The following is a 57,671-nucleotide window of genomic DNA, read 5'->3' as shown; positions in this document are numbered from 1 at the left end:
GATAAAACGCTTCATGGTCCTCACTCCGTGACCGTCAGGACGGCGGTCTTCAGGTCGACGGAGTTGTCGCCGACCATGATGTCGAAGGCGCCGGGCTCCACCACCCGCTTCATGTCCTGGTTCCAGAGGGCCAGCGCCTTGCCGTCCACGGTGAAGGTCACCGTGCGGCTCTCGCCCGGCGCCAGGGTGACGCGCTGGAAGCCCTTCAGTTCCTTCACCGGCCGGGTGACGGAGGCGACCTGCTGGTGCAGGTACAGTTGCACCACCTCGTCCCCCGCCCGCGCCCCGGTGTTCCTCACGTCCACCGACACGGTGACGGCGCCATCCTTGGCGATCGTGGGCGTGGATAGGCGCGGGCTGCCTACATTGAAGGTCGTGTAGCTGAGGCCGTAGCCGAACGGGAACAGCGGGTCGGTGGTGTCGAACAGATAGCCGCGCCGGGCGCTGGGCTTCTTGTTGTAGAACATGGGCAATTGCCCGACGGAGCGCGGGATGGTCACCGGCAGCTTGCCGCCCGGGTTCACATCACCGAACAGCACGTCGGCCATGGCGGTGCCGCCCTCCTGCCCCAGGTACCAACCCTCCACCAGGGCGTTGGCCTTGGCGGCCACGTCCACCACGGACAGCGGGCGGCCGTTCTGCAGCACCACGACCACCGGCTTGCCCAGGGCGAACAGGGCCTTGGCCAGGTCGTTCTGCTGGCCCACCAGATCCAGGCTGTCGCGGTCGCCCAGGTGGTTGTTGGCCCAGCCCTCGCGGCTGGTCTGCTCGTTGTCGCCGATGACCAGCACGATGTGGTCGGCGGTTTTGGCCACGGCGACGGCCTGCTGGATCAGCTTGGCGTTTTCCGCCGGATCGGCCAATTCGACGGCGTCGCCGTACCAGTCGTCGTCCTTGGTGATGCGCACGCCCTCGGCATAGGTCACCTTCACGCGGGACCCGACCTTGGCCTTGATGCCGTCCAGGATGCTGACGGTCTGCTTGGGCTCACCCGAATAGCCGCCCAGGTGCGCCTTCGCGGCGTTGGGACCGATGACGGCCAGGGTCTTCACCGTGCCGGCGTCCAGCGGCAGCACGCCGTCGTTCTTCAGCAGCACCACCGACTTCTGCGCCGCCTTCAGGGCTACCGCTCGCGCCTCGCCGTTCGCCGTCAGGGCCTCGGCCTTGTCCGCATCGGCATAGGGGTGCTCGAACAGGTCGGCCTGGAACTTCAGTTCAAGGATGCGGCGCACGGCGCGGTCGATCACCTCTTCCTTGATCTTTCCGGCGCGCACGCTGTCAGCCAGGCTGGCATAGGACTCGCCATCCGGCAGATCGGCGTCCACCCCGGCCTGGATGGCGCGAATGGCGGCCGACGGCAAATCCGGCACCGCATGATGGATGCTGACCAGCTGGTCGATGGCGGAATAGTCGCTGATGATGGAACCCTTATAGCCCCATTCCCCGCGCAGGATGTCGTGCAGCAGCCAGGTGTTCACATGGCTGGGCACGCCGTCGATCTCATTGTACGAGGCCATGACGGCGCGCACGTTGGTACGGTGGATCACCTGCTCGAACGGGGGGAAGAACATCTCCCGCAGCGTGCGCTCGCCCACGGAGGCCGGGCCGACGTTGGTGCCGCTTTCCGGCTGGCCGTGGCCGGTCAGGTGCTTCAGCGTGGCGAAGACCTTGCCGTCGGCCAGGGGCAGGCTGTCGCCCTGCAGGCCCTGGACGGCGGCCACGCCCATCTCGCCCGCCAGGTAGGGATCCTCGCCGAAGGTCTCCTCGATGCGGCCCCAGCGCGGGTCGCGCGCCACGTCCACCACGGGCGACAGCACCAGGCTGACGCCGCGCACGCGGATCTCGCGGGCGACGACGCTGTCGACCTCGCGGATCAGGTCCGGGTCCCAGCTGCTGGCCTGGGCGATGGCCTGGGGAAAGCTGGTCGGGCCGATGGCGGGATAGCCGTGCAGGCCCTCTTCATGGAACAGCACGGGGATGCCCAGCCGGGTCTTCTCCACCGCCCAATGCTGGACGGCGTTCACCATGGCGACCGTGCCCCTTGTGTCGCGCCAATGCTGGGTCCGCAGCGAGCCGGAGCCCTTTTCGTCATTGGGGCGGGTGAACTGGCCCAAGCCGTTGGGGTAGACGCCGCTGGCCTTGGCCGGGTCGAAGTTCATGGCCGCGTCGAAGATGGCGGGCTTGTGGTCCCACACGGCGATCAGTTGGGCCACCTTCTCATCCAGCGTCATGCGCGCCAGCAGGTCGTCGACCCGCGCGGCCACCGGCGCGCTCGCGTCCTTATAGATCGCCAGCTTGTCGGCCGCATGGGCGGCGGCACTGATGGCCACGGCGGCGACGCCGGCCAGGACCAGGCGGCGGCCGATCCTATGGCCGATCCGATGATGGATGGAGTCATGGCGTCTATGCACGCTGGCTTCTCCCTATCGTTATTCTTTCCAGGCCTCCGGAACCCCGGACACCCCGCCCCGTCAGGGCCGCCATGGTACCGTTACCATGGCCACAAAACCTTGAGCCGGCCGGGGCCGGCCATACCAAACTGCCAAATCGTTATAAGGGCGCGTCGTCGGCGAACAGGTCCGGGAACCGGGTGGCCAACCGGGGAAGAGAGGTCAGGATTTCCTGCAGGTGCTGACGCATCGCCGCCTCCGCCCGGTCCGCGTCGCGGTCGGCGATGGCGTCGACGATGGCATGGTGCTGGGTGATCAGCAGCGAAAACGGCGTCGCCTCCGGCATGCTGAGATAGCGCACGCGGTCCATCTGCGCCTTGGTTTCCTCAACCACCCGCCAGGCGTATTCGCAGCCGACATGCAGCGCGATGTCACGGTGGAAGCGCTCGTCCAATTCCAGGAAGCCGGCATGGTCACGGTCTTCGGCGGCATTGGCCTGGGCGCGCAGGTTGTCGCGCAGCAGGTCGATGTCGCGGCCCTTCATTTCCGCCACGGCGCGGCGCACCACCGCCAGTTCCACCGCCTCGCGCACGAAGCGGGCGTCGAACACCTGGCGGACGGAAATCTTGACGATGAAGGATCCGCGCTGCGGCCGGATGGACAGCAGCCCCGCCTCGCTCAGCTTGATGAAGGCCTCACGCACCGGCTGGCGGCTGACGCCCAGCTGGTCGGCGATATCCTGTTCGGAGATGGCCTGGCCGGGGCGGAACTTCATGGCGACGATGGCGCCCCGCAGTTCCCGGAACACGCGGCGGGCCACAGGCTCCGCACTGTCCGCCTGGATACGGTTCAGGACGACACGGTCATTTTCCGCCAACACCAGACGCACCCCATTAGAGTCGCACGGGCCCGGGCCGACACGGTCACCGGCATGGCAACGCCGTCGCGGCGCCCCGCCCATCCCCGTCTCCACCCTGCGACATTCGGCCCGCGTCTTCCAGAGGGCTTGGCCCGGTGGAACCGCATTTTTGTCGAACGCCGTTGCTCTCACCCCCTATACATACTACCATACTAGACGACAAACAAGACTGCGGTGCGGCCGGAAATGGGAGCCGCGCCTCGCGCCAGACAAAGCCGATACATGGCGACAATCCCCCGTTGACCTAACTGGTATGGTAGTATACATGAATGGTAACTGACGAACGGCACAGCCCGTTTCGCGCCGGGAGAGAACGCAACCCCCATGGCCATCTTGGGGCGCCCTTACTGAAGATCATCGCCGGACCCGCCGCCCACTTCATGGCCGGCCCCGCGCCCACCTGGACCCGCCTTCGGAGCTGAAAGTATGAAGATCACGGACGCCTACGTCATCGTCACCTGCCCGGCGCGGAACTTCGTCACCCTGAAGATCCGCACGGACGAAGGTGTTTATGGCATTGGCGACGCCACCCTGAACGGGCGTGAGCTGGCGGTCGCGTCCTACCTGACCGATCATGTCATCCCCTGCCTGATCGGCCGTGATCCGCACGACATCGAAGACATCTGGCAGTACCTCTACAAGGGCGCCTATTGGCGGCGTGGCCCCGTCACCATGTCGGCCATCGCCGCGGTGGACACCGCCCTGTGGGACATCAAGGCCAAGGTGGCCGGCCTGCCCCTGTATCAGCTGCTGGGTGGCAAGAGCCGCAACGGCGTCATGGTCTACGCCCACGCCAACGGCCAGACCATCGACGACGCCCTGAATCAGGTTCAGCACTATGTCGACCAAGGCTACAAGGCCATCCGCGTCCAGGCGGGCGTGCCCGGCCTGAAGGGCGTCTACGGCGTGGCCAAAGGCATCAATTACGAGCCGGCCACGCGTGGCCTGCCGGCGGAATCGGCGTGGTCCACCGAGGCTTATCTGGATTTCGCCCCCACCCTGTTCGCCGCCGCCCGCGACCGTTTCGGTTGGGACCTGCACCTGCTGCACGACGTGCACCACCGCCTGACCCCCATCGAGGCCGCGCGGCTGGGCAAGGCGCTGGAACCCTACCGCCTGTTCTGGATGGAAGACCCCACCCCGGCGGAAAACCAGGAATCCTTCCGCTTGATCCGCCAGCACACCACCACCCCCCTTGCGGTGGGCGAGGTGTTCAACACCATCTGGGATGCCAAGGATCTGATCCAGAACCAGTTGATCGACTACATCCGCACCACGGTGGTGCACGCCGGCGGCATCACCCACCTGCGCCGCATCGCCAACCTGGCGGAGCTTTACCAGATCCGCACCGGCAGCCATGGCGCCACCGACCTCTCGCCGGTGTGCATGGGCGCCGCCCTGCACTTCGACCTGTGGGTCCCCAACTTCGGCATCCAGGAACGCATGGTGCATGAGGACGTAACCGAGAGCGTCTTCCCCCACGCCTACAGCTTCGACCAGGGCTACATGCACCCGGGCGAGGCGCCGGGCCATGGCGTCGACATCGATGAGGCGGAGGCCGCCAAGTATCCCTACCAACCCGCCTACCTGCCGGTGGCCCGCCTGACGGACGGCACGCTCTGGAACTGGTGAGTTGACTTGGGGTCCGGGCGCGGCCTTGTCCCGCGCCCTTGCATAAGAACAACGCCGCGCGGGTGCCAAAAGCCCGCCGGTGACGAATGGGAGAGAGACGTTCATGGCGTGGCCCACGGAAGCCACAGGTGCACCGATCCCACCGCCGGCCAGGCTAGGCCGGCGGCGCTGGATCGTCGTGGCCCTGCTGTTCGCCGCCACCGTCATCAACTATGTCGACCGCCAGATGCTGGGCTTGCTGAAGCCCCTGCTGTCGCAGGAATTCCGCTGGTCCGATACCGATTACGCCGACATCATCTTCTGGTTCCAAGCCTCGTACGCGGTCGCCTACCTGGTGTTCGGCCGTGTCATCGACCGGGTGGGCGCCCGCTGGGGCTATGCCCTGACCTTCGTCATCTGGAACCTGGCCCATATCGCCCACGGCATGGCGGGCGGCCTGGTGCAGTTCACCCTGGCGCGTGTGGCCCTGGGCGCCGGGGAGGCAGGCAATTTCCCAGCAGGCCTGAAAAGCGTGGCCGAATGGTTCCCCCGGCGGGAGCGCGCCCTGGCCGTTGGCATCTTCAACGCCGGCTCCAACGTCGGCGCGGTCGTCACCCCCTTGGTGGTGCCCGTCATCGTCGCCGTCGCCGATTGGCGCACCGCTTTTGTGGTAACCGGTGTCATCAGCTTTGCGTGGCTGGCCGCGTGGTTGGTGTTCTATCGCCGTCCCGAGGAGGACCGGCACTTGACCGGGGCGGAACTGGCCCACATCCGCTCCGACACCCTGTCCCCCACCATCGCCGCCCAGGGCCCGCGCCTGCGCTGGGTGCTGCGCCAGCGGCAAACCTGGGCCTATGTGCTGGCCAAGTTCCTGACCGATCCCATCTGGTGGGTGTTCCTGTTCTGGCTGCCGGATTTCCTGGGCCGTCGCTTCGGCCTGGACCTGTCCAGCTTCGGCCCACCGCTGGTGGCAATCTATCTCATGTCCGACGTCGGCAGCGTGGCCGGCGGCTGGCTGTCGTCGCGCCTGATGCGGCGGGGTCTGGGCGCCAACCGGTCGCGGAAGGTCGCCATGGTGGCGTGCGCCGCCTGCGTCATTCCCGTGCTGGCGGCGCCCTGGGTCGGCGGGCTGGTGGCGGCGGTCCTGATCATCGGTCTGGCGACCGCCGGCCATCAGGGCTTCTCCGCCAATCTCATGACCCTGCCCTCCGACCTGTTCCCCCCTCCGCCGTGGCCACCGTGGTGGGGCTGGGCGGCACTGCGGGGGCCGTGGGCGGCATGGTGATGTCCAAGTTCACGGGATGGATTTTGCAGACCACGGGCGGCTACGGCCCCATCTTCCTGACGGCGGCCCTGGCCTATCCCCTGGCGTTGCTGGCCCTCCAGGTGCTCAGCCCACAGTTGCGACCCGCCACACCGGACAGCGGAGGCGCCGCATCCTGAAAGAAAAAAAGATCTTTAAGTGAATTTCACCGAAATGATCGCCTTATTTTTGAGGGCGATAATGTATTTGCCTGTCTTTTAAAATATCTGTCTGATTTATGTCAGTATTATTTGAAAAAATATATTGACATTATTGCTGTTTCTAGGAAATGGTAACGCTACCATTTAAAAGCGCCTCGAACGCGCTGCTTGAGGGAGGGGAGCGGAATGGGACGCCTGTATTCGGCCACCGGCCGGCACACCAAAACCTGGCGGTTGACACTGGCCGCCAGCCTGGTCGCGCTGTCGACCGGGGTGTGCTCCCCCATCGCCCTCGGCGCCCCCACCCTGGATCACCAGGGCACCGCCGCCCGCTTTATGGTGGACGGCAAGCCGCTGCTGGTGCTGGGGGGTGAGCTGGGCAACTCCAGCGCGTCCAGCCGCCCCTACATGGCCAAGTACTGGCCCAAGCTGAAGGCCATGAACCTGAACACGGTTCTGTCGCCGGTCTATTGGGAATTGATCGAGGACAAGGAAGGCACGTTCGACTTCTCCACCGTCGATGGGCTGTTGGCCGACGCCCGCGCCCAGGACATGCACCTGGTCTTGCTGTGGTTCGGCGCCTGGAAGAACAGCATGTCCACCTACGTGCCCGGTTGGGTGAAGCGCGACCAGGTCCGGTTTCCGCGCGCGCGTGCCGCCAATGGCGCCAGCGTGGAGATCCTCTCCGCCTTCTCCCCGGCGCTCCGCGACGCCGACGCCAAGGCCTTCGCGGCCCTGATGGCGCATCTGAAGGCGGTGGATGCCAAGGGCACCGTCCTGATGGTGCAGGTGGAGAATGAGATCGGCATGCTGCCGGTGGCGCGCGAATGGGGCGATGCCGCCAAGGCCGCCTGGGCGCAGCCCGTGCCGGAGGCCCTGCTGCGCACCGTGCGCGAGGACAAGGCGGTGGAACCGGAACTGCGCGCCCTGTGGCAGGCCCACGGCGCCAAGACCGCCGGCACCTGGGCCGAGGTGTTCGGCGACGCCGACGCGGGCCAGGAGGTGTTCACCGCCTGGTCCTACGCCCAATACGCCGACGCCATCGCCCGCGCGGGCAAGGCGGCCTACCCCCTGCCCCTGTATGTCAACGTGGCGCTGAACCGGGCCGGCAAGACGCCGGGCGAGTATCCCAGCGGCGGCCCCCTGCCCCATCTGATCGACGTGTGGAAGACCGGCGCGCCCAGCCTGGACCTGATCGGGCCCGACATCTACTTCCACAATTTCAATGACCTGGCCGGGCGCTACAAGCGGGCGGACAACCCGCTGTTCATTCCCGAGGCCAACAACGTGACGGCGCCCGAGGTGCCGGCCAACGCCTTCTACGCCATCGGCAACCTGGACGCCTTCGGCTTCAGCCCCTTCTCCATCGAGAACGCCGATCCCAAGAGCCAGGCGGCCATCACCGACGCCTACGGCCTGCTGCGCCAGCTGACCCCCGCCATCCTGAAGGCGCAGGGATTGGGCCGCATGGCTGGCTTCAAGCCCCGAGTGCTGGAGGATGGCACGGTCCTGGACGCCCCGGTCACACGCACCCTGGGCGACTACCGTTTCACCGTCGGCTTCATCGACAGCTGGACGCCCAAGGCGGAGCAAGACATCGCCAGCCATGGCGGCCTGATCATCCAGACGGGGCCGGAGGAATACCTGATCGCCGGCCGCGGCCTGATCGTCACCGTCGCCGGCGAGCCCGGCCCCAAGGGCGATGGCCCGGCACTGGCCGGCATCGACAAGGCGGTCGAGGGCACGTTCGACGCGCAGGGGCGCTGGGTATCGGGACGCCACCTGAACGGCGACCAGACCCACCAGGGCCGGCACATCCGCCTGCCACCCGATCAGTTCCAGATCCAGCGGGTGACGTTCTACCGCTACCGCTGACCCATTCCCGCGCGGGAATGCCGCGCAAAACCAGAGCCTTAACAACAGATCGCCCAATCCGGAGAGGGAGCCGCGGGCGATCAGGGGAGGAAAGAAATGGCATATTCAAAGAACTGGAAGGCGTTACTGACCACCACCGCCCTGGCCGGCTCCGCGCTGCTGGGCATGATGTCGATGCAGGCCTACGCGCAGACGGCCTCGGCCGGCGATGACGCCGCGCTGGAGGAAATCACCGTCACCGGCATCCGGCGCAGCCTGTTGGACGCAACCGAGCAGAAGCGCAATTCCGTCGCCTTCGGCGACAGCATCTTCGCCGAGGACATCGGCAAGCTGCCGGCCACCAACCTGGCCGAAACGCTGAACCGCATCCCTGGCGTGAACCTGAACCGCGACATCGACGGCGAAGGCGTGCAAGTCTCCATCCGCGGCCTCGGCCCCAGCTTCTCCAAGGTGCTGCTGAACAACACCCAGATCGCGGTGGCGTCGGACGGCGGCACCAACGGCGGCAACGCCAACCGTGAAGTCGACCTGGACCTGTTCCCGTCCGAGCTGTTCACCCGCCTGGACGTGGAAAAGACGCCAGTCTCCTCCACCCTGGAAGGCGGCATCGCCGGCACCGTGAACCTGCACAGCGCCCGCCCCTTCGATAACGAGGGCACCCACGTCACCCTGATCGGCCAGGGCCAGTACACCAACGCCGACGGCGAGGTCAGTCCGCGCGGCGCCATGGTCGCCAGCCACACCTGGGGGCCCTTCGGCATCCTGGTCGGCGTGTCCGGCGTAAAGACCACGACCCGCATCGACGGCTTCGAGACCATCGGCTGGACCGACGGCAACCTGCCGGCCGGCAGCGGCGACGTCGGCACCGGCAACGGTTTCGTCTACGCCCAGAACGCGCCCCGGAACGTCGCCGGCCTGACCGCCGGCCAGCCGGTGAACCTGGCGCAGACCTCCGGCCTGAGCCTGCCGCAGCTGGGCAGCGCGCAGATCCCGCGGCTGGGCCGCAACAGCTACACCTTCGGCGACCGCTCGCGCGTGTCCAGCCTCTTGTCCCTGGAATACCGTCCCAGCGACGAATGGCACTTCGCCATCGACGGCCTGTGGGCCCAGTCCGATCGCGACTACCAGCGCCTGAACATGAACTGGTACGTCCGCAACTCCGGCCCGGGCACCAGCCCCACCTCGACCGGCGGCATGGTCCCCTTCAACCTGACCGTCGACAGCAACAACGTCGTGACCCAGGGCACCTTCGCCAATTCCAGCTTCTTCCTGGAAAACGACATCTTCAACCAGCATACCGAGTTCTACAACATCAACCCCACCTTGACCTGGAAGCCATCCAAGGACTTCAAGGTCGATGCCCAGGTCAACTACGGCCACAGCACCTTCTTCCGTGAGCAGCCGCAGTTCGACGTGCAGACGCCGGCGCAGTCCGGCCTGGTGGTCAGCTACCAGGCCAACGGCGCCAACGGCCAGCCCATCATCGTGCCCAACCGCGACCTGAACGACCCGAACCTGGGCTGGAAGTGGTACCGCGTGAACGTGCAGAACGTGTACCGCGAGACCACGACGCGCGGCGCCCACATCGACACCCAGTACGGCGACGACAACGTCAACCTGAAGGTCGGCGGCGCCTATGACATGGCCAGCCGCATCATCCGCGCCTACGACAACAGCACGGCCTTCCAGACCTCCGTCTGCGGCGCCACCTGTGACGGCCTGTCGGGTTCCGTGCCGAATTCCCAGATCGGCCAGTACCTGCAGCCCATGAATATCAGCGACTTCGGCCACCTGGCCGGCGGCAACGTCGGGTACACCCAGTGGATCATGACCAACCTGTCGGCGCTGGAGAAGGCCACCAACTACGACTACTACAAGCAAACCGCGCCGCAGACCCGCAGCGCCGTGACCGGTGGTTCCGTCGGCAACATCTCAGAGAAGACCTTCGGCGGCTATGCCGAGGGCAACGCCAAGGACACCTTGCTGGGCCATGACGTGGCCATCAACATGGGCCTACGCTACTTCCACACCGACCAGACCGTGACCAGCCCGTTGGTGACCGCGTCCGGCGCGCTGGTCGACCAGACGCTGAGCACCGGGTACAGCGATGTGCTGCCCTCGGCCAACGTGGTCTATAGCCTGACGGACGACGTCAAGCTGCGCGCCTCGGCCTCGCGCAGCATCACCCGGGCCGACGCCAGCCAGCTGCTGCCCGGCACCACCTTCTCCGACATCTCGGCGCAGGTGGCCAGCGCCGGCAACCCGAACCTGAAGCCCTACACCTCCAACAACATCGACATCGGTGGCGAGTGGTATACGGGCGGCCTGGGCTACGTCGGCGCCGCGCTGTTCCGCAAGGACATCGACGGCTTCACCGTCACCACGCAGAAGACGGTGCCCTTCACCGCCCTGGGCATCAACTTCAGCGACCTGCAGACCAGCCAGCAGCAGGCCCTGTTGCTGCGCGGCGGCCCGAACGTGGCGACCGTCACGCTGACCCAGCCGGTGAACCTCAGCAAGCTGCTGCTGCAGGGCATCGAGCTGACCTGGGTGCAGCCGCTGGACTTCATCGTCGAGGGCCTGGGCTTCTCCGCCAACGGCACGCATATCGAGCAGAGCTCGGACAGCGGCCTGTTCGCCACCGGCATCGCGCCCTACAGCTACAACCTGCAGGCCTATTATGAAGGCCACGGCGTGTCGCTCAGCGTGAACTATGTCTGGAACGACCAATCCACGGCCGCCAACGCCCCCCAGAACAACATCAACGAGCCGCTGATCGCCGAGGCGCATGGCCAGCTGGACCTGTCCATGGGCTATCAGCTGCCCTTCTTCAACGACAGCATCCGCCTGACCGTGGACGCCCTGAACGTCACCAACGAGCCGCTGGTCACGCTGTTCGGCCACTCCAACTCGCCCTACAGCATCTATTACCCCGGCGTGCAGGTGATCTTCGGCGCCCGGGCCAAGTTCTAAGTCCCCGTTCAGTGCCCCCGACGGTCCCAGGGGCCTCCCTTCCCTGGGGCCGTCCAAACTCGAGTTTTGGCAGTTAAAAACAAAAATCCCCGGGGGACGCCCGTTCCCCGGGGATTTCCTTTGGCGATATCGCGTGCTCTCAGCTCAACCGGCCTCACCCCAGCCGGCGATAACCGCCGTCAGCATAGAGCAGCGGGTTGACCTCGGGCCGGCTGCGGGTCCACAGCACCTCGCCCACGATGACGCGGTGGCTGCCGTGGGGCAACTCGGCAGCGCGGCGGCAGATCAGGGTGGACTGCGCGCCGATCAGGCAGGGGGCGCCCATGATGTCCTCCCACACGCCGGGCTTGAAGCAATCGGCCGTCCGGTTGGGGGCGCCGAAGGTGCGCGAAATCTCCTCCTGGTCGGCGTAGAGGATGTTGATGGCGTAAGTGTCCACCGCCAGGATGCGGTCGTGCATGCTGCCCGACTGGTTCAGCGCGATCAGCACCGATGGCGGCTCGAAGCTCAGGGAACACAGGGCGCTGACCGTGGCGCCCGCCGCCCCGTGCGCATCCCGCAGCGTCACCACGGAGACGGAGGCCGCCAGGCGGCGCATGGCCTGGCGCAGGCCATCCATGATAGCGGCGGCGTCATCGGGCGATTGAAGAGCGGGCGACGTGGACATGAAGCCTCAATAGACAGCGCGGGCGGGCCGCACACCTTACCTGTCGGTGATGGTGTTGCCAGCCCAATGTTTCGGCACAAGACCCAAGCGGGGGCATAGGACACCGCTTCATCCGGGATGACAAGGTGGATCGACGCTTGGTCAAAGGACCGTGCGCTGCGGTACCACAACGGACTGCCGGGCCGTAATTGAATAGTTCTCAACAGCCTTTCGTCCGCGCCCAATCCGTCAGCGCGGGGCGCCCGGCCTGTCCATGTCGAAACGGGTGTCGGGCGTGATGGCGGCGTAGGCCGAGGGGCCGCCGCCGCGCAGGATGATGCCGGCGCCGAAGGTGTCGAAGACACCGTCGACGATCAGGTGGCGGGCGATATGGATGGCGACGGCCTCCCCCATCACCAGCCAGGAATCCACGGCGGTGCCGTCATGGCGCCGCAGGCGGTGGATGTCCGTCACCCGGCATTCGAAATGGACGGGGCTTTCGGCCACGCGGGGCACGTCGATTTGAACCGCCGGCAGCTGGGTCAGGCCGGCGGCCTCGAACTCATTGGTCCCATAGGGCACGGGGGCGCTGGTGGCGTTCATCTGTTCCGCCAGGTCGCGCGTGGCCAGGTTCCAGACGAAGACGCCCGTTTCCTGCGCGTTGCGCAGGCTGTCCTTGGCGCTGGTGCTGCAGAAGCCCACGATGGGCGGGCGGTAGTTGAACAGGTTGAAGAAGCTGTAGGGCGCCAGATTGACGCTGCCATCCCGCCCCCTGCTGGAGATCCAGCCGATGGGACGGGGCCCCACCATGGAGTTCAGCGGGTCGTGCGGCAACCCATGGCCCTTGGCCGGCTCATAGGAATAGAGGTCATGGTGCTGGCGCATATGGGTCCTGTCCCGGCGATGGGGCGGCCGCCGCTGGCGTCTACCGGCGGTGGGGCGGCCGCCCGAATTGCTGACCGCCTGAACATAATGGGACCAGCGCCCGCTTTGAACGCGGCGTCGACGCACAGGTCTGTTGCGCGACCGGCAAGGGCGCGGGCTGTCAGGCGACCCGCCTGGGTTGCCCGGGCGCCGCGGTGGCATCGCCCCCGGCGTCCCCCGCCGGTGCCCCGTTGCCCTTGTGCCCGCCCTCCAGCGCGCCGATGCTGACCTGCAGCAGGCGGCTGATACCCTCCGCATAATCCTGGCTGGCCTTCAGGGCGAAGCGCTGACCGCATTCCTGCAGTTCCTGCGGGGTGCGGCAGGCCAGCAGTTCGGCGCAGGCCTCCCTGTCCTCGTGCATCCGCACTTCCCAGAAACGGGCCATTTCCTGGAAGAAGGCCATGCCGCCCTGGGTCATTCGGCCATAGGCGTGCTGGATGTCGTCCAGCCAAGCGGCGTTGTCGGCCAGCAGGCTGCCGAAGAGGGCTTGGCTGGTCCGGTCGTTCGGCGGAAACGGTGCTTTGACGGCGTCAGGCATGGCGTCCTCCCCTCTGTTGCGATCCCCGGCACGGGTGGCACGGGCAAGGCCCCGGTGCCGCAGGCGAGACGAACGAAGCGAGCGTGGCAATCCCGCACGCTCTCCCCTGGGACAGGCTCAGGGCAGAGGGCACCGGGTCCCCGCTGGATGGAGTGGCGGGGCCCAGCATAACACAGGCCGCCCAGCGACCCCATCCCCCGTCCGTGCCTGCGGCCTATTGTTTTCGGCGCCGTTCCGGGAACGGAAAGGCCGCCCCGGCTCTTGAACCCATGAACAGCCATCATCCGACGGAGCGCCCGCCATGGCCCACTATTCCACCGACCACGGCACCACCATCGCCCGGGCCCTGGGCAGCCCGGCCGCCCCAACCCCGGCCACCGCCGTCGACGTGCCCGCCATTGATGCGCCCACCGTTGACGTGCCTGGCATTGACATCGTGGAGGCGGAGGAGGCGTTCTACATCCTCACCGAACTGCCGGAGGACGCGCTGTCGGGCCCGTTCGCCGTGGCGCTGAAGGATCGGGCCCTGGTCCTGTGGGGGCCGGAGGTGTCCCCCCGACGCGTGCCGCTGCCGTTCCGCCCCGATCCACGGCTGGTGCGGACCGAGTTCCGCCCCGGCGTGATGACCGTGACCGTGCCCAAGGCCGGGCCCATCCTTGGCTGAGCGAGGGACCATGGAGCAGGCCGCCCACCCCGTTCCGGCCCTGGACCGCCTGCCCGCCTTCGATCCGGAAAGCGGTCTGGTCAACACCGTGCTGGAGACGCCCAAGGGCTGCCCCGGCAAGCTGAAGTATGAGCCCGGGCTGGGCCTCTTCACGCTCAGCTACCTGCTGCCCCCGGGCCAGGTCTTTCCCCACAATTTCGGCTTCATTCCGGGAACGGAAGGACAGGACGGCGATCCCCTGGATCTGCTGTTGGTGCTGGACACGCCGCTGCCCACCGGCCTGCTGGTCCAGACGCGCCTGCTGGGCGTCATCATGGCGGAGCAGACGGACCAGCGCGGCAAGACGGTGCGCAACGATCGTCTGCTGGGCGTGCCGGATCAGGCGCGGGAACCCAGCGCCGATGATCCCGTGCCCGTCCTGTCCCGCCAGATGCTGGAAGACATCGAGGCCTTCTTCATCGACTACAACCACCGGCGCGGCCGCCATTTCCGCCCCCTGGGCGTGGGCGCCGCCGAGGACGCCCGCGCCATCCTGGAGGCCGGCCTGGTCAAGTCCTGACACCGCGCGTGGCCAGGCGGTACAGGCAGGGCATGACCAGCAGCACCAGCGGCAGCTGTACCGCCAACCCGGACAGGATGGCGATGGCCAGCGGCTGCTGCATGCCGGCCCCCTCGCCCAGCCCGAAAGCCAGCGGCAGCAGGGTCAGCATGGCGGCCAGCGTCGTCATGGCGATGGGGCGGAAGCGGTTGCGCCCGGCCTGGGACAGCCGCTCCGCCAACGGCATGCCCGCCGGTAGGCCCTCGAATTCCGAGAAGAAGAAGATCGCCACCTCCGTCACGATGCCGACGACCATGGTCATGCCCATCATGGCGGTGATGTTCAGTTCCGTCCGGGTCAGCCACAGCCCGACGAACACCGCCCCCGCCGCCAGCAGTGGCATGGCCAGGATGACGATGGCGGTGACGAAGCTTTCGTACAGGAACAGCAGCAGGACGAAGACGGCGGCCACGGCGGCGGCGAATACGGTCAGCAGGCCGCGGAAGGCGATGCGCTGCTGCTGGTACAGCCCGCCGAGTTCATAGCGCAGGGGCGCCTTCACCAGATGCTGGCTGTCCAGCAGGGCGGTGACGTCGGCCGCGACGGAGCCCATATCGCGCCCCTCGATGCGGGCGGTGACGGCGACCATGCCCTGCAGGTTCTCCTGCCCGATCTCCGGTTCCCCGCTCACTGGCACCACCGCCGCCACCCGCTTCAGGGGAAACATGTGGCCGTCGGGCGCGCGCAGGCGCAGGTTGGCCACGTCGGTGTCGGTGGTGCGCACCGCCGCCGGCACCCAGACCCGCACGCCAACCTGTTTAGTGGCCAGCGCCGTCTGCAGCGGCAGCTGCGTCGCCACCGCACCCTGCAGATAATCGGCCACGGCCGCGGTGACGCCCGCAACGTCCATGCCCTCCACCGCCGCCCGGGCGGCATCCACGCGGATGTCCAGGGCGTCGCCGGCCGGGTTGACGCCGTCCTTGATGTCGACCACGCCGTCCACCCTGGCCAGGGCCGCCGCCACGGCGCGGGCCGTGGGCAGTACGGTGGCGGGGTCGTCGCCGAAGATCTTGACCTCGATGGGCTGCGGCACGGCCGTCAGGTCGCCGATCAGATCCTCCATCTGTTGCGCGATCTCCACCTCCAGGCCCGGCACCTCGTGGGCGACGCGGGCCCGGACCTCGGCGATGACCTCATCGATGTCGCGGCGGCCCGTCGGTTTCAGGCGCACGAAATAATCGCCCCGGTTGGGCTCGTTCAACTCTCCGCCCAGGCCGGCACCGATGCGCCAGGACCAGGTGGCGACATCGGGGGTATTGGCCAGGATGGCATCGACCTGACGCAGCAGGCGGGCCGTCTCGGTGATGGCCGTGCCCGGCGCGCTGCGATAGTCCAGGACGAAGCCGCCCTCGTCCATGTCGGGCATGAAGCCGGACCCGACGGCGCGGTAAGCCAGGCCGCCCAGGATGATCAGGGGGAGAAGGCCGGCCAGCGCCAGCCACGGCCGGGCCAGCAGGCGCGCCGACAGGCGGCCGTAGCGGTCGTCCACCCAGGCCTGCACCCTGCCCGCGCCATGCGGCTTATGGATGTCCACCAGCCGTTCCACCGCCAGTGGCACCGCCAGCCAGGTGATGATGAAGGAAAAGGCAAGGCCGGAGGCCATGGTCAGCGACAGCGCCTGGAAAAAGGCGCCGGTGACGCCATCCAGGAAGGCCAGGGGCACGAAGATGACCAGGGTGGCGGCGCTGGAGCCGGCCAGCGGCCGCGTGAATTCCCGCGCGGCGGCCAGCACGCCGCCGCCGCCATCACCGTGCCCCTCGCGCAGGCGGCGCACGATGTGCTCCACCATGACGATGGCGTCGTCGATGATCAGGCCCACGGCCGCCGCCATGCCGCCCAGGGTCATGATGTTGAAGCTGAGACGCAGGACGCTCAGCAGCGCCACCGTGGCCGCCAGGGCCGCCGGCACCACCAATGCCGCGATCAGGGTGATGCGCACGTCGCGCAGGAACAGCCACAGCACCAGGGCCGCCAGCACGATGCCGATCAGCACGGCGTCGCGTACGCTGGCGGCGGAGGCCAGCACGAGCTGGCTCTGGTCGTACCAGTTGCTGACCACGACACCCTTGGGCAGGCTGGCCGCCGCCAGCCGGTCATGCACCGCCTGGGCGATGCGCACGCTGTTGCCGTCGCGCTGTTGATAGACGTTCAGCAGCACGGCGTCGCGGCCGCCGGCCGTCACCCGCGTCCATTGCGGCACGGTGCCGTCGACCACCTGGGCCACGTCGCCCACCGTCACGACACCGCCGCCCCCACTGGACAGGGCCCCGCTGGACAGGCCCCCGGTGGACAGGACGACATGGCGCACGGCGTCCAGGCCGGTCAGGCTGTTGTCCGACACCACCAGGAACAACTTGTAATGATCCTCGATGCGGCCCACGGCCTGCACCAGGCTGGCGTTGCCCACCGCCTTGACCACGTCCTCGAAGGCCAGGCCGTGGGCCAGCAGCCGGTCGGGGTCAGCGATGACCTGGAATTCCTGCTCCGCCCCGCCGGCGATACCGACCTCGGCCACCCCCTCGATGCCGGCCAGCAGGGGGCGCAGCTGGAACTGCGCCAGGTCCCGCAGCCGCGTGGGCGACAGCGTGTCGGAGGTCAGGCTGTAGGCGATGATGGGGAAGACCGTGGGTTCCATGCGCCGCACGGTGGCGGTGGAGCCCGCCGGCAGGGTGGGCAGCACCTGCCCCACCGCCGCGTTCACCTGCAGCTCCGCCGTGGTCATGTCGGTGCCCCAGGCGAAGGTGATGGACAGTTCCGCGCTGCCCCGGCTGGTGGTGGAGCGCACGTCCGTGACCCCGGGGACCCGGTGCACCGCCTGTTCCAGCGGCCGGGTGGCCAGCAGCAGCATCTGCGGCGCAGGCCGGTCGCCGGCATCCAGCGAGACGCGCACCCGGGGGAAGGTCACGGTGGGAAACAGGGTGACGGGCAGCCGGACCGCCATGATCAGGCCCGCCAGCACCGGCAGGGCCAGCAGGCACAACAGGGAACGGCGATGGGCGGCCACCCATGCGGTGAAGCCGGTCATTCGCCGTCTCCAGCCTTGGGGGTCCCAGCCTTGGGCGCGTCACCTTTGGGCGCCTCGACCTTGACGGCGGCGCCATCCTCCAGGCCGTAATTGCCCAGGATGATGACCGGCAGCTTGGGGTCCAGCTTGCCGCCGCTCACTTCCGTGCCGGCCGGGCCTTCCACGCCGGTTTCGACACCCACGCGCCGGGCCTTGGCCCCCACCAGCTGGAACAGGTAGGCGCCGTCCTCATCCGTCAGCACCGCCTGCCGGGGGACGACATAGCCGTCGTGCCGGTCGGTGGTGACGGCGATGCGGGCCGGTGTGCCGGGCAGCGCGCCGCTGCCGCCCTCCAGGATGACGGTCACGTCCACCCAGCGGGTGGCGGGGTTCAGCATGCCAGCAATGCCGGCCACGATACCGGTGAGGGCGGTGCCGGGCCCCACCAGCGGCGTCACCGCCACCGGTTGACCCACCTTGATCGCGGCGACCTCGGCCGGGTCCACACCCGCCACCACGCGCACACCCGCGCCCCGGCCCAGCCGCACCACGGGTGCGCCGGGCTGGATGCGATCACCCAGGGACACGGGGATGCTGTCGACATAGCCGTCGAAGGGGGCGGCCAGGGTTTCGGCGGCATGGTCGGTGCCCAGGCGCTGCTCCGCCTCCAGCGCGCTGCGCGCGTCCCGTTCCGCCTGCTCCGCCGCCGCCACTTGGGAATTGGTCGCCAAGTGCTGGTCGCGGAGGGCGCGCGCCCGCTCCAGTTCCCCCGTGGCGAAGATCAGGGCGGAGCGCGCCTTGGCATAGCCGGCGGCGGCCGCGGGATCCGTCACCAGGTCCATCAGGGGGGCGCCCTTGGCCACCGGCTGGCCCGGCCGCACCAGCACGCGGGCCACCTGCCCCGCCCGCTGAAAGCTGATGGTGACCAGGGCGTCGCTGTCCGGCGTCAGGGTGCCGTAACCGCCGACGGTGACGCTGACCGCCTGGCGGGCCAGGGGGGCGGTGCGCACGGTGACGATGGCGGCCGGTTCCTCGGCGGCATGGGCGCCGCCGACCAGCAGGGTGGTGGCCAGCAGGGTGGTGGCCAGCAGGGTCACGGCCAGCAGCGTGGCGCGCGGGGCGAACTTGGTCATGGGGTCGCTTTCTTGGTCGCGTCTGGGGCCGTGGCCAGGTTTTCCGGCAGGTCGCCGCCGATCAGGGTCATGAGGTCGACGCGCTGTTCCTGCACCGCCTGGTCCAGCCTAAGCGCCTCCAGCCGGCGGGACAGCAGGGCGCCCTGCAAGTCGGCGAAGGTGCGTTCATCCAGGCTGCCGGCGCGGAAGGCGGCGTCGGCGTCGGCCGCCGCCCGTTCCAGGGTGGCGATGCTGTCGCCGGTCGCCAGCACCTGGGCCTGCAGCTGGTCCAGGGCCAGCAGGCCCTGGCCGACACTGGCCACGGCGGCGTCCAGGCGCGCCTGATAGTCCTGGCGCAGCTGCTCCCGTGTGGCGCGCTGGGTGGCGATGGCGCCCTGGTTGCCGTCGAACAGCGGCAGGCTGATGGACAGCGCCAGGCTCTGCGTCTTGACGTTGGAGGTGTCACGGGCGCGGTTGCTGCCGATGCCAAGGCCGGGGAACTGGCCCAGCACCGCCTGCCACACCGCCTCCTCCTGGGCCTGGTAGCCCGCCTTCAGGGCCAGCAGGTCGGGCCGGCGGCCGGCCAATTGGGGCAGATCGGCCCGGATGCGATCGGCCGGCGGCAGGGTCAGGTCATCCGCCGCCAGGGGCGCCAAGGCCAGGGTGGCGTCGGGCGTCAGGCCCAACAGGGCGTTCAGGTCCAGGCGGTTGCGCAGGGCCTGCTGGTCCAGGTCATGCAGCTGAGTCTCCACGCCGTTCAACGCCGCCAGGTCGCTGACGACGTTGGGCAGGGTCTCGTCCCCCCGGCCCATGGCCGTGTTGGTGCGGCGGTAGCGGTCGGCGAACAGGGCGCGGTTGGCCTCCAACACGGCACGCTGGCGCTCGAAGGCCTGGGCCCGCACCACCAGCAGCCGCGCCTGGGACACCACCTGCCATTCCTGCCACAGCAGGTCCAGATCCACCCCGCGCAGGGTGGCCGCCGCCGCGTTTTTGCGTGAAGAGCGGGTGAGGAAGGGCATGACGTCCTGCATCAGGCCGATGGTGAAGGCGTCCATCACCGCGGGGCCCGAGGTGAGGAAGCCGTAATCCACCGACAGCTGGGGGTTGGGCAGCAGGCCCGCCGTGAACGCCTCCGCCACCGCCACGCCATGCTGGGCGCGGGCGGCCTTCAGCTCAGGATTGCGGGCCACGGCCACCATGGCCACCGCATCGACGTCCAGCGGCCGGGCCGGGTCGACCGTGTGGCGGCGCAGGGCCGGCAGGGGCATGGCGGCAGCATCGACGGTAATGCCCGCCAGGCCCTGCGCCAGATCAGGCGCATCGGGCAAGGGGGCCGGGCTGTAGCTGGCGCAGCCGGCCAGGCAGGACAGGGCCAGCAAGCTGGCCAAGCCCCTTGATGTCAAGCGTGATGGGATCATGCGGTGTGTTCTGGAAGAAGAGGTCGCGAAATCAGGGAGGCACGACGCCAGAAGACGGGACCACCCACCATTGACTTTTCAGTTAGTCTTCGACACTCACGCATTTGTCATGAATGACGGCCCGCTTCACTGGGCTGGTTCCAGCACCAGCACATGGAAGCTGCCGGGCACCATGGCCGGACGCCCGCCCGCCTTCGCGGCCTCGAAGGTCGCCGTCGGCAGATAGACGCGGCCGACCACCGGATCCAAGGCGCCGGTGCGGGCCCCCTTCTCCGTCGGCACCACGGCGGTGACGGCGGGCACGCCGCGGGCATCCTGACTCAGCACCGTCAGCACGCCGTCATGGCCGCACGGGATCAGGAAGCGGTGGTTCCTGGCGTCCAGGATGACGGCGTCAGCGCCCTGGCCGATGGACAGGCTGGCCAGGACATGGCCGTCGGCGGCGTTCATCGCCACGGCCCGCCCGCTGGAACAGGCGGTGACCAGGACGCCCGTGGCCGGGTCCAAGGCCAGTCCGGTGGGGCCATCGCAATTCGCCAGCGGTCGCCGCGTCAGCACGGCATGGCCGGGCAGGTCGATCACCACCAGTTCGTTCCTGTCCTCCACGTTGACGTAGAGATGCCCCTGCGCATCCGCCGCCGCGAATTCCAGCGCCCCGCCCACGGCGATGTGGCCGACGACGGCACGGGCGGCCGGATCGATCAGGGTGATGTCGCCCTGCTTGCCGTCCATCACCGCCACCAGCTTGCCGGCCTGGACCACGGCGTCCGGCTTGGTCCCGGTGGGCAGGCTGGCCAGCACGGTGCCGTCGGCGGTGTTGAACAGGGTGGCGGTGTTGCTGTCGCCGTTGGTGCTGACGGCCAGGCCGCCGCCCAGCGGCAGGACGCCGTGCACGCGCTGGCCCGGCACCAGGGTGGGCGTCAGCCGGCCGCTGTCCAGGTCCAGCGCCAGCACGCCGTCGCCCCGGGCCACGTACAGCCGGCGGGCATCGGCATCCACGCTGGCATAGTCCCACGGCCCATCGGGGGCGGCGATGCTGACGGCCTTGCGGTAAGGCGCGTCGGCTGCGCCGGCCGCTCCCACGGTGGCAAGGCCGGCGGACAGGAGGGCGATGGCGGCGACGGAGAGGCGACGGGGCATGATGGGGATGTCCAAGCGATGAAACCCCCTGCTCAATAACCGCATCCTGGTCAGGGAAACGCTAACTTTTGCGTTAGGGCCCCGTCTGCCCTGGTGCCCCACGGCGTCAAGGCCGCTATCGTGCGCCGACACGCCCTGAGAGTGCCCAGCCAGAGTTGCCCGCCCATGCCCAGGATATTGGTGATCGAGGATGAGGAGCGGACGGCGCGCGAGATCGTCGACGCGCTGAAGGCCGAAGGCTATGCCGTCGACCTTCGCGCCGATGGTCCCGCCGGCTTGGCGGCGGCGCGCGGCGGCCATTACGACGCCATCACCCTGGACCGCCTGCTGCCGGGCCTGGACGGCCTGACCTTGCTGGCCGACCTGCGGCGGGAGGGGGTGACCACGCCCGTGCTGGTGGTCAGCGCCCTAGACGGGGTGGATGACAAGGTGCGCGGCCTGCGCGCCGGTGGCGATGATTACCTGACCAAGCCCTTCGCCCTGGCGGAGCTGGTGGCGCGGGTCATGGCCCTGGCCCGCCGCCGGGCGGACAAGCCGGCCGGCACTCTGCTGCAGGTGGGCCCCCTGGTCATGGACCTGATGGACCGGCGGGCCACGCGCGGGGCGCGCGACCTGGACCTGACACCGCGTGAATTCCGCTTGCTGGAATACTTCATGCGCAACGCGGAACAGACCCTGACCCGCAGCATGCTGTACCAGGCGGTATGGGAATACAGCTTCGATCCCGGCACCAACGTCATCGACGTGCATATCGGCCGCCTGCGGCGCAAGGTGGACTGGGATAACGAGGACCCGATGATCCGCACCGTGCGCGGCGGGGGCTGGCGCCTGCATGCCCCGGATTGACCGGCCTCGCCTGGCGGACCTGCCGCGCACCACGGCCTTCCGCATGACCCTGCTGTTCGGCGTGCTGATGATCACCGCCGTGCTGCTGGTGCTGGGCTTCGTCTATTGGCGGACGGGCGTGTTCCTGACCCGGCGGCTGGACGACACGCTGGTGCGTGAGACGGAGGAATTCCTGCGCACCGCGGTGCCGGAGCAGTCCGCCCATATCGACAGCCTGGTGGACAGCGACGGTCGGGGATATTGGAAGGCCCTGCTGCTGGCCCCCGATGGCCACGTCCTGGCCGGCAACCTGCCGGCCCTGCCACCGGAATTGACGGACGCCGACGGCAAGGTCCACGCCCTCCCCCATGGCGCCGGCCCGGCGCCGGAGCACCACCACAAGGCGCGGGGGCTGGCCCACCGCCTGCCGGGCGGCGGCGTGCTGGTGCTGGCCCTGCGCACCGATGAGGTGCATGAGGTGCGCGAGCTGATCCTGCGGGCCATGGCGGCCGGCCTGGTGGGCAGCGTCGGCCTGGCCCTGGCGGGCGGCCTGGCGCTGAGCTTCGGCACCTTGCGCCGCATCGAGGCCATCCACCGCGCCAGCGCCACCATCATGGCGGGCGACCTGTCGCAGCGCCTGCCGACGCGCGGATCCAGCGACGACTTCGACAAGCTGGCCGCCATCGTCAACGCCATGCTGGGCAAGATCGAAGGGCTGATCGGCGACGTGAAGGCGGCGGGCGACAACATCGCCCACGATCTGCGCACCCCCCTAACCCGCCTGCGCACCCGGCTGGAGGGCGCCCTGCGCCGGGGCGGCGATGTCGAGGCGCACCGCGCCGCCATGGAAGACGCCATCAGCGACGCCGACCAGATCCTGGCGACCTTCCGCGCCCTGCTGCGCATCGCGGAGGTGGAGGACGGCCGCCGCCGCGCCGCCTTCGCCCCCGTCGATCCCGTGGCCCTGGCCACCGCCGCCGCCGAGCTGTATGAACCGCTGGCCAGCGCCCAGGGCCTAGCCTTCGCCGCCGACGTCCACCCGGTCGGCTCCGTCACCGGCGACGCCGACCTGCTGTTCGAGGCGCTGGGCAACCTGCTGGACAACGCCATCAAGTTCACGGCCATCAAGTATGGCGGGGCGGGCGGCGCCGTCAGCCTGACCCTGCGGCAAGAGGCGGGACAGGCGCCGGAGATCGTGGTCCGCGACACCGGGCCCGGAATCACATCCGCACAGCGGGACATGATGTTCCGCCGCTTCACCCGCGGCGACGACGCCCGCCACACGCCCGGCAACGGCCTGGGCCTCAGCCTGGTGGCCGCCGTGGTCCAGTTGCACGGCTTCCACCTGGAGGTCGAGGACGGCCAGCCCGGCTGCGTCATGCGCATCCGGCTGGGCCAAGGGGCCGGCTAGCTACTCGGCCGCCAGCAACTGGCGCGTCAGGCCGTCGCAATCCACGTCGTCGGCGCCGCCGAAGTCGGGCAGCGGGATGGGGATAAGGCGGCCGATGGTGATGCGCGGGGAGCGGATCTTGCCCCTGACCACCACGGGGGCGTGCAGGTCCAGAAGATCGAACTTTTTGGTGTCGGCCGTGACCTCGGTATCCACCTCCTGCGTCTTCAACCGCACTTCGCCATTGACGTGGACCACGGATTTTCGGGTGTCCATCAAGGTGCGGTCGAAGGCCACCTGGCCGTGGTTGAAGTTCAGGCGGCCCAGGGCGCAGCGGATGGGGATCTGGTCGTCGCCGGTGATGTACAGCACCAGGGCGTCCGCGATCTGCAGGCCGGCCAGGCTGACCATCAGGGAGCTGATGGTGCCACCGGACATGGTGACGACGACATTGCCGGTGGCCGATCCCATGACCTCCGCCAGGGAATGGCCGTTACCCACCAGTTGCACCCGGCCCCGCAACTTGCCCTTGGTGGTGTCGAAATAGTCGGAGCCCCGGAAGAAGGTTTTCAGGTCCACATCCTGGTAGGACAGGTTGGCGCGGGTCTGCGGATTGTCGGTGCGGGCGTCCAGCGCCATGGTGCCGGCCAGGGTGCCGCCGGCCACGCTCATGCGCAACGGGTCCACCATCGCCTGCCCATCCCGGACAAGGACACGGAAGTTCAGGGCCGTCACCGGCAGGTAGTCCGGGGCCACCACGTGGTGCGCGTCCAGGCTGACGTCCATGTTCATGGCCCGCAGCCGTTCCATCTTCAGCGGCACGTCGGGGAACAGGTTCCCCGTCGCCTCCAGCTGGGCCTGGGTCTTCTTCTGCTCCGCCGAGACGTTGCCCTTGGCGCCGGGCGTGGCGCCCACCAGGGGGGCCAGGTCGGCGAAGGCCAGATGGTCGGAGGTGAGGTGCGCCGTCAGGAAAGAGGGTTTGGCGTGGTGGTCGATGGCGATGTCCCCGGCCAGGTCGCTGTCGCCCGCGTGCCAGGCCATGTCCACCACCCGCCAGACGCCGGGCTCATGCGTCAGCTTGCCCGTGATGCGGTAGGGCGGCGTGGGCGGCCCCGGGATGCCCAACAGGGGGAAGATGTCCGCGAGGTTGGGGCCGGACAGCGCCACCTGCACGTTGGATCCGGTGAACTGGAAGGGGTCCTGCAAGGTGCCGTTCACCGTCAGCTTGGTGGCGCCGTAGTCGACCTTCAGGTCAACGGGATACGGCTGATCGGTGTCACGCAGCATCAGGACGCTGCCACCCACGAAATGCACGGTCAGGGGCTGATTCTCAATGCTGCCCTTCAGGTCCAGCTCGGCCTTGGGTTCGGCGGGCGCCTGGCCGGTGGCCGTCTGCACCGTGCCGTCCAGGTTCAGCTTGCGCTTGGCGTCGCGATAACTGACATGGCCGTCGTCGATCTCCAGCCGGCCGATCAGCGGCACCTCATCCCGGCTTTCGGGCTTCAACTGGTTGACGGTGCCGCTGGCCACGGGGCTTTCCCCGGGGCTCCAGTTCCATTGGTCCTGGTCGTTCTTCTCCAGCGCCACCACGGGCTGGCGCAGGATCAACTCGGGGAACACCAGGTCGCGGTGAAGCAGCAGGGGCTTGAGCTCGATATCCAACTCGATCTGCTTGGCCGTGAACAGGTGCGGCGCCTGGCCCCAGTCGGTGTTGGAGACCTGCACGTCATCCAGCAGGATGTGGGTGACCCAGCCCCAGTGGACGGCGATCTTGCCGATCCTGGTCTTGCGCCCGGAAAAGGCGTCGGCCCGATTTTCCAACTGGGCGCGCACATAGTCGGACGTGACGAAGAAATACACCCCCGTTCCGGCCAGCAGCACCAACACCACCAGCACGCCCAGGGACCAGCCGATTATCTTGAATGCCCGTCGCATGGCCCAATCCTTGGAGCAGGTTCCGCTTAACAAGCCCCACCCGGCAAGCCCCCACCCGGCAAACCCAGCGTTCATCCCCCTCCCCCTGCCAACCGCCAAGGTGGTGTCGCGGTTCCCAAGGGTGCTTTTGGGATGCCTTTGCCGGCGGCCGCCCCTATGGTGGCGGCCAACCAAGGTTTTGAGGAACGAGCCCATGCTGTTGCACCTGTCCACCTGGTCGGAGACCGAGCGCCACCTGGAACGCTCCAAGACCATCGTCATCCCCATCGGCTCCAACGAGCAGCACGGCCCCACCGGCCTGCTGGGCACGGACTGGCTGTGCCCCGAGATCATCGCGCATGAGGCGCACAAGGGCGGCGCCGACATCCTGGTGGGGCCCACCTTCAACATCGGCATGGCCCAGCATCATCTGGGCTTCCCCGGCACCATCAGCCTGCGCCCCTCCACCTTCATGGCGGCCATCGGCGATTGGGTACGGTCCCTGGCCGTGCACGGTTTCGAGCGCATCTATTTCCTGAACGGCCATGGCGGCAACGTCGCCACCATCGAGGCCGCCTTCTCCGAACTGTATGCCGAGGCCAGCTTCGCCAAGCGCCGCGCCGGCTTCGCCCTCAAGCTGCGCAACTGGTGGGATCTGCCCGGCGTCAACGCCCTGGCGCAGCAGCTGTTTCCCGCCGGCCACGGCAGCCATGCCACCCCGTCGGAAATCGCGGTGACGCAGTGGGCCTATCCGGACGCCATCAAATCCGCCGAGTACACGCCCAAGATCGCCGGTTCCGGCCCCATCCGGGAGGCGCTGGACTTCCGAGCCCGGCACCCGGACGGCCGCATGGGCTCCGACCCCGCGCTGGCCACGCCGGAAAAGGGTGGCCAGCTGGTCCGGCTGGCGGTGACCGGCCTGGTGGCCGAGGTGGCGGCCTTCGGCAACGAGCAGCCGGTATAGAGCGATCGCTTCAGATGGCCTCATCTGAGGCGTGAACCAGGGGCCTTGCGACGTCGCAAGGCCTTCACCCTGGCCTTGCCGACGGCGACATGGGCATCAGTCCGCCGTGTCATCCAGCCACAGCGCCACCCAGGCCAGCGGCGCGTTCCAGTTGATGGTGACCTCATTCATCGTGTAGGCGCGCAGGTCGTCGACCCAGCAGGTCTGCGGCGCGCACGTGCCCTTCAAGGTCTTCGCCACCGTGTCATCCATGGCCGATGAGTTGGGCCCGCCGGACAGGACGCCAGAGGGTGGCACCGGATTGCGCGCGTCCACCTGCCGCGCCCAGAAGCGATGGTGCGGGTGTTCCATGGGCCGGGCGCCGAAACCGGTGACGAAGGACCGGTCCAGCGGGTTGCGGCCCAGCACATAGTCGATGGCATCCACCACCGCCGTGCGGTAGGCGGCCTTGCCCGTCAGGTCATGGGCGACACCCAGCACCATGGCGCGGTTGAGGATGGCCCCGTTGGAGCCCCAAGGGTAGGCCGTCGGCGCGAAGGGCAGCCGGTAGCCGGTCTTGTCCTCATCCGCCAGGTAGCGGTCGGCCAGGGCCAGCAATTGCGCCCGCACCCGGTTGCGCTCGGCCGCGCCCAGCCTGTCCGACAGCGCCAGGGTCAGCGCCCCCGCCGTGGCGACGGAGCCCCAGCTCAGGTCGCCCGTGCCCTCGGCCCCGGTGAAATAGGGCGAGGCGCGCACCGTGGCCAGGTAGGCGGCGTCGCCGGTGGTGGCATACAGCTCCGCCGCCGCCCAATAGACCTCATCCGCCAGGTGCGGGTCGCCATAGCCGCCGCTGCCGTCAAAGGCCACCTGGGCCAGGATGTAGGGGTGGCGCTGCGCGGCGGCGAAGGCGCGGCGGGCGGCGGCCAGGCAGCGCACGGCGAAGGCGGGGTCGATGTCCTTCCACACCCGTGCCGCCTGCGCCGCCACCGCGGCCAGGTTCAGGCTGGCGCCGGTGGTGGGGTAGTAGAGATAGCGGGTGACATGGTCGTCGGCCGGGGCGGTGGGCAGGCCCGTCCAATGGGCGTCCGCGATCTTCTGGTGCGCCAGGCCACCGGCATCGATGCGGGTCAGGACGTAATGGCCGGCGTTGCCCCTCTGGTCGCCAATCGGCACCTCCAGGCTCTTACCGTCCGGCACCTGCATGGACAGCAGGAATTCCAATTCGAACCGCGCCTCATCCAGGATGTCGGGCACGCCGTTGCCGTGCTCAGGCACCGCCAGCGTGCCGTCCGCCACCTGCGCCAGGGCGCGGGTGCGGTTCAGCAGACGGGCGCGCTCATAGGCGTTGACCAACGTCCAGACGGAGATGCCGCCGTTCACCACGTACTTGCCCTGGTCACCGGCGTCGTACCAGCCGCCGCTGGCGTCCAGGGTGTAGTCGCAGCCCGGCCAGACCTGGCCCTTGGGATCGGCCAGGTTGAAGCAGGTGGCCCTGTCGGGACGATGGCCCGCCGGGCGCGCCAGGTCCGGCCGTTCCACCAGCGCCGCCTCGATGGGCACGCCGCTGCGCTGCTGATAGAAGAAGGACAAGCTGGCCCGCAACAGCCGCCCGTCCGGCGCCGCAGTCAGGGCGAAGGGCCGGCTGGCCCTGTCGCCGACCGTCAGGCGGTAGCCTTGGCCCGCCTGACGCACCTGGGAAAAGTCGATCTGGTGCACATGCCGGCCGGAGGCGGCGTCATCGCCGTATACCCGCGTCTTGCCCTGCGCCACCACCGCGCCCTGGGCGTCCACCAGGCGCCAGTCCAGGGGGACGGTCGCCGGGTCCGCCAGGATGGCGAGCTTGGGGCCGGCGCTTTCCAGGCCTGTCTGGTTCAGGGTGATCGGGGCCATGGGCGTATGGGGCGCCTCATCCGCCAGGGCGGTCCCCGCCGCCATCACCATCGCCCATGCCCCGACAAGCAAACCCGCCCGCATCATCCCACCCGTTCCCACGATAAGGCTACCACGCGCCTTGTACGGGGCCGGGCGGGGTGGAGGCAACGCCTCAGGTCACCTCCGGCAGGTGGTCCAGGACCTTGTCCAGGGTGATGGGATAGTCGCGCACCCGCACGCCGGTGGCGTTGTAGATGGCGTTGGCCACCGCCGCCCCCACGCCGCAGATGCCCAGCTCACCCACCCCCTTGGCTTTCATGGGGGAGGAGATGGGGTCCACCTCATCCAGGAAGACCACATCCTGGTGCGGGATGTCGGCATGCACGGGCACTTCGTAGCCCGCCAGGTCGTGGTTGACGAAGAAGCCCCGCCGCTTGTCCACCGCCAGTTCCTCCATCAGGGCCGCCCCCGCCCCCATGGTCATGGCGCCGATGACCTGGCTGCGGGCCGATTTGGGGTTCAGGATGCGTCCGGCGGCGCAGACCGCCAGCATGCGGCGCAGCCGTATCTCGCCCGTGGCGCTGTCCACCGCCACCTCCACGAAATGGCCGGCGAAGGTCGATTGCTGGTACTTCTTGTCCAGGTCGCCGTATTCGATCAGGTCTTCCGCCACCAGGTCACCGTCCTTGGCGGCCTGGGCCAGCGATACGGTGTGTCCGCCGGATGAGACATGGCCGTCGGCGAAGTGAGGCTCGGCGGCGTTGAAGCCCAGCTTGCCCGCCACGGCCTGCCGCAGCTTCATGCACGCGGCATAGACGCCCGCCGTCGCGTTGTTGGCGCCCCACTGCCCGCCCGAGCCGCACGAGACGGGGAAGCTGCTGTCGCCCAGGCGCACCGCCACCTTTTCCAGCGGCACACCCATGGTTTCCGCCGCCGTCTGGGCGATGATGGTGTAGGTGCCGGTGCCGATGTCGGTCATGTCCGTTTCCACCGTCACCATGCCCTGAGCGTCTAGCCGCACGCGGGCGGCGGATTTGGTCACCAAGTTGTTGCGGAAGCCCGCCGCCACCCCCATGCCCACCAGCCAGCGGCCCTCGCGCACGCTGGCCGGTTTCGGGTTGCGCTTGGACCAGCCGAAGCGCTCGGCCCCCTGTTGCAGGCAGGCGATAAGCTGGCGTTGCGAGAAGGGGCGGCCCGGCTTTTCTGGATCCTCCTGCGTGTCGTTCAGGATGCGGAACTTGATGGGATCCATGCCCAGCTTTTCCGCCATCTCATCCATGGCGACCTCCAGCGCCATCAGTCCGGGCGCCTCGCCTGGGGCACGCATGGCGTTGCCTTCCGGCAGGTCCAGCACGGCCAGGCGCATGGCGGTCAGGCGGTTCGCCCCAGCGTACAGCAGGCGGGTCTGCTGCACCGCCGTCTCCGGCTTGCCGCCCGGAAGGTCGCCGGACCAGCTTTCATGGCCGATGGCGGTGATCTTACCCTCACGCGTGGCGCCGATGCGGATGCGCTGGATGGTGGCGGGACGGTGGGTGGTGTTGTTGAACATCAAGGGGCGGGTCAGCGCCACCCTCACCGGCCGCCCGGCGATCCTGGCACCCAACGCCGCCATCAGGGCATCGCTGCGCACGAACAGCTTGCCGCCGAAGCCGCCCCCGATGTAGGGCGAAATCAGGCGGATATTTTCCTGAGGTATGTTAAGGGTTTGCGAGACGTCCTTGACGCCCCAGTTGATCATCTGGTTGGCGGTCCACAGGGTCAGCTTGTCACCATTCCAGGTGGCGATGGTGGCGTGCGGCTCCATCATCGCGTGGCCCTGGTCGGGCGTGGTGTAGGTGGCGTCCAACCGCATCGGCGCCGTGGCGAAGGCGCCGTTGAAATCGCCCACCGTGCTGTCCGGCTCCCCCTTGGCCACCGTCGCCCCGTCCCGGGCGGCGGCCAGGTCGAAGGCCCCGGCCTCCGCCTGATAGTCCACCTTGATCAGGCCGGCGGCATCGCGCGCCTGCTCGAACGTCTCGGCCACCACCAAGGCGATGGCTTGGTGGTAGTGCTGGATGTCCGGCCCGCCCAGTAGGGCGGCGGTGTTCCACTTGCCCTTGCCCAGCGTGCCCGCGTTCTCCGCCGTCACGACGGCGACGACGCCGGGGGCGGCCTTGGCGGCGGCGACATCCATGCGGGTGATGCGGCCCTTGGCGATGGCGGACCCCAGGATGAAACCGTAGGCCTGGTTGGCCACCACGTCGTGCCGCTCATAGGCGTAGGGCGCGGTGCCCGTGGTCTTCAGCGGCCCGTCGATCCGGTCGGTGGCCTTGCCCACGACCTTCAGCTGGTCGATGGGATTGGCGGCGGCGGGCGTGTCGAACTTCATGGCGTCACCCCCTCGCCTCGGCCAGCACGGCGGCCAGCGTGCGTTCGGCCAGCCGAACCTTGAACCTGTTGTCGTCCGTGGGCCGGGCATCGGCCAGCAGGCCGGCGGTGACCACCTTGGCGCCCTGTTTCATGTGCGCCTCCGCCGCCTCCACCCGCCAGGGCTTGGGCGCCACGCCGCCTAGCGCCACCCGGCCCGTGCCGTCGGGGTGCACGATGGCGGCGACGGAGACCAGCGCGAAGGCGTAAGAGGCGCGGTCGCGCACCTTGTGATAGATCTGCGCGCCGCCCACGGGCTTGGGCAGGGTCACGGCCGTGATCAGCTCCCCCCGCTCCAGCGTCGTTTCCACATGAGGGCTGTCGCCCGGCAGGCGGTGCAGGTCGGCGATGGGAATGCGGCGCATGGCGCCGCCAGGCCGCACCGTCTCCACCGTCGCGTCCAGCACCCGCATAGCCACGGCCATGTCGCTGGGATGGGTGGCGATGCAGGCCTCGCTGGTGCCGACGATACCCAACTGGCGGCTGACACCACCGATGGCGGAACAGCCGCTGCCCGGCTGGCGCTTGTTGCAGGGCTGGTTGGGGTCGTAGAAATAGGGGCAGCGGGTCCGCTGCAACAGGTTGCCGGCCGTGGTGGCGACATTGCGCAACTGGCCGGAGGCGCCGGCCACCAGGGCCCGGCTCAACACCCCATAATGCTGGCGCACCCGCATGTCGGCCGCCAGGTCGGTGTTGCGCACCAGCGCGCCGACGCGCAGGCCGCCGTCCGGTGTGTCCTCGATCTTGTCCAGGCCCAGGCCGTTCACGTCGATCAGATGGGCCGGCGTCTCGATCTGCAGCTTCATCAGGTCCAGAAGATTGGTGCCGCCGGCGATGAAGCGGGCGCCGGGGATGCTGGCCGCCTTGGCCGCGGCGTCGGCCGGGGACGTGGCGCGCTCATAGGTGAAGGGCCTCATGCCGGATCCCTCCCGTTTCGGTGGCCCGCCATCTTCTGGCCGGCCACCTCGGCCATGGCCTCCAGGATGTTGGAATAGGCGCCGCAACGGCAGATGTTGCCGCTCATGCGTTCCCGCATCTCGTCGTTCGTCACCTGGGGCGCATCCGTCAGGCTGGCGGTGACATGGCTGGGGATGCCGGCCTCGATCTCCTCCAGCACGGCGACGGCGGAACAGATCTGGCCCGGCGTGCAATAGCCGCACTGGTACCCGTCGTGCTTGACGAAGGCGGCCTGCATCGGGTGCAGCTTGGCCGGCGTGCCCAGCCCCTCCACCGTCGTGACGCTGCCGCCCTCATGCATGACGGCCAGGGTCAGGCAGGAATTGATGCGCCGGCCATCGACGATGACGGTGCAGGCGCCGCATTGGCCATGGTCGCAGCCCTTCTTGGTGCCGGTCAGGCGCAGATGCTCCCGCAACGCGTCCAGCAGGGTGGTGCGGGTGTCCACCTCCAGTGTCCGCGCCGTGCCGTTCACGGTAAGGGACACGCGGCTCATCACAGGGTTCATATTGGGCACCGGGCCGGGATGGGGGGCCGGCGGCATATTGCCGTCGGCGGGCATAGCCTGGCCGTGACGCGGCGTCGCCGTCAAGGCGGCGGAGGCCGCCGCCCCAAGCAACAGTCCGCGCCGGCTGACGTCGGCGTTTCCCTGATGTCGCATGTCGTCCCCTTTACCCAACCGGCCAACTGCCACGATGCCGCTTTTGAACCCCGCAGTGCCGGCTTGGTTCCCGTCGCCGCAGCGGAACCATGATCGCGATGGCGGGTTTTGCCGCTCCCATACCCCATCCAAAAGAGGAGGCTCCGATGCAGGCGGTGCGTATCCACAGCTTTGGCGGGACCGAGGTTCTGACGCTGGAAGATGTGCCCAAGCCCGAGCCCGGCGACTATGAGGTGCTGGTCCGGGTGCAGGCGGCCAGCGTGAACCCCGTCGACTACAAGATCCGCAACGGCAAATACCTGCCGGCCGACCAGTTGCCCCTGACCCTGGGCCGCGACATGTGCGGGACGGTCGAGAAGTGCGGCCGCGCCGTCACCGGCTACGCGGAAGGGGACGCGGTCTTCGCCATGTTGCCCACCGACCGGGGCGGCTATGCCGAATACGTGGTGGCCAACGTCGCCCACTGCGCGCCCAAGCCGGCGGGGCTGGACGCCATCCAGGCCGCCGCCGTCCCGCTGGCGGCCCTGACGGCCTGGCAGGGCCTGTTCGACCATGGCCGACTGAAGGGCGGGCAACGGGTGCTGGTCCACGGCGCAGCGGGTGGCGTGGGCCATTTCGCCGTACAGTTCGCGAAGGCCCGTGGTGCCACGGTCTACGCCACCTGTTCCGAAGGAGATCTGGAATGGGTGCGGTCGCTGGGCGTGGACAAGGCCATCGACTACAAGAACCAGCGCTTCGAAGACGAAGTGTCGGACATCGATCTGGTTTATGACTTGGTGGCGGGTGAGACCCAGGACCGGTCCTGGTCGGTGCTGAAGCAAGGTGGAATCCTGGTTTCCACACTGACCGAACCCTCGGCCGACAAGGCCAGGGAGCACGGGGCGGAGGGCACCCGCTACACCGCCCACCCCGATGGCCGCCAGTTGGCGGAGATCGGGCGCCTCATCGACGCCGGCCGGGTGCGGGTGCAGGTCGCCAAGGTCTTCGCCCTGGATGAGGCGGCGGAGGCGGAGCATGTGCTGGAGGATGAGCACGTGCGCGGCAAGGTGGTGCTCAAGGTCGCCTGACCTTTGGGACGGCGGGCCTCAGGGCCCGCCGTGACCGCCCGTGGCGCCGAAGACCTGGCCGGTGGAGAAGGTGTCCTCGTTGCTGGCCAGCAGCACGTAGAGGGCCGCCAATTCCGCCGGCTGCCCCGGCCGGCCCAGGGGTGTATCCGACCCGAAGGTCACCAGCTTTTCCGGCGGCTGGCCGCCACTGGGCTGCAGCGGTGTCCACACCGGGCCCGGCGCGACGGCGTTCACGCGGATGCCCTTCTTGGCCAGCTGCTTGGCCAGGCCCTTGGTGAAAATCATGATGGCGCCCTTGGTCGCCGAATAATCCAGGATGTTGGGGGAGGGATCGTAGGCGTTGACCGAGGCGGTGTTGATGATGGCCGCCCCCTTGCCCAGGTGCGCCAGCGCCGCCTTGGTGATCCAGAACATGGCATAGACGTTGGTCTTGAAGGTGTCGTCGAACTGCTCGCTGCTGATGTCGGTGAGGCTGTCCACCGAATGCTGCCGGGCGGCGTTGTTGACCAGGATGTCCAGCCCGCCCAGTTCGCGCGCCGCGTCCGCCACCAGCTTCTGGCAGAAGGCCTCGTTACGGATGTCGCCCGGCAGGGGCACGGCCTTGCGCCCCGCGTCCTGGATCAGCTTCACCACCTCCTTGGCGTCCGGTTCCTCCACCGGCAGGTAGCCGAAGGCCACATCGGCCCCCTCGCGGGCGAAGGCGATGGCGGCGGCGCGGCCGATGCCGCTGTCGCCCCCCGTGATCAGCGCCTTGCGCCCCGCCAGGCGGCCGGATCCCTTGTAACTTTCCTCGCCATGGTCCGGCCTGGGGTTCATGCGGCTGGCCAGGCCAGGCGGTTCCTGCTGTTCCTGCTTGGGAAAGGGCGGGCTGGGATAATCGGGCGCCGCACGCCTGCCACCGGCGGACGCGGGGGCCGCCTGGGCGGGAGCCGCCGTGAAACCCGCCATCGCCGTACCCGCCGCCAAGCCGCCGATAACGGCGCGTCGGGAAGTGCCGTTGCCTTCTTCGCTCATGATCCTGCCTCCGCAAGGGGTGTGCGGCGTCAACAGGTGCAATGCCGGCGGGTTCCGTTTCGCCGGGTCCGTTTCGTCAGGTCCATTTCAGCGCGCCCAAGCACCACGGGAGCGGGAACGAAGCCCGGTAACGGCGCTTAAGCATGCGGTCCCCCCGCGCCGGGGGTGAAAGCCCTGTTGGAGGTGACGCATGACCAAGCCGCTTCGGTCCCCAGGCGATCCCCTAGGCATACCGGTCCCGCTCCGCGCCTATATCCGCCGGCCGGCACCGGCCACGATGCAGAACGCGCCGGGCCGCAAAATGTCCTGGATTTTGACTTATGAGGCCAAGCCCACCCATGAAACCGATCCGCTGATGGGCTGGAAGGGCGGCGGCGACCCGCAGATGGACGTCTTCCTCGCTTTCGACAAGCTGCAAGAGGCGGTGGACTATGCGGAGCGGCACAACCTTCCCTATGAAATCAGCGATCCGGAGGAACGGCCGCGCCCCCTGCCCCGGCCGCAGACCCACCAGATGCGCCAGGTGCTGAGTGGCCCCACCCTGGCGCCGGCCCGCAAGGAGGACCCCCGCATCCGGGGGCACGAGACCGTGGTGACGACACCCGGACCGGTCGTGCCGCAGGCCATGGCCCAGGGCCAGAAGGCGTTGGTCGACCGGGCCAACGCCACACCGCCCTATGTGCCTGACCGCGACGTGGTGGGTGACGCCAGCGAGGACTCCTTCCCCGCCAGCGACCCGCCCTCCTGGACGCCCGTGACGGGAGAGGCCAAGAAAACGGTCTAACGGCATCATTTTTTCGGCGCGCCAGGGGAATATCCCGCCGGTCCCACCCGTCAGAGGGGACAGGGACTTAGGGAGCCGCTGTATGACGCCGAGACAAAACCTGTTTTCCGCCGCGCTGATGTCGGTCTTGGCCGTCGGGGGCGCCGGCACCGCGCGCGCCGCCGGCGACGCCGCCAACGGCGCCACCGTCTTCAAGAAGTGCGCCGCCTGCCATTCGGCGGAGCAGGGCGTGAACAAGGTGGGCCCCAGCCTGTTCGGCGTGGTCGGCCGCCCGGCGGGCAGCATCAGCGGCTACAGCTATTCCCCCGCCGTGCAGCAGGCGGCGGCCAAGGGCCTGGTGTGGAGCGAGGAGACCATCGTCGCCTACCTGGCCAACCCGCACAAATACCTGGGCGATTTCGTCGGCGACCCATCCGTTTCGAACAAGATGCCTTTCAGCCTGGCGGATGAGCAGCAGCGCCGGGACGTGGTGGCCTACCTCAAATCCCTGGCGCCGCAATGAGGCGCGCGGTCGTCCTGGGCCTGCTGCTGGTTGGCCTGCTGATGGTTGGCGGCCTGGCGGGCCCGGCCGGGGCCGAGGCGCCCGTGCTGACCCCCGACCAGGCGGCCCTGCGCGATGAGATGGCGCGCATCCATGCGGGCCATGTGGACGCCGACGCCCTGCAACGCATCGACAGCGACATCGCCGCCATGCCCCCGGGCGCGGCGCACATGGGCATGGCGATGGGCGGCATGGCGACGGGCGGCATGGCGGCGCAAGCCCCCTACCCCAGCCTGAGGGCCGCCCAATTCACCCCGGCGCCGGCCCCGCAGCCGGCGGCGTCAAAATGGACGCGCCTGGCCAGCTACGCCCCTGATACACCCAAGGCCGACGCTCCCAAGGGCGACACGGCCAAGGCCGGGACGCCCAAGGCGGAGACCAAGCCTCAGCGCACCTATGTCGGGCGCGAGACGTGCGAGAGCTGCCACCAGCAAGAGGCGACCAACTGGGCCCACACCATCCACGCCAAGGTGTTCCAGCAGAACCCGCGCACGGAATTGCAGGCGCAGAATTGCGAGGCCTGCCACGGCCCGGGTTCGGCCCATGTCGAGGATCCCTCGGACCTTAGCACCATCATCAGCTTTTCCAAGAAAAGCAAAACACCGGTGGCGGAGCAGAACGGCCAGTGCCTGACCTGCCATGCCGGCGGCCAGCGCATCTTCTGGCATGACAGCATCCACGACAGCAATCAGCTGGGCTGCGCCGATTGCCACAACCCCATGACCACCTTCGGCGCGCGCGGCCTGACGGCCCGGGAAAGCATCAACGAGACCTGCTTCCAGTGCCACAAGGCCCAGCATGCGGAGTTCGCCCGCCGGTCGCACATGCCCCTGCTGGAGGGCAAGCTCAGCTGCACCGACTGCCACAACCCGCACGGCTCGACCACGGCGCCCCTGCTGAAGGCCGACAGCGTGAACGAGGTCTGCTTCACCTGCCACGCCGACAAGCGCGGCCCCTTCCTGTTCGAGCACGCGCCGGTGCGCGAAAGCTGCCTGAACTGCCATTCGCCGCATGGGTCCAACTTCGAGAACCTGCTGAACGCGCCGCGCCCGGTGCTGTGCCAGCAGTGCCACTCGCAGGACGGCCACCCCGGCAGCCTGCTGACGGCCGGCAACATGGCGCGCGGGCCCATGCCCGACCCCCGCCTGATCGCCACCAGCTGCCAGACCTGCCACGTCAACATCCATGGGTCCAACAGTCCCTCCGGCGCGCGGTTCGAACGATGAGACCTCGTCTGAAAACCCCCACGCGATGGCTACTACTCGCGGCAACCGCCCCACTCGCGGCGACGGCGGCCCAGGCCGACAGTGGCACCACCGGCTATGGCGGGCCGGGCAACGTCCTGAACCCCACGGCCCAGGTGATGAACCGGGCGCGGGACAATGACGGCCTGTCCATCATCGACGACGTGACGCGCACGCCCACGGGCCTGATGTATCCCGTGCCCTTCCGCACGCCGGAGATGACGCAGAGCAAGGGCGACCCCGACTGGTGGACCCAGGGCTGGTTCGAGGCCGGCATCATGGGCACCTTCGGCCAGGACAGCCGCTCGGCCGCGCTGAATGAATACGGCGACTGGAAAAACGGCTTCACCGTCACCGGCCTCGGCTTCTCGGCGGAGAACCGCAAGACCGCCCTGCACGCCTCCGCCTATGGCCAGAACCTGGGCCGCACCGACCAGTATTACCAGGTGGATGTCGGCCGCTATGGCGTGTTCGACCTGCAGGCCTATTTCGACAGCATCCCGCACACCTTCTCCACCACCGCGAAGTCATTGTGGGATGGGGCGGGCACCGGCAACCTCACCCTGCGGGGCGGCCTGACGCCCGGCGCCTCCACCCCGGCACAGGTCAACGCCGTGGCGGCGGCGGTGGGGCCCAGCACCCTCCGCATCCTGCGGGAAAAGGCCGGCAGCGCGCTCACCTACACGGCGGATGAGCATACCGAGCTGTTCCTGAAGATCTCGGATGAGCGGCGCAACGGCACCCAGCCCATCAGCGCCACCTTCGGCTATCCGTTCCAGAACGGCGCCACCCAGCTGATCCAGCCCATCCATTACCAGACCGTCGATGTCACCGGCGGCGTGCGCTACAAGGAACAGAACTTCCAGGCCAACCTGGCCTACGCCGGGTCCTTCTTCCGCAACGACATCCTGGACCTCACCTGGCAGAACCCGGGGCTGACGTCGAACACCGCGGCCGGCGCCTACATCCCGCAGACAGGGCGGCTGAGCCTGGCGCCCAACAACGACTATCACACGGTGAAGGGCGACCTGGCGGTGCAGCTGTCGCCCGCCTCGCGCTTCACCGCCAGCCTGTCCTACAGCCTGATGCGCCAGGATGACGAGTTGCAGGCCCCCACCACCGGCGGCGGCCTGGTCACCAGCGGCGCCAACACCATCAACCTCGGCCAGTGGAACAGCGCGTCGGCGCTGAGCCAGCCTACCGCCAACGCCGCCATCAACATCCTGAACGCGGTGGCGCAATACCATTACACCGTCAGCCCCGACCTGGGCCTGACGGTGGAGGTGCGCGACCGGGACGAGGCCAACCGCACCAACTACGTCGCCTACAATCCGCAGACCGGACAGTACGGCTATATCGCCATCGACGGCGGGCTGGCGCCCTTCATCCCGTCCTTGAGCGGCATCTACCGGGCCAACACGCCGGGCAGCCTGGTCCAGATCCGCAACATGCCCTTCGCCAACAATGATCTGCAGGTGACGGCCAAGGCGGCCTACCGCCTGGACACGCATTGGAAACTGGATCTTAGTTACGAGAACGACATCATAGACCACACGGTGCGGGAGATCGCGGACGCCAACGACAATATCGCCCGGCTGCAGGTCAGCACGTCGGGCTATGAATGGGGCACCGCCCATCTGTCGTACGAATTCGCGCGCCGCATCGGCAGCGATTACCAGTCCAACCCCTACACGCCCTATTACTCATCGGCCCTGCCCGGCTACATTCCGGCGACGCCGGCGGGCGACCCGGCCTTCGCCCTGGCCGACCTGCGCAAGTTCGACGTGGCCAACCGGACGGAGCATGTGCTGCGCGGCCAGGCCAACTACATCCTGTCCCCGCGCAGCGACCTGCAGCTGACCGGCAGTGTCAAGGTGGACGAGTACGACGCCGCCTACGGCCTGCGATCCACCCACGCCTTCGACGTCACCACCGCCTATACCTACCAGATGTCGGCGGCGACCACGCTGACCGGCTATTTCACCTACCAGAACCAGGACCGGGGGGTGGCCAACATCAACGCCACCGGGGCCGGCACCAGCGGCGCCGCGGGCGGCCCAGGCTATCCCCTGGCCAACGGCTGGACGGAAACGGTGGGGTCGGACAATTATACGGTGGGCCTGAACGCCCACCACAGCTGGGGCGTCATCTCGCTGAACGCGGACTACACCTTCACCCGCGCCAGCACAGCGATCGACTACGCCTTCGCCAGCACCGGCGCCTTCTTCAACAGCCTGACGCCGGCGCAGGCCGGCGCCAGCTTCCCCGACATCACCTACGACAGCCACGCCCTGCAAACCGACGTGCGCTGGCAGATGTCGGAGGAACTGTCCTATCGCCTGTACTACCGCTTCAATTATGAGCGGGTGGTGGATTTCCACTACACGGGCCTGACGGCCGGCGCCATCAACAACAACACCTATCTGGGCGTCATTCCCGAGAACTACACGGTCCAGACCATCGGCCTGCTGGTCCAGTATGTGTTCTGATGCTTCAACGCTTGACGAAGACGACGTCGGTGTAGCGTTCCCCCGGCATCAGCCGGTTGTCCGGCCCGAATATGACATCGGGCGCCAGCTGGTCGGGGGTGATGGTCAGGGCCACGTCGAAACCGGCGGCCACGTCGGTGTCGCGGAAGCGGAAGTTGGTGGTGACAAGACAGAGCAAGCCCCCCGGCTTCAGGCAGCGGGCGAAGTGCGCCACCATGGCCTGGAAGGTCGCGAAGTGCAGCACGGGGTCACAGCGCTCGGCCCCGCTGACGGTCAGCCGGCCGTTGCACAGCACCGCCAGGCAGAGGATGGCGTCATAGGCGCCGTCATCCTCCCCCGCCGTGCTGTCGCCCACGGCGAAGTCCACGCCCGGCAGCCGCAGGGCGCGGGCCTCGGCGATATTGCGGGGATCGATGTCGATGCCCTTCAGCCGCGCCCGCGGGAACAGCCGGCGCAGGCTGGCAACCTCCTGCCCCACCGAACAGCCGAAGGACAGCAAGCGGCGGTCCGGCCCATCGCCCAACCGGTCGCGCACGAAAGTGAACAGCCAGGGATAGCGGTCAGGGGCCGTGTAACTGAAGGGCTGGAAGCGCCGGGGCGAGCGGCGCCACGGCCCCAGGCCACGCAGCAGGCGCATCGGCGCCCTCATCACATCCGTCATCGTCATGGCCGGCGCCCCTTCAACATGAGGCGGAAGCGTAGGACTATACGGTGTAAATTCAAACACTTGATGGCCGGTATCCCAGGATGACGCCGTTGGAATTCTTCACCGTTTCCAAGATCGGCTGGTACCTGGTGGCGCCCAGCCACCTGCTGGTATGGACGGCCCTCGCCGCCGCCGTGCTGGCCGCCCGGCGCCATGGGGCGGCCCTGGTACCGGCCACGGCCTGCGCCGCCACCCTGCTGGTCCTGCTGACCTGCCCAGTGGGCAATTGGGCCCTGCGCCCCCTGGAAGGCCTGTACCCCAGACCGGCGGAGCCCGTCACCATCGACGGCATCCTGGTGCTGGGCGAAGGCCTGAATGGCGAGGTGCTGCGCGACCGAGGCGTGCCGGGCGTGGGCCCGGACGGCGGCACCCTGCTGGCCGCCGCCGCGCTGGCCCGCCGCCATCCAGAGGCGCGCGTGGTCTTCAGCGGCGGATCGGGTGAGCTGGGCACGGCCGGCACGCCGGAGGCTGAGGTGGCGCGCCACGTCCTGACTGACCTGGGCCTAGATGGCCCGCAGGTGAACTATGAGGCGCGGTCGCGCACCACGGCGGAAAACCTGGTGCTGGCCAAGGACCTGGCGCAACCGGCGCCGGGACAGACCTGGCTGTTGGTGGCGTCGGCCTATCACATGCCGCGCGCCATGCTGTCGGCATCCCGCGTGGGCTGGCGGGTGATCCCCTGGCCGTCGGATTACTTGACCCGGCCCGGGGGAGAGGAGACGCACCTGTCCCTGGCCGCCAACTTGGCGCACCTGGATCTGGCGACGCATGAGGCGCTGGGCCTGGCGGCCTATCGCCTGTCCCATGCTGGGTCGGTGGCCCCCTGATGCCGCGCTGGTTGGGCCCCACCGCGCCCCCGGCCTGTCTGGCGGATCTGGCGGCGACCTACGGCCGGCGGCTGGGCGATTGCATCGCCTTTCCCGGCTTGGTCAATTCCCACGACCACCTGGCCTTCAACTGCTATCCGCCCACCGGTTCCCCGCCCTATGACGACTTCCTGGGCTGGAGCCGCGAGGTGCAGGCGCAACGGGCCCTGATCGACCGTATCGAGGCCATTCCCGCCCCGGTGCGCGTCCAGGTCGGCCTGATGAAGAACCTGCTGTGGGGCGTGACGGCGGTGGCCGACCATGGCGGCGGGGCGGTGGAGGGACCCATCCACGTGCTGGCGCCCTTTCAGGACCTGCATTCGCCGGAACTGGCCAGCCCCTGGCGCTGGATGACCGGGCTGGGGCCGGCGGTGCTGCACCTGGCGGAGGGGGTGACGGCCGACAGCCGCCGCCGCGCCCTGGCCTTCCTGAAGGAAAACCTGTTCCGCCGCGCCGTCGCCGGCGTGCATGGCGTGAGCCTGGAGGGCGAGGATTTTCAGCGGCTGGCCGCGCTGGTGTGGTGTCCCGCCAGCAACCTGTTCCTGTTCGGCCGCACGGCGGACGCGGCGGCGGCGCTGAGGCACACCCAGCTGCTGTTCGGCACCGACGCCACCATTTCCGCCCCCGGCACCTTATGGGATCATTTGCGCCTGGCCCGGGGCCGCGTGGCGGACGCGGAGCTGTTCGCCAGCCTGACCTTCCGCGCCACCCGCTTCTGGCGGCACCCCGCCCCCGACGACCTGGTCATCGCCCGGCGCACCGCCGCCGACCCATGGGATGCCTTCTTCGCTCTGACGCCGGCCGACATCCTGCTGGTGGTCCAGGGCGGCCGCCCCGTGCTGGTGGACGACAGCCTGGGCGCCCCGCCGGGTTACGGCCGCCTGACGGTGGGCGACCGGGCCAAGCATGTGCGCATGAATGTCGCGGACCTGCTGGCGGCCCTGAAGCCTCAGTTGGATACGGCGGCGTTGCTGGGGCGGTTTGGGGCCGACGCGCGATAAACCGCCAGCGTCTCCACCCCGAAGTGGCGCCACAGCACGCGCTCGACCGACAGGCCGGCCTGGGCCAGGCCGTTCAGCATGCCGGCGCAGTCGCCGTGGCTGGTCAGGACGAAGTAGGCCTTGCCGCCGGGCTTCAGCATGGCGGGCAGTTCGGCCGCCAGCCGGTCGATGACGTCGGGGCTGCGCCAGGACTGTTCGAAGGTGGTGGTGGGCGTGCCCCGGAACTTGGGCAGGGAGAACAGCACGACGTCGAAGGCGCGGCCGGCCACCGGGGCAAACAGGTCGCCCTGGTGCAGTTCCACCGCCACCCGGTTCAGGATGGCGTTGGCGCGGGCGCAGGACACCGCCTCGGGCACCACGTCGACCGCCGCCACCTGATAGCCACGCAGGGCCGCGAAGATGCCCAGCACGCCGCAGCCGGTGCCGACATCCAGCGCCGTGGCGCCCTCGCCCGCCGGCTCCAGCAGGGGGCTGGTGGCGATGAATTCCGCCAGGAAGCGGCCGGTGCGGAAGACCACGGGATTGAACACCCCCGGCCAGACGACGAAGTACCGCCCCCGGATCTTCTCGAACACCGCCCGGCCCAGGCGGCGGCGCAGCACCGCGCGCTTGGCCGCCGTCCAGGGCGTCCACAACAGGCGGCTGGCGGTGGAGACGGGCGGGGGCGGTGGAGCCGGCGGCTGGGAGGCTAACGGGAGAGACAGCATGGAAACGCTCATAGCTTGAGGCTGCAGACGCAGCGCTGGCACACGGGATCGCTGTCCACGTCCAGGCCGGCGCGGAAGGACCGGGCCGCCGGGCCGTTCAGAACCTCCGGCAGGGTGCCGTCGCGCAGGCTGCCGATGGGGTCGTGGAAGAAGCAGGGGCGCACCGTGCCGTCGGCCTCCACCACCGTGGAAACCCAGGGCGCGTTGCACCGCACGGGCGGGGGCAGCGCCGCGCCATGGGCCGCGCGGTACCGGGCGCTGATATGGCGCAGGCGGGCCGGACTTTCCTGGATGTAGCGGCCGGCGAAGTCGCCGCCATGGCTGGCCATCAGCTGATCGATGGCGGCGTCCAGGGCGTCGCACTCGGCCGGGGCCAGGCCCACCTCCTCCGCCCGGCCCTCTTCCCAGCCGCGCGGCCGGTTGAAGGCGGAGGAGGTGAGATCGGCGCCCAGAAAGGAGATGCTGTCCAGGCCGATGGCCTTGGCGGCGTCGACGATGGCCGGCAGCTCGCGGAAATTGCCGCGCTGGATGACGCAGCGCGCCGCCACCGGATAGCCGACCCGCCGGCGCCGCAGGGCGTCCACGCCGGCGGCCAACGCCCCATAGGCATCCTTGATGCCCCGGATGCGGTTGTGCGTGGCCTCGGGCCCGTCCAGGGAGACGATGACCTCGTCACACCACTCCACGATGTCGGCGGCGTGCCGTTCCAGCAGCAGGCCGCTGCTGAGCAGGGTGATCTTCAGCGGCAGGGTCTTCAGCGCCGCGCACAGGCCCCACAGGTTGGGATGCATCAGCGCCTCCCCGCCCGACAGCACCACCCAGCGCACGCCCAGGGCGCCGAAATCATCCACCAGCCGGTCCACCGCCGCCTGTTCCAGGCTGGTGCCGTTGCGGTTGGCCTTCCAGATGTCGCACATGACGCAGCGGCAGTTGCAGCGGCTGTGCGGCATCAAGGTGACCACCGGCACCCGGGCCAGGCGCCGGCCCCGCCAGGCGCGCGCTAGGGGAAAGGCGCCCATGCTAGAAGCCCTGGATTTCAGGGCGCTGGTAGGGGAACACCTTGTCCAGCAGGCGCAGTTCAATGGGGAAGTCGTAGAATTGCGTCTTGTAGCGCCAGGCGGCCATGGTGCGCAGGGCGAAGCGGCCGGTGCGGGTCAGGCGCGTGTCGGTCATGGTGGGATAGCGGGCGTGCAGCACCCGCTGGAAATTGCCGATCTTGCGGCGGATGTCGTCATTCATCCACGGCAGGTTGGACGACAGGTGCTGGGCGAACTTCTCCCACTTCGCCTCGGTCCAGGTCGCCACGTCCTTGGGGTATTCGAAGCCGGCCGCCTGCGCCTCCTGCAGCATGGCGCCCTCCACCGGCACGGGGCTGTAGATGTAGAAGACGATCTCCGTCGCCGGATTAACTTTCTTCAACATCCGTATGAACTGGATGGTGTTTTCCGCGTCCTTCGCCGGGTTCGGCGGGTTGCCGATGATGAAGGACATCTCCGGCACCACGTCGTGGCGGCGCATCTTCTCCGCCACCGCCAGGATGGCGTTGCCGTCCTGCTTGCCGCCCTTGTTCATGCGCTTCAGGGTTTCCAGGTCGCCGGACTCGGCCCCCATGAACACCATTTTCAGGCCGCTCTTGCGCATCTTGGCCCAGGTGGCATCGCTGAACTTCAGCATGGTGTCGGCGCGACCGAAGCCCCACCAGCCGATGTCCAGATGGGTGATGCGCTCCGCGAACTCGGCGCAGCGGGCCTCATGGACGAAGAAGTTGCTGTCGTAGAACTCCACCGCCGTGGCGCCATGCTCGCGCACCAGCTTTTCCACCACGGCGGCCGTGCGTTCCGCCGTCTGGGCGGAATAGCGGCCGTTCACCTTGTGCACCACCGCGCAAAAATTACACTGGAAGGGGCAGCCGTAGCTGGCGTGGTGCGCGATGGTGCGGGATCCTAGGAAGGAGGAGCGGACGTAGGCGTCCATGTCCACCCGGTGATAGGGGAAGTCCGGCAGGGCGTTGATATCGGGCACCGGCGGCTTCTGGTTCAGGTGCACCTGGCCCTCGGCATCGCGCCAGCCCAGGCCCGGCAGGCCGGTCACATCCTCCCCCGCCCGCACCTTGGCGACGAACTCGCCGAAGGCCAGTTCGCAATGGCCGCGGAAGACGTAGTCGACGTAAGCCTCCTGCATCACGATCTGGCCGTGCAGGGTGGGGAAATAGCCGCCCCAGATGATGGTGACCTGGGGGAATTCCGCCTTCAGCGCCCGGCATATGGGGGAGGCGTTGGACAGCTGCGGCCCCGGCATCACCGTCACGCACAGGATGTCGGCCTTGGTCTCGACCAGCGCCTCACGCAGGGCCGTCAAGCCATCCGGCACCAGGTTGCCGTCGATGATGCGGTAATCCTCCTTGCCTTCCAGCATGGCGCCCACGGCCAGCAGCGACATGGGCAGGACCGGTTTCTTGGAGGCGGAGCTGACGGGGTTGTAGAACAGGATCATGGCGCGGTCGCTTCCTTAAACATGCCGCAGCAAGGTCAAATGATGGTCGGCCAACCGGGCCAGCCACGGGTGGCCCACCACCCGGGTTTCCCAGCGCATCAGGCGGGTCAGGGAACGGGGGTGGCGTTCCAGCCCCGCGAACAGGTCCGACGGCGGCAGGAACAGGCCCACCGGGTGCACGGACAGGGGCTGGAACGCGGGTGCGAAGGCGCGGCTGATGTCACCCGGCGTCCAATAGCGGATGGGAATGGTGGCGCCGCCGATGTCGGCGGTGGAGCGGCCGGACCAGCGTCGCGCGGCGGTGCGGCGCAGGCGCGCGCCATACCACAGGGTTTCCCAGGCGCAGAAACGGCCCATGACCACCAGGGCCACCACCCCGCCCGGCGCCACGGCCCGGCGCAAGGCGTCGGCCAAGGGCGCCAGGTCCACGGCGCAGTTCAGGGCGCCAAAGTTGGAGAGCACCACATCATACGGGCCGCCGCCATCCGCCAGAAAAAGGTCAGCCGGGGCGTTGAGGTCGACCTGGCGGGCGGTCACCCTGTCCCCCATGCCCAGGCGCGCCGCCTTGCCGGCGGTCACCCGCAGCATGGCGGGGGAGCCGTCGGCCGCCGTCACCTGGGCGCCGGCATGGGCCAGCCACAGCGCGTCCTCCCCCGTGCCGCAGCCGAGATCCAGGACGCGCATGCCCGGCCGGAGGTGGGGTCCCACCTGCCGCCACACGGCGTGGCGCAGCCAGCGGCCCGGAATGCTGTGGGCGAAGCCAGCGTCGTAATCGTCGGCGAAGCGGTCGAAGGCCGCCGGCCGCACCGTGACCTCAACCATGTTCCACCTCATTCCGGGTGGCGTACATGGCAAGGCGGCTGAGCGCGGAGGAGGCACGCGCCTTGGCGTGGCGCAACAGGTCACGCCGGGGGGCCGCCTCCAGCCGGCCCAGCCGGCTTTCCGCCGCCAGCCAGTGCTGGGCATGGCGATAGAAACGGCGGGACTTGCGCCCCACCACCGTCAGGGCGCGGTCGCTGCCGTCCTGCCAAGCGCCGCCTCCGGCGATGCGGTCCGCCACCTTGTCGTAATAGGGCGTGCCCTTGATGGGATAGCTGATGGTGGTCAGCACGTCGTCGGGGGCCGACAGGCGCAGGTGGCGCGCCGTCTCATCGATGTCCTCCCACGTCTCCCCGTCATAGCCCAGCATGATGAAGGTGCCGGCGCGAATACCCCGGTTCTGCACCAGGGAGATCATCTCGCGCATGCGCACGGCGTTTGTCCGGCGCTGCATGGCGTCCAGAATCTTTTGGCTGCCGGATTCCGCCCCGATCCAGATGCGGTAGCAGCCCAACTCCGCCAGCAAGTCGGCCACCCGCTCGTTCAGCCTGTCCTCGCGCGTGATGGTCTCGAACGGGTAGCGCAGGCCACGCCGCTTCATTTCGGCCGCGAACTGTTCCAGCCATTTCTGGTTGATGGTGAACACGTCGTCGGCGAACCACAGCTGGTCCGGGGCGTAGGTGTCGCGGATCAGCTCGATCTCATCCGCCACGTTCTGGGGCGACCGGCGGCGGTGGCTGTGGCCGAAGACGGAATGGCTGCACCAGTTGCAGGTGTAGGGGCAGCCCCGCGCCACGATGAGGGAGACGGAGCGCACGCCGTGGTGCGTCTTCCAGGTTTGCAGATAGCGCTCCAGGTCGATGGCGCCCCGGTCCGGAAACGGCTGGGCGTCCAGGTCGGCGATCTGCTTGCGCGCCGGGGTGCGACGCACGTGGCCGTCCTCGCCGCGATAGGCGATGCCGGGAACCTGGTCCAGCTCGGTCAGGCCATGGCTGGCCAGATGGGGGATCAGCTCCGCCAGGGTCAGCTCCCCCTCCCCCGACACGACGATGTCGCCGCCCCGGCTGAGGTATTCCTCGGCGTAGTTGGCCGGCTCCGGCCCGCCGAAGACGACGGTGGCGCCTGCGGCTTTGGCGGATGCCGCCAGGCGCAGGGCGTTGCCCCGGGTCATGAGGTTGACGTAGATGCCCACCACCGGGGGCCGCTTCCCCGCCAAGGCGGCCTGGGCGGCGGCCAGATCCATGAAGGTGGTGTCCATCACCTCCACCGCGAAGCCCTGGGCCTTTAGATGGGCGGAGATGTAGAGCAGGCCCAGCGGCGGATAGGGCTTCATCACCGCCCGTTCCGCCGGGTCCTCCATCAGGAAATAGCCGTGGGTCAGCAGGATATCGGTCACGGCGCCGCCCTGCCCGCAGTCATCGTCCGGGGGCCAGCGGGATGGGGCAACAAGCGTAGCAGTTGCAGCCGCGCCCATGACAGCGGGATGGCCAGGCCGCAATAGGCGACGAAGGCCAGCGCCCGCAGATGGCCGCCGCCGCCAGCCCGGCCCCTCAGGGCGTCGCGCAGTTGGGCCACCTCGCGGCGCGCGCGGAAGTCCCGGTGCACATAGCTGTGCAGGTGGCGATAAAAGGCGGTGGTGTAGGGTCCCCGGTACAGCATGGCCATGTCCGACGACACGTCCCAATGCCGCTTTTTCCTCAACTGGCTTCGCACCCGCTCATAAAACACCGTTCCCGGCAGGGGGTAGGAAACGGAGATGCCCATCTCATCCGGCCGGGTGGCGCGCAGCATGGCCAGGGTCTGGCCGATCTCCGCCATGCCTTCGCCGGGATAGCCGAATTGCAGGAAGTGGCCGACGCGGATGCCGGCGGCCTTCAGCTTCGCCGTCGCCTCCGCGATCTCCCCGGCCGAGAGATCCTTGTCCATGGCGTCCAGGATCTTCTGGCTGCCGGACTCCGCCCCCAGCCAGACGATGTCGCAGCCGGCGCGCTTCAGGTCATCCACCGCGCCCTCGCGCAGCACCAGGTCGGCGCGGCTGAGGCACTTGAACGGCACCTTGACGCCCAGCGCGTCGATGGCGGCGGCGAACTCCCCCCACCAGCGGGGCTTCAGCCCCATGATGTCGTCCATGAACCAGATATAGTCGGGCGCCGCCAGGCAGACCAGGCGCGCCAGTTCCTCCGCCACAGCCCGGGCACCCCGCACGGCGTAGCCTTGGCCCCAGATGGGCTTCGCGCACCAATTGCAGGAATAGGGGCAGCCGCGCGAGGTGACGAGGTTGAGCGCGAAAAGGCCGTGGTGCCGGCGCCAGACCTGGCGGTAGGCGTCCATGTCCACCAGTTCCCATGCCGGCGGCGGCAGGGCGTCCAGGTCGCGCAGCACCTCCCGCTTGGGAGTGCGCACCGTCTCCGCGCCCCGGCGCCAGGCTAGGCCCTTGATGGCGGAGAGGTCATCGGCACCCTGGCGCCAGGCGGCCGTCAGCTCCGCCAGGGTCGCCTCCCCTTCGCCCACGATGACGGCGCCGGCGCCGGCGTCGAGGTAGAGGTCGGGATGGTCGGCGGCGTCGGCGCTGCAGATGGCGACCTTGGCGCCCACGGCCGTGGCGGCGGCGATCATCTCCAGCGCCGCCAGTCTCATGGCCGACAGGCACATCTTGGACAGGTAGTTGAAATTGTCGTCGTAGAGGACGGCGACGTCCGGCCGCACCTGGGCCACCCGCGCCGACCACTCGGCCACGGTCTGCGCGATCATGGCGTCGAAGAAATGCACCTCATGCCCGGCCGCCCGCAGCGTGCCGGCGGCATAGAGGGTGCCCAGCGGGGGGAACGGCTGATGTTCCGCCCACCGCGCCGGGTCCAGGCGCAGGAAATAAACACTGCCGACGAGTATGCGAGGCATCCGCCATCCCATTGCGGGGGAAGAATGGGACGGGCCCCCGGCCCGCCCTTAACCCAAGGACGGAAACCGGGGGTCCTTTATTCCAGACGTTTTGTTTTGGCGGCTTACTTCGAGATCACCGCCAGCGAGGCGCCGGTGATCGCCAGCTGGCTGGTGACCTGGATGATGTCCATCAGGATGCTGTCCCAGGTGAAGTGGCGCAGCTTGCGCGGCACGACGATGACGGAGCCGGGTGCCAGCTTGGGCGCGGCGGACAGCCAACCGCCGCCGTCCACCTGGATGGCGGAGCCATCGGGCTGGACCACGAAGACATGGTCGTCGTCGGCGATTTCCGTCATGCCGCCGGCCATGGCGATGTAGTCGTCCACACTGCGGTCGCCGCGGAACTGGATGCCGCCTGGCGCCATCACCTCACCCGACACCACCACGGCGCTGGGCTGGCGCGGCACCACCAGCTGGTCGCCCGGTTCCATCACCAGGTCCAGTTCCGGATGGGCCGCGATCTCCCTCGGGTCGACATGCACCGCCACCCGGCCGCTGGCGGGGCCGATGCCCTGCCGCAGGCGGCCGATCATCTGGGTGACGTAGGCGATCTCCCCGTCCGTCACCTGCACCTTGCCGCTGACATTGCCGACGATGGAGATGATCTGGCGCTCCAGCGCGTCCGCCTCCTTCTGCAGGGTGTCGCGCTGCGATTCCGCCACCGACTGGCGCAGGAAGACCACGCCCGCCGGGTAGGCGGCGTCGGTGAAGCCGCCGGCCCGCGCCAGCACGGACGACAGATGCTCACCCCGCAGGATCTCATAGCCGCCGGGGAACTTGACCTCGCCCGACAGGGTGACGTCGCCCGTGTCGCGGTCGGAGAAGACGGGGTTGAAGCGCACGCGGTCGAAGGGCTTCAGCGCCACCTGGGCGAACTGCGCCACCGGCAGGCCATAGCTGTGACGCACGGTGCGCGACAGGCCGGACGCGTTGTCGATGTCGGCGGAGGTGACCTCGAAGGCGTGCAAGTCCACCTTGGGCGTGAGGCCGCCCGCCGCCTGCACCAGCTTGTCCAGCGTGGCGCCGGGCATGACCAGGAAGTCGCCGGGGCTGTTGACCTCGCCCACCACGGTGACGTGGTAGTTGGTCAGGGTGCCGACCAGCAGACGGCGGGTGTCGTCATCCAGGCCCACGAACAGACGCACGGGCGGACGCCGCGCATGTTGAGCCTGGCTGGCCCCCAGCTGGCTGGCACTCAGAGGGCCGGCGCCAGCCGGCAGGGCCGTCGCCTGGTCCTGGTCGTCATCCGCCCGGGCGGTGCTGCCGTCCTGGGCGGTGAGGATGTCCGGCGGCGCCACGATGCCGGGGTTCAGCCGCTCCTCCTCCGGCTTGGGCGGGCCCTGGTCCTGGAGCGCCTGGTTCGGCTGGCCCAGCTGGGTGGCGGCGTAGGCGGCATAGGCCGGGTTGGCGGCCAGCAGGGCGGCGCCCTGCCCCGTTCCACCCGCCTGGCCGGCCGGCAGCTGGATGCCCTGGATGGCCGCCAGCTGCGCCAGGCGCGGATCCGCCGCCAGGCCGGGCGGTAGGGCCGCCGCCTGGGCTTGCAGGGCGGCGTTGGCGTCAGGCGCCGGCGGCGGGGCCACCGGGTCGGGATGGTCGTTCACCTTGCGGGTCGGGTTGCGCTGCAGGTCGCCCGCCTTGTGGGCGATGTAGCGCATCTCCGCCACGTTGGTGATGTAGACGACATCGTTGGATTGCAGGGCCACGTCGGCCTTGCCCTCCAGCACGTCGGAGACGGCGAAGGGGATGACCGTGCGCTGCAGGGTCGCCGGATCCAGGCGGATGACGGCGTCGGCCAGCAGATAGGGCAAGGGCCGCCCCACCGCAGGCGCGAACATGTCGCTGGAGGCCAGCAGGCCGCGCAGGGATCGCACCGTTTCCAGAGGGTAGCTGCCGTTCAGCGTGGTGGCGCCCCGCAGTTCCACCTTGGCCAGGGAAACGTCGGCCGTGGGCGCCACGAACACCACGTCGCCGTCGTGGACCGTGGCACCGCCGCCCGCCCCCACCTGCACCATCTCGCGCTTGCCATCGTCGCGGGTGCGCAGGATGGAATAGCGGTAGCTGCCGCGCACCTCCGTCCCCCCGGCCATGGCCATCAGGGCGGACAGTGGCGTGGCCTGCTGGCCGGCCGGCAGCTCATAGATGGCGGGGCGCTTCACCTGGCCGACGACGGCCACGGCGCTGGTCTGCAAGGGCACGACGATGCGGTCACCCTCCGCCAGCGGGATGTCGCGGCCGGCAGCGTCCCCCATCAGCAGGGTGTACAGGTCCAGGCGAAAGCTGCGGCCGGCGCGCACCACCTGCACGTCGCGCAGGGAGCCGGTGTTCTTGATGCCGCCCGCCAGGGACAGGGCATCCATGGCCGTGGCCAGGCCGGACAGGTTGAACAGGCCGGGGGCGTTGACCTCGCCCGTCACGCGCACGGCGATCTGGCGCACCGCGCCCACGGACACCAGCACCTCCGTCCCCGTCAGGGCGCGCCCGGCGGCGTCCTCCAAATCCTCGCGGAAACCGCCGAAGGACCGGCCGGCCGCCGCGACGGGCGGCAGACCGGGGAACACCACCCGGCCGTCGCGGTCCACCCGGGTGCGATAGCTGGCGTTCTGCTGCCCGCGCAGGGTCAGCACGATCTCATCCCCCTCGCCCAGGATGTAGCCGTCCTGCAGGGCGCCGCTCTGCCGCACCACCACGGGGGCGCCCCGGCCGAAGACCTCATAGCCGTACTGGCGGACGGGCTGGCCGGCGCGGGCGCTCATCAGCCGTTCGATGGCCGAGGGCGGGCCATAGACCTGCGGGCCCTGCTGTGCGGCGGGGTTCTGCACCTGCACGTCGGGCTGAAGCGAGGGTATCGTGGACTGGCCGGTCAGGCGCTGCTGCACCGTGCGCAGCAGGTCGCCCGTCAGGTCGTTGCCGTTGCCGCCGCCCAACAGCTGCGACAGCCCCTGCGCCTGCGCCAGCCCCGGCGTCACGCCAGAGGCCAGCGCCGCCAGCAGCACGGCGTGGCGGGCCCATTTCCGGCCTGAGCTCATCGTCGCCCCATTCATTTTCGTCATCGTTTCAGGCCTTCACCAGCCAGGGTGTCTTGTGGAACGCCTGCCGGCACAGCAGGCGGAATAACCAGGTCCAGGAGGGGCCCGCCGGCACCAGGGCGCCGGACCAGGCCCAGGCGGCCCTGAGATCGCCCCGGGTCAGCCAGGCGGCGCGCAGCAGCAGGCTGGCCCGGATCTTGGGATAGTCGGGCGCCACCCGGGCGGCCTGGCAGGCCCATTCCATGACCCGCACGTCGCTGGCCAGCCGGCCCTGGGGCTCCATGCCGCTGTGGAAGCGGCCGGGCCGCGCCCGCCAACGGGAAATGGGCTGGTCCAGGTAAACGACACCGCCCCCCGCCACGCGGGTGAAGACGGCGGTGGCCAACTGGTCGGTGTGGCTCTCGTCCGACGGGTCGAAGCGCAGATGCGCGCCACCGCCCAACCAGTAGAGATTGGCGCCCAAGGGGCCGTAAAGCATGGCGCCTGTCGCCAGCGACTGGGCCAGGAAGGCCTGCGCCGACAGCCCCGTGCCCCCCCGCCACAGGATGCGCCGCGCCACGCGCCGGGGCCGCAACGCCTCATCCACGATCTCGTAACTGGCGATGCCCAGGCAGGCGCCGGCGGCCACCATGCGGTCGCGCAGGGCGATCAAGCCCGTCCCATGCACCAAGTCGCCCACCATGAGGAACAGGGCGAAGCCGAAGCCCATCTCTTCCGCCACCTCGACGGCGCGGTTCCAGTTGGCGACACGGCCCAGGTTCTGGGCGTTGCGGCGCACGGTGATGGCCGCCCCTTGCGCGTCCCGGACCGCCAGCGCGCGGGTGCTGCCATCTGTGGAGGCGTTGTCGCACACCACGATCTCATAGCTGTCCGGCGGCAGGCCCGCCCCGGCGGCGGACGCCACCGTCTCGGCCAGCAGGGCGCCGCCGTTGTAGTTGGGGACCAGGATGGCGATCTTGGACGCGCGCATGATGGTCAGCGGCGCTCCGCGACGCGGCCGCGCAGATGGGCGGCACCGGCAGCGAGCAAGGCGCCCAGGATGACGCCCAGGGCCAGGAACAGGGGCCGGTTGGGCCACACCCGCTCCCGCACATCCGGGACGGTGGGCGGATCGATGACGCGAAAGGCGAATTCCGTCTGCCCGGTGGCGTACATGTAGTTCTGCAGCGTGCGCTCGTACGCGCTGACCAGGGCGGCGTTCAAGGCGTTGCTGTTGCCCTCCTTCTGGGCGTTGGCCATGGCGGTGCGCAGATAGGCAAGGTTGCGGTTGGCGTCGGCCAGGGCGCGGTCGCGCAGTTGCGCGTTGGTCAGCGCGATCAGGTCGCGCGCCCAGCGCACCGCCAGGTCGCGGTCCTTCCAGGTGACGGCCAGCGTGACGATGCCGCTGCGCCGGTCCAGGGTGATGTCGCGGATGCTGCGGTTGAACAGCTTGAACCCCCGGCGCAGGGTGGGCGCCTCGTCCGCAGGCACCTTCCATTGCTTGGCCGCCGCGTCCCACTTGCTGGCGAACAGGATGGGCAGCAGGTCCTGCTGGGTGGCGTAGGTGTCGAACAGCTCGCGGGAGCCCAGCACGGCCATGGCCTCATCCTCGTTGGAGGAAGAGGACTTGCCCAGCAGGCCGGCGACGCCGCCCAGCCCGCCCAGGCCACCCAGCAGGCCGGACGCGCTGCCCAGGTCCAGGTTGCCGAAACCGGCGCCGCTCTTGGACACCGGCATCACCAGCACCTCCACCCGCCAGTAGGAGGGCAGCAGGAAGGCCGCCGCGACGGAGGCGCCAACGCTGGCAAGGAACAGGAAGGCGGCCAGGAACCAGTGGCGGCGCAGGCGGCCCAAGAACAGGCCCAGGCCGTCGCCACCCTGGCCGCCCCCCTGCCCGCGCGGCACCCAGGCGGTATCGGACGCGCCATCGGGAACGGCGCGGCCGGCCCATGCCAAATCTGGAGTATCCACACCCACCGTCATCGCCCCCGATCGCCTGAAACCTGGCAGAACGACGGATGGCGGCGGGCCGATATTCCCCAATTCCGGAAAAATATAGTGCTTTCCCGCAGGGCGCGGCCGGACCACTCTGCCCCCACTTCGAAGGTCTTCACCGCATCGGGTGCATCAGTGAAAAGGACGGGGCTTGGACTTGCCGGCGGGCTGGCCGATCAGGCCATCGTCAGCTTCGGCAATTTCGCGCTGAACGTGACGCTCGCCCGCAGCCTGCCGGCGGCGGAGTACGGCGCCTATTCCGTGGTGCTGTCCTTCATCCTGGTGCTGAACACCCTGCATCAGGCGCTGGTGACCTACCCCCTGTCGGTGCGGCCGGCCCCCGGCGGCCAGCCCCTGGCGGTGGCCCTGCTGCTGACGCCCCTCTGCGTCCTGGCCTTCCTGCCCCTGCTGGGCGTCGCCACGGCCAGCGTCGGCCACCTGGGCCTGCTGCCGGCGGCCGGCGCCGCCCTGGTCTGCTGGCAGGTGCAGGAGGTGGTTCGGCGCGCCCTGCTGGCGGAAAGCCGGCACATCCCCCTGATCGCCCTGGACGCCCTGCGCTATCTGGGGCCGCTGGCGGCGGTGTGGACCCTGCGCGCCGACCTCGCCATCGGGGAGGTGTTCCTGCTGGTCGCCGCCGCCTCGGCCCTGGCGGCGTTGCCGGTGGCCGGGCACCTGGGACGGAATTGGCGCGCCGCCGCCAGCGGGCTGCCGGCCGAGATGGCGGGCCACTGGCGCCTGGGCGCGCCGGTGCTGGGCGCCAACCTGCTGGCGGCCCTGTCCACGCAATGGTTCCTGTGGCTGCTGGCCTGGCACGACGACGCGCCCGGGGCCGCCGCGCTCGTGGCGCTCGCCAACGTCGTGGCCGTGGCCAGCCCCGTCATCTTCGGCATGGAGAACGTCCTGGTGCCGGAGGTGGCGCGCGCCCGCGACAGCTTGAGCTTCCCCGCCCTGCTGCGCCTGGTGGGCCGGCGGGGGCTGGTGGCGGCCGGCCTGGTCGGCCCGCTGTTCCTGGTCATCCTGGCCGCGCCGACCTGGGCCGCACGGATGTTCTATGGCCGCGACAGCGCCTATGCCACGCATCCGGGGGAACTGCGCCTGCTGGCGCTGGCCTATGCCTGCTATCTGGCCGCGACGCTGTTCAGCGCCGCCTTGCGCGGCTACCGCGCCAGCGGCGCCGTCTTCCGCATGCAACTCTACCCCGCCCTGTTCGGTCTGACGGTGGGCAGCTGGCTCACCTGGCGTTTCGGCCTCGGCGGCGCCTGCGTCGCCTCGGTGGCTGCCGGCGCCCTCAGGGCCACGGTGGGCCTGGTGTACCTGCTGCGCCTGCGGCCCCTGACCGTGGCGCGGCCCGCCCTGGCGGCATCATGACGGCCGATACCCTTCAGCCCATCGAGCGACGCCTATGGCAGGCGCTGCTGCTGTGCGTGCCGGTGTCGGCCACGCCGCTGCTGCCCTTCGGCAACGGCACGCTGGCCCGGCCCCTGGCCATCGTGCCGGCCGCCCTGCTGCTGATCCTGGCCGCCTATCGCCTGCTGGTGCTGGGCCAGCGGCCCCGGCTGGCGGGCGACGGCTTCGCGGCCTTGGGCCTGTTCACCCTGTACATCGTCATCAGCGGCCTGGGCGTGGTGATGGTCCAGCCGCCGGATGCCTTCAAGGGCCAGACGCCGTTGGACAGCCTCGTCCGCGCCCTGCTGACCTGGGGCGTGGGCCTGGCCTTCTACGTCGTGGCCCGGCTGCAAATCCGCACCGCCGCCGACATCCGCATGACCCTGCGTTTCCTGTTCATCGGCATGGGCGCCTCCATCGCCTTCGCCGGGGTGCAGGTGGTGGCCATGGCCCAGCATGGCGAGCTGCTGCGCGTCGTCCAGGCCGTCACCGACCTGATCGCCGTGCGCTACGACGGCCTGGTCAACCGCGCGCAGGGCATGACGTTCGAGCCGTCGTGGCTGGCCACCCAGATCATCGTGCTGCTGATCCCCGCCCTGATCGCCCGCGCCATGGCGCGGCAGGAGGGGGTGGGCCTGCCCGCCTTGCCCGGCCATGCCCTGCGCCTGGGGTTCGGCTTCGCCGTCGCCATCGGCGGCCTGCTGTTCTCCGGCTCCCGCTTCGGTCTCGCCTGCATCGTCGCCATGCTGGGGCTCAGCGTCTTCCTCGCCGCCCTGCGCGGCCGCATCCTGGCGGCGGCCACCTTCCTGGGCGTGCTGGTGGCCGGCGGTGGGGCGGTGGTCGCCATGAGCGGCCTGGGCGCCGGGGCGGGGGCCACCTATGTCATGGGGCCGGTCGCCTATCTGACGGAATCCGCCGACCTCAATAGCCTGGCCGGCGGGGACGTCGCCACCGGCGTCACCGACGCCCTGGCGCTGGCCGGCCGCTTCGCCGCGGCGGAGGCCGCCGGCCTGACCTGGCTGGACCATCCCGTCTTCGGCGTGTCCCTGGGCAACAACTACCGCTATTTCGGCGAATACGCGCCCGATTGGGCCTTCACCACCCAGCTGTTCACCCAGGGGGCCAAGGAAGGCATCGGCTGGCTGGATCCCAATTCGCCGGAAAAGGGCAACGCCAAGAACCTGTTCCTGCGCCTGCTGTCGGAAACCGGGGTGGTGGGCTTCGCCCTGTTCATCGTCTTCTTCTGGCGCCAGCTGTTCCACGGCCGTCCGCACGACGCCTTCCACCGCTATTTCCGCCTGGCCAGCGCGGCGGCCCTGGGCTTCAGCTTCCTGAACCAGGACACCTTCGTCGATGCCGGCCTGTGGATCCCGCTGGCCCTCTGCTGCGCCATGAATCACCTGCCGCCCAAGATTAAAGCGCCCGCCGGGGAATAGACCGGCGCCGCCATCCGTCCTGGGGATAGGCGCACATGGGATGCGCCCGCCTCAGGTAGACCCATGGACAGCCATTCCAGACCCGCCTTGCGGATCGCCTTCGTGACTACCCGCGACCTGGCCCAGCGCAACGGCCGCACGCCCATCATGGGCCACATCCTGGTGGCCTTGCGCCGCCAACACACGGTGGAGGTGATCACCCTGCACTCCGTGCTGCAGGGCGGCAGGACCGACCGCATGGGCGCCGCCGCCGCCTGGCTGGCGGGCCTGGCGGCCGGGCGGCCCCCGCCCCTGCAATGCCTGCTGTACGCTGGCCCCCGGGAGGCGGAGCGGGTGGCGGCGCGCATCGCGGCGGGGGCGTTCGATGCCGTCTACCTGGACACGGTGCGTTGCCAAACCCTGCTGCGCACGCTGCGGCGCGCCCTGCCCGACCTGCACATCGTCACCGACTTCGACGACCTGATGTCGCGGCGCATGACCTATCTGCGCCACCACCGCCTGCCGCTGCTGACCGGCCATGTCGGCCCCCACTTCCCCCGCTGGGCCCGGCGCTTGGCCGAAGGGCCGCTGGCCCGCCTGGTGACGGCCTATGAGGCCCGCACCCTGCCGGCGGCGGAGCGCGAGGTGATGCTGGCCTCCAGCGCCACGGTGCTGCTGTCGCCGGTGGAACGGCAGATGCTGTGCCGGCACGCGCCGCCGGACGCCCTGTCCAAGGACGGGCCGCCGGTGGTGCGCGCCATTCCACCCGGCGTGCCCCTGCGGGCGGAGCCGTGGGGGCACACCCTGCCCCTGCGCTTCGTCTTCATCGGCAGCGACCGGCAACTGCAGAACCGCACGGCCATCGACTTCCTGCTGGACCAGTGGCGGCGTCTGAAGCCGGCCACGCCGCTGCACATCCACGGCCGCCAGACACGCCCCCTGGCCAATGTGCCCG

At 69.2% G+C, this 57,671-nt stretch carries 46 protein-coding genes (2 of these 46 running past the window's edge); 20 read left to right on the top strand and 26 right to left on the bottom strand.

What is annotated here, in order from left to right:
• From UAJ10_RS04040 to UAJ10_RS04030, 3 genes are all read right to left on the bottom strand, one after another.
• Positions 1-15: the 5' end (the start) of a glycosyl hydrolase 115 family protein gene (locus UAJ10_RS04040; RefSeq protein WP_322914076.1), read on the bottom strand. Its footprint begins 2,883 nt before the window's first position; only the first 15 of its 2,898 coding nucleotides appear in the window; it begins with the start codon at positions 13-15; its stop codon lies off the left edge, out of view.
• 5 nt (positions 16-20) lie between these two features.
• Positions 21-2,411: a glycoside hydrolase family 3 N-terminal domain-containing protein gene (locus UAJ10_RS04035; protein ID WP_322914075.1), complete on the bottom strand. Its 2,391-nt coding sequence runs from the start codon at positions 2,409-2,411 to the stop codon at positions 21-23.
• A 139-nt stretch (positions 2,412-2,550) separates the two neighbouring features.
• Positions 2,551-3,270 (bottom strand): GntR family transcriptional regulator, encoded by a 720-nt coding sequence (locus UAJ10_RS04030; RefSeq protein WP_322914074.1) that lies wholly within the window; start codon positions 3,268-3,270, stop codon positions 2,551-2,553.
• 465 nt (positions 3,271-3,735) lie between these two features.
• On the opposite strand from UAJ10_RS04030, the gene manD reads away from it, so the two are divergent.
• From manD to UAJ10_RS04005, 5 genes are all read left to right on the top strand, one after another.
• Positions 3,736-4,941: a D-mannonate dehydratase ManD gene (manD, locus tag UAJ10_RS04025; protein WP_145751630.1), complete on the top strand. Its 1,206-nt coding sequence runs from the start codon at positions 3,736-3,738 to the stop codon at positions 4,939-4,941.
• Positions 4,942-5,044: 103 nt separating this feature from the next.
• Complete coding sequence (locus tag UAJ10_RS04020; RefSeq protein WP_322914073.1) at positions 5,045-6,205, top strand: MFS transporter; 1,161 nt, start codon at positions 5,045-5,047, stop codon at positions 6,203-6,205.
• Positions 6,205-6,363 (top strand): hypothetical protein, encoded by a 159-nt coding sequence (locus UAJ10_RS04015; RefSeq protein WP_322914072.1) that lies wholly within the window; start codon positions 6,205-6,207, stop codon positions 6,361-6,363. Before UAJ10_RS04020 ends, UAJ10_RS04015 begins: the two co-directional genes overlap by 1 nt.
• A 207-nt stretch (positions 6,364-6,570) precedes the next feature.
• Positions 6,571-8,259: a GH35 family beta-galactosidase gene (locus tag UAJ10_RS04010; protein ID WP_322914071.1), complete on the top strand. Its 1,689-nt coding sequence runs from the start codon at positions 6,571-6,573 to the stop codon at positions 8,257-8,259.
• Positions 8,260-8,355: 96 nt separating this feature from the next.
• A complete protein-coding gene (locus UAJ10_RS04005; RefSeq protein ID WP_322914070.1) occupies positions 8,356-11,232 on the top strand; it encodes a TonB-dependent receptor in 2,877 nt (958 codons plus the stop codon).
• A 154-nt stretch (positions 11,233-11,386) separates the two neighbouring features.
• On the opposite strand, the gene UAJ10_RS04000 is transcribed toward UAJ10_RS04005, so the two are convergent.
• The 3 genes from UAJ10_RS04000 to UAJ10_RS03990 form a co-directional block, all read right to left on the bottom strand.
• Positions 11,387-11,899, bottom strand: a complete 513-nt coding sequence (locus UAJ10_RS04000) for a flavin reductase family protein (protein WP_322914069.1) — start codon at positions 11,897-11,899, stop codon at positions 11,387-11,389.
• 228 nt (positions 11,900-12,127) lie between these two features.
• Positions 12,128-12,763: a flavin reductase family protein gene (locus UAJ10_RS03995; protein ID WP_322914068.1), complete on the bottom strand. Its 636-nt coding sequence runs from the start codon at positions 12,761-12,763 to the stop codon at positions 12,128-12,130.
• Between the two features lie 160 nt (positions 12,764-12,923).
• Positions 12,924-13,340, bottom strand: a complete 417-nt coding sequence (locus UAJ10_RS03990) for a hypothetical protein (protein ID WP_322914067.1) — start codon at positions 13,338-13,340, stop codon at positions 12,924-12,926.
• Positions 13,341-13,641: 301 nt separating this feature from the next.
• On the opposite strand from UAJ10_RS03990, the gene UAJ10_RS03985 reads away from it, so the two are divergent.
• Positions 13,642-14,004 carry an Hsp20/alpha crystallin family protein gene (locus tag UAJ10_RS03985; RefSeq protein ID WP_322914066.1) on the top strand — a complete coding sequence of 121 codons (363 nt, stop codon included), beginning with the start codon at positions 13,642-13,644 and terminating at the stop codon, positions 14,002-14,004.
• 10 nt (positions 14,005-14,014) lie between these two features.
• Positions 14,015-14,563, top strand: a complete 549-nt coding sequence (locus UAJ10_RS03980; protein ID WP_322914065.1) for an inorganic diphosphatase — start codon at positions 14,015-14,017, stop codon at positions 14,561-14,563.
• On the opposite strand, the gene UAJ10_RS03975 is transcribed toward UAJ10_RS03980, so the two are convergent.
• The 4 genes from UAJ10_RS03975 to UAJ10_RS03960 all read right to left on the bottom strand — a co-directional run bounded on the left by UAJ10_RS03975 (position 14,553) and on the right by UAJ10_RS03960 (position 21,276).
• Complete coding sequence (locus UAJ10_RS03975) at positions 14,553-17,627, bottom strand: efflux RND transporter permease subunit (protein ID WP_322914064.1); 3,075 nt, start codon at positions 17,625-17,627, stop codon at positions 14,553-14,555. The genes UAJ10_RS03980 and UAJ10_RS03975 overlap by 11 nt on opposite strands.
• Complete coding sequence (locus tag UAJ10_RS03970; RefSeq protein ID WP_322914063.1) at positions 17,624-18,739, bottom strand: efflux RND transporter periplasmic adaptor subunit; 1,116 nt, start codon at positions 18,737-18,739, stop codon at positions 17,624-17,626. The genes UAJ10_RS03975 and UAJ10_RS03970 overlap by 4 nt, the downstream gene beginning before the upstream one ends.
• Entirely contained in the window at positions 18,736-20,106 is a 1,371-nt protein-coding gene (locus UAJ10_RS03965) for a TolC family protein (RefSeq protein ID WP_322914062.1), read from the bottom strand. Before UAJ10_RS03965 ends, UAJ10_RS03970 begins: the two co-directional genes overlap by 4 nt.
• A 156-nt stretch (positions 20,107-20,262) precedes the next feature.
• Positions 20,263-21,276, bottom strand: coding sequence for a YncE family protein (locus UAJ10_RS03960; protein WP_322914061.1), 1,014 nt, complete (start codon positions 21,274-21,276; stop codon positions 20,263-20,265).
• Between the two features lie 165 nt (positions 21,277-21,441).
• Here UAJ10_RS03960 and UAJ10_RS03955 point away from each other — a divergent pair, with 165 nt between their 5' ends.
• A complete protein-coding gene (locus UAJ10_RS03955; protein ID WP_322914060.1) occupies positions 21,442-22,122 on the top strand; it encodes a response regulator transcription factor in 681 nt (226 codons plus the stop codon).
• Complete coding sequence (locus UAJ10_RS03950; protein ID WP_322914059.1) at positions 22,109-23,512, top strand: ATP-binding protein; 1,404 nt, start codon at positions 22,109-22,111, stop codon at positions 23,510-23,512. The genes UAJ10_RS03955 and UAJ10_RS03950 overlap by 14 nt, the downstream gene beginning before the upstream one ends.
• On the opposite strand, the gene UAJ10_RS03945 is transcribed toward UAJ10_RS03950, so the two are convergent.
• Complete coding sequence (locus UAJ10_RS03945; RefSeq protein ID WP_322914058.1) at positions 23,513-25,426, bottom strand: AsmA family protein; 1,914 nt, start codon at positions 25,424-25,426, stop codon at positions 23,513-23,515.
• Positions 25,427-25,619: 193 nt separating this feature from the next.
• Here UAJ10_RS03945 and UAJ10_RS03940 point away from each other — a divergent pair, with 193 nt between their 5' ends.
• Positions 25,620-26,369, top strand: a complete 750-nt coding sequence (locus UAJ10_RS03940; protein WP_322914057.1) for a creatininase family protein — start codon at positions 25,620-25,622, stop codon at positions 26,367-26,369.
• A 96-nt stretch (positions 26,370-26,465) separates the two neighbouring features.
• Here UAJ10_RS03940 and UAJ10_RS03935 read toward each other — a convergent pair whose 3' ends face one another.
• The 4 genes from UAJ10_RS03935 to paoA form a co-directional block, all read right to left on the bottom strand.
• Entirely contained in the window at positions 26,466-28,283 is a 1,818-nt protein-coding gene (locus UAJ10_RS03935) for a glycoside hydrolase family 9 protein (RefSeq protein WP_322914056.1), read from the bottom strand.
• Between the two features lie 109 nt (positions 28,284-28,392).
• Entirely contained in the window at positions 28,393-30,588 is a 2,196-nt protein-coding gene (paoC, locus tag UAJ10_RS03930) for an aldehyde oxidoreductase molybdenum-binding subunit PaoC (RefSeq protein ID WP_322914055.1), read from the bottom strand.
• A 4-nt stretch (positions 30,589-30,592) separates the two neighbouring features.
• The gene (locus UAJ10_RS03925) at positions 30,593-31,543 is read right to left on the bottom strand and encodes an FAD binding domain-containing protein (RefSeq protein ID WP_322914054.1); all 951 of its coding nucleotides are present in this window, start codon (positions 31,541-31,543) and stop codon (positions 30,593-30,595) included.
• Positions 31,540-32,244, bottom strand: a complete 705-nt coding sequence (paoA, locus tag UAJ10_RS03920) for an aldehyde dehydrogenase iron-sulfur subunit PaoA (RefSeq protein WP_322914053.1) — start codon at positions 32,242-32,244, stop codon at positions 31,540-31,542. The genes UAJ10_RS03925 and paoA overlap by 4 nt, the downstream gene beginning before the upstream one ends.
• Positions 32,245-32,390: 146 nt before the next feature.
• On the opposite strand from paoA, the gene UAJ10_RS03915 reads away from it, so the two are divergent.
• Complete coding sequence (locus UAJ10_RS03915; RefSeq protein WP_322914052.1) at positions 32,391-33,311, top strand: NADP-dependent oxidoreductase; 921 nt, start codon at positions 32,391-32,393, stop codon at positions 33,309-33,311.
• 18 nt (positions 33,312-33,329) lie between these two features.
• Here UAJ10_RS03915 and UAJ10_RS03910 read toward each other — a convergent pair whose 3' ends face one another.
• A complete protein-coding gene (locus UAJ10_RS03910) occupies positions 33,330-34,325 on the bottom strand; it encodes an SDR family oxidoreductase (RefSeq protein ID WP_322914051.1) in 996 nt (331 codons plus the stop codon).
• A gap of 190 nt (positions 34,326-34,515) precedes the next feature.
• Between UAJ10_RS03910 and UAJ10_RS03905 the strand changes: the two genes are divergently transcribed.
• The 4 genes from UAJ10_RS03905 to UAJ10_RS03890 all read left to right on the top strand — a co-directional run bounded on the left by UAJ10_RS03905 (position 34,516) and on the right by UAJ10_RS03890 (position 39,383).
• The gene (locus tag UAJ10_RS03905; protein WP_322914050.1) at positions 34,516-35,109 is read left to right on the top strand and encodes an NADH dehydrogenase ubiquinone Fe-S protein 4; all 594 of its coding nucleotides are present in this window, start codon (positions 34,516-34,518) and stop codon (positions 35,107-35,109) included.
• Between the two features lie 82 nt (positions 35,110-35,191).
• A complete protein-coding gene (locus UAJ10_RS03900) occupies positions 35,192-35,611 on the top strand; it encodes a c-type cytochrome (protein WP_322914049.1) in 420 nt (139 codons plus the stop codon).
• Positions 35,608-36,876, top strand: a complete 1,269-nt coding sequence (locus UAJ10_RS03895) for a DmsE family decaheme c-type cytochrome (protein WP_322914048.1) — start codon at positions 35,608-35,610, stop codon at positions 36,874-36,876. The genes UAJ10_RS03900 and UAJ10_RS03895 overlap by 4 nt, the downstream gene beginning before the upstream one ends.
• A complete protein-coding gene (locus UAJ10_RS03890; protein ID WP_322914047.1) occupies positions 36,873-39,383 on the top strand; it encodes an MtrB/PioB family outer membrane beta-barrel protein in 2,511 nt (836 codons plus the stop codon). The genes UAJ10_RS03895 and UAJ10_RS03890 overlap by 4 nt, the downstream gene beginning before the upstream one ends.
• Before the next feature lie 4 nt (positions 39,384-39,387).
• Here the strand turns inward: UAJ10_RS03890 and UAJ10_RS03885 are convergent, their stop codons facing one another.
• Positions 39,388-40,050: a class I SAM-dependent methyltransferase gene (locus UAJ10_RS03885; protein ID WP_322914046.1), complete on the bottom strand. Its 663-nt coding sequence runs from the start codon at positions 40,048-40,050 to the stop codon at positions 39,388-39,390.
• An 80-nt stretch (positions 40,051-40,130) separates the two neighbouring features.
• Between UAJ10_RS03885 and UAJ10_RS03880 the strand changes: the two genes are divergently transcribed.
• Together UAJ10_RS03880 and UAJ10_RS03875 are read left to right on the top strand one after the other, a co-directional pair.
• Complete coding sequence (locus UAJ10_RS03880; RefSeq protein ID WP_322914045.1) at positions 40,131-40,916, top strand: YdcF family protein; 786 nt, start codon at positions 40,131-40,133, stop codon at positions 40,914-40,916.
• Complete coding sequence (locus UAJ10_RS03875; RefSeq protein WP_322914044.1) at positions 40,916-41,956, top strand: hypothetical protein; 1,041 nt, start codon at positions 40,916-40,918, stop codon at positions 41,954-41,956. The genes UAJ10_RS03880 and UAJ10_RS03875 overlap by 1 nt, the downstream gene beginning before the upstream one ends.
• Here the strand turns inward: UAJ10_RS03875 and UAJ10_RS03870 are convergent.
• From UAJ10_RS03870 to UAJ10_RS03830, 9 genes are all read right to left on the bottom strand, one after another.
• Positions 41,905-42,663 (bottom strand): methyltransferase, encoded by a 759-nt coding sequence (locus UAJ10_RS03870; protein ID WP_322914043.1) that lies wholly within the window; start codon positions 42,661-42,663, stop codon positions 41,905-41,907. The genes UAJ10_RS03875 and UAJ10_RS03870 overlap by 52 nt on opposite strands.
• A gap of 8 nt (positions 42,664-42,671) precedes the next feature.
• Positions 42,672-43,682 (bottom strand): radical SAM/SPASM domain-containing protein, encoded by a 1,011-nt coding sequence (locus UAJ10_RS03865; protein ID WP_322914042.1) that lies wholly within the window; start codon positions 43,680-43,682, stop codon positions 42,672-42,674.
• A gap of 1 nt (position 43,683) precedes the next feature.
• Positions 43,684-45,156, bottom strand: coding sequence for a B12-binding domain-containing radical SAM protein (locus UAJ10_RS03860; RefSeq protein ID WP_322914041.1), 1,473 nt, complete (start codon positions 45,154-45,156; stop codon positions 43,684-43,686).
• A gap of 15 nt (positions 45,157-45,171) precedes the next feature.
• On the bottom strand, positions 45,172-45,978 hold the full coding sequence (locus tag UAJ10_RS03855) for a class I SAM-dependent methyltransferase (protein WP_322914040.1): 807 nt from the start codon (positions 45,976-45,978) through the stop codon (positions 45,172-45,174).
• The gene (locus tag UAJ10_RS03850) at positions 45,971-47,371 is read right to left on the bottom strand and encodes a B12-binding domain-containing radical SAM protein (protein WP_322914039.1); all 1,401 of its coding nucleotides are present in this window, start codon (positions 47,369-47,371) and stop codon (positions 45,971-45,973) included. Before UAJ10_RS03850 ends, UAJ10_RS03855 begins: the two co-directional genes overlap by 8 nt.
• Positions 47,368-48,873 carry a B12-binding domain-containing radical SAM protein gene (locus UAJ10_RS03845; protein ID WP_322914038.1) on the bottom strand — a complete coding sequence of 502 codons (1,506 nt, stop codon included), beginning with the start codon at positions 48,871-48,873 and terminating at the stop codon, positions 47,368-47,370. Before UAJ10_RS03845 ends, UAJ10_RS03850 begins: the two co-directional genes overlap by 4 nt.
• A 104-nt stretch (positions 48,874-48,977) precedes the next feature.
• Positions 48,978-51,941 (bottom strand): SLBB domain-containing protein, encoded by a 2,964-nt coding sequence (locus UAJ10_RS03840; protein ID WP_322914037.1) that lies wholly within the window; start codon positions 51,939-51,941, stop codon positions 48,978-48,980.
• A 28-nt stretch (positions 51,942-51,969) separates the two neighbouring features.
• Positions 51,970-52,911, bottom strand: coding sequence for a glycosyltransferase family 2 protein (locus UAJ10_RS03835; RefSeq protein WP_322914036.1), 942 nt, complete (start codon positions 52,909-52,911; stop codon positions 51,970-51,972).
• A gap of 5 nt (positions 52,912-52,916) precedes the next feature.
• Positions 52,917-53,876 (bottom strand): GumC domain-containing protein, encoded by a 960-nt coding sequence (locus UAJ10_RS03830; protein WP_322914035.1) that lies wholly within the window; start codon positions 53,874-53,876, stop codon positions 52,917-52,919.
• Between the two features lie 174 nt (positions 53,877-54,050).
• Here UAJ10_RS03830 and UAJ10_RS03825 point away from each other — a divergent pair, with 174 nt between their 5' ends.
• From UAJ10_RS03825 to UAJ10_RS03815, 3 genes are all read left to right on the top strand, one after another.
• Entirely contained in the window at positions 54,051-55,283 is a 1,233-nt protein-coding gene (locus UAJ10_RS03825) for an MATE family efflux transporter (RefSeq protein ID WP_322914034.1), read from the top strand.
• Positions 55,280-56,737 (top strand): O-antigen ligase family protein, encoded by a 1,458-nt coding sequence (locus UAJ10_RS03820; protein ID WP_322914033.1) that lies wholly within the window; start codon positions 55,280-55,282, stop codon positions 56,735-56,737. The genes UAJ10_RS03825 and UAJ10_RS03820 overlap by 4 nt, the downstream gene beginning before the upstream one ends.
• A 63-nt stretch (positions 56,738-56,800) precedes the next feature.
• Positions 56,801-57,671: the 5' portion of a glycosyltransferase gene (locus tag UAJ10_RS03815; protein WP_322914032.1), read on the top strand. Its footprint extends 404 nt past the window's final position; only the first 871 of its 1,275 coding nucleotides appear in the window; it begins with the start codon at positions 56,801-56,803; its stop codon lies off the right edge, out of view.

The organism is Nitrospirillum guaranorum (assembly GCF_034653275.1).
In the GTDB taxonomy this organism is placed as follows: Bacteria; Pseudomonadota; Alphaproteobacteria; order Azospirillales; family Azospirillaceae; genus Nitrospirillum.
The sequence above is the reverse complement of the archived record's forward strand: the minus strand, read 5'-3'. Positions and strand labels throughout refer to the sequence as shown.

What these genes read in the sequence shown, in the direction of transcription:
- manD (WP_145751630.1), top strand. Translation starts at nt 3,736, where the DNA reads ATGAAGATCACGGACGCCTACGTCATCGTCACCTGCCCGGCGCGGAAC.
- UAJ10_RS04020 (WP_322914073.1), top strand. Translation starts at nt 5,045, where the DNA reads ATGGCGTGGCCCACGGAAGCCACAGGTGCACCGATCCCACCGCCGGCC.
- UAJ10_RS04015 (WP_322914072.1), top strand. Translation starts at nt 6,205, where the DNA reads ATGTCCAAGTTCACGGGATGGATTTTGCAGACCACGGGCGGCTACGGC.
- UAJ10_RS04010 (WP_322914071.1), top strand. Translation starts at nt 6,571, where the DNA reads ATGGGACGCCTGTATTCGGCCACCGGCCGGCACACCAAAACCTGGCGG.
- UAJ10_RS04005 (WP_322914070.1), top strand. Translation starts at nt 8,356, where the DNA reads ATGGCATATTCAAAGAACTGGAAGGCGTTACTGACCACCACCGCCCTG.
- UAJ10_RS04000 (WP_322914069.1), bottom strand. Translation starts at nt 11,899, where the DNA reads ATGTCCACGTCGCCCGCTCTTCAATCGCCCGATGACGCCGCCGCTATC.
- UAJ10_RS03995 (WP_322914068.1), bottom strand. Translation starts at nt 12,763, where the DNA reads ATGCGCCAGCACCATGACCTCTATTCCTATGAGCCGGCCAAGGGCCAT.
- UAJ10_RS03990 (WP_322914067.1), bottom strand. Translation starts at nt 13,340, where the DNA reads ATGCCTGACGCCGTCAAAGCACCGTTTCCGCCGAACGACCGGACCAGC.
- UAJ10_RS03985 (WP_322914066.1), top strand. Translation starts at nt 13,642, where the DNA reads ATGGCCCACTATTCCACCGACCACGGCACCACCATCGCCCGGGCCCTG.
- UAJ10_RS03980 (WP_322914065.1), top strand. Translation starts at nt 14,015, where the DNA reads ATGGAGCAGGCCGCCCACCCCGTTCCGGCCCTGGACCGCCTGCCCGCC.
- UAJ10_RS03975 (WP_322914064.1), bottom strand. Translation starts at nt 17,627, where the DNA reads ATGACCGGCTTCACCGCATGGGTGGCCGCCCATCGCCGTTCCCTGTTG.
- UAJ10_RS03970 (WP_322914063.1), bottom strand. Translation starts at nt 18,739, where the DNA reads ATGACCAAGTTCGCCCCGCGCGCCACGCTGCTGGCCGTGACCCTGCTG.
- UAJ10_RS03960 (WP_322914061.1), bottom strand. Translation starts at nt 21,276, where the DNA reads ATGCCCCGTCGCCTCTCCGTCGCCGCCATCGCCCTCCTGTCCGCCGGC.
- UAJ10_RS03955 (WP_322914060.1), top strand. Translation starts at nt 21,442, where the DNA reads ATGCCCAGGATATTGGTGATCGAGGATGAGGAGCGGACGGCGCGCGAG.
- UAJ10_RS03950 (WP_322914059.1), top strand. Translation starts at nt 22,109, where the DNA reads ATGCCCCGGATTGACCGGCCTCGCCTGGCGGACCTGCCGCGCACCACG.
- UAJ10_RS03945 (WP_322914058.1), bottom strand. Translation starts at nt 25,426, where the DNA reads ATGCGACGGGCATTCAAGATAATCGGCTGGTCCCTGGGCGTGCTGGTG.
- UAJ10_RS03940 (WP_322914057.1), top strand. Translation starts at nt 25,620, where the DNA reads ATGCTGTTGCACCTGTCCACCTGGTCGGAGACCGAGCGCCACCTGGAA.
- UAJ10_RS03935 (WP_322914056.1), bottom strand. Translation starts at nt 28,283, where the DNA reads ATGGCGGCGGGGACCGCCCTGGCGGATGAGGCGCCCCATACGCCCATG.
- paoC (WP_322914055.1), bottom strand. Translation starts at nt 30,588, where the DNA reads ATGAAGTTCGACACGCCCGCCGCCGCCAATCCCATCGACCAGCTGAAG.
- UAJ10_RS03925 (WP_322914054.1), bottom strand. Translation starts at nt 31,543, where the DNA reads ATGAGGCCCTTCACCTATGAGCGCGCCACGTCCCCGGCCGACGCCGCG.
- paoA (WP_322914053.1), bottom strand. Translation starts at nt 32,244, where the DNA reads ATGCGACATCAGGGAAACGCCGACGTCAGCCGGCGCGGACTGTTGCTT.
- UAJ10_RS03915 (WP_322914052.1), top strand. Translation starts at nt 32,391, where the DNA reads ATGCAGGCGGTGCGTATCCACAGCTTTGGCGGGACCGAGGTTCTGACG.
- UAJ10_RS03910 (WP_322914051.1), bottom strand. Translation starts at nt 34,325, where the DNA reads ATGAGCGAAGAAGGCAACGGCACTTCCCGACGCGCCGTTATCGGCGGC.
- UAJ10_RS03905 (WP_322914050.1), top strand. Translation starts at nt 34,516, where the DNA reads ATGACCAAGCCGCTTCGGTCCCCAGGCGATCCCCTAGGCATACCGGTC.
- UAJ10_RS03900 (WP_322914049.1), top strand. Translation starts at nt 35,192, where the DNA reads ATGACGCCGAGACAAAACCTGTTTTCCGCCGCGCTGATGTCGGTCTTG.
- UAJ10_RS03895 (WP_322914048.1), top strand. Translation starts at nt 35,608, where the DNA reads ATGAGGCGCGCGGTCGTCCTGGGCCTGCTGCTGGTTGGCCTGCTGATG.
- UAJ10_RS03890 (WP_322914047.1), top strand. Translation starts at nt 36,873, where the DNA reads ATGAGACCTCGTCTGAAAACCCCCACGCGATGGCTACTACTCGCGGCA.
- UAJ10_RS03885 (WP_322914046.1), bottom strand. Translation starts at nt 40,050, where the DNA reads ATGACGATGACGGATGTGATGAGGGCGCCGATGCGCCTGCTGCGTGGC.
- UAJ10_RS03880 (WP_322914045.1), top strand. Translation starts at nt 40,131, where the DNA reads ATGACGCCGTTGGAATTCTTCACCGTTTCCAAGATCGGCTGGTACCTG.
- UAJ10_RS03875 (WP_322914044.1), top strand. Translation starts at nt 40,916, where the DNA reads ATGCCGCGCTGGTTGGGCCCCACCGCGCCCCCGGCCTGTCTGGCGGAT.
- UAJ10_RS03870 (WP_322914043.1), bottom strand. Translation starts at nt 42,663, where the DNA reads ATGCTGTCTCTCCCGTTAGCCTCCCAGCCGCCGGCTCCACCGCCCCCG.
- UAJ10_RS03865 (WP_322914042.1), bottom strand. Translation starts at nt 43,682, where the DNA reads ATGGGCGCCTTTCCCCTAGCGCGCGCCTGGCGGGGCCGGCGCCTGGCC.
- UAJ10_RS03860 (WP_322914041.1), bottom strand. Translation starts at nt 45,156, where the DNA reads ATGATCCTGTTCTACAACCCCGTCAGCTCCGCCTCCAAGAAACCGGTC.
- UAJ10_RS03855 (WP_322914040.1), bottom strand. Translation starts at nt 45,978, where the DNA reads ATGGTTGAGGTCACGGTGCGGCCGGCGGCCTTCGACCGCTTCGCCGAC.
- UAJ10_RS03845 (WP_322914038.1), bottom strand. Translation starts at nt 48,873, where the DNA reads ATGCCTCGCATACTCGTCGGCAGTGTTTATTTCCTGCGCCTGGACCCG.
- UAJ10_RS03840 (WP_322914037.1), bottom strand. Translation starts at nt 51,941, where the DNA reads ATGAGCTCAGGCCGGAAATGGGCCCGCCACGCCGTGCTGCTGGCGGCG.
- UAJ10_RS03835 (WP_322914036.1), bottom strand. Translation starts at nt 52,911, where the DNA reads ATGCGCGCGTCCAAGATCGCCATCCTGGTCCCCAACTACAACGGCGGC.
- UAJ10_RS03820 (WP_322914033.1), top strand. Translation starts at nt 55,280, where the DNA reads ATGACGGCCGATACCCTTCAGCCCATCGAGCGACGCCTATGGCAGGCG.